General features: G+C 72.1%; 43 protein-coding genes (1 of these 43 cut by a window edge). 14 read left to right on the top strand and 29 right to left on the bottom strand.

Translation table 11 applies throughout. The annotated features are described in order from the left end of the window. The coding region (locus tag H576_RS0109070; RefSeq protein WP_029150673.1) for a transposase at positions 1 to 210 on the bottom strand (210 nt) is incomplete at its 3' end. Positions 211 to 390: 180 nt separating this feature from the next. Further along, complete coding sequence (locus tag H576_RS16725; RefSeq protein WP_156888191.1) at positions 391 to 861, bottom strand: hypothetical protein; 471 nt, start codon at positions 859 to 861, stop codon at positions 391 to 393. Positions 862 to 914: 53 nt separating this feature from the next. Here H576_RS16725 and H576_RS17290 point away from each other — a divergent pair, with 53 nt between their 5' ends. After that, positions 915 to 1,040 carry a hypothetical protein gene (locus H576_RS17290; RefSeq protein ID WP_281167312.1) on the top strand — a complete coding sequence of 42 codons (126 nt, stop codon included), beginning with the start codon at positions 915 to 917 and terminating at the stop codon, positions 1,038 to 1,040. On the opposite strand, the gene H576_RS0109055 is transcribed toward H576_RS17290, so the two are convergent. Next, positions 1,012 to 2,085 (bottom strand): PucR family transcriptional regulator, encoded by a 1,074-nt coding sequence (locus H576_RS0109055; RefSeq protein ID WP_084502612.1) that lies wholly within the window; start codon positions 2,083 to 2,085, stop codon positions 1,012 to 1,014. The two genes, H576_RS17290 and H576_RS0109055, sit on opposite strands and share 29 nt — an antisense overlap. 171 nt (positions 2,086 to 2,256) lie before the next feature. On the opposite strand from H576_RS0109055, the gene H576_RS0109050 reads away from it, so the two are divergent. Together H576_RS0109050 and H576_RS0109045 are read left to right on the top strand one after the other, a co-directional pair. Next, on the top strand, positions 2,257 to 3,591 hold the full coding sequence (locus H576_RS0109050; RefSeq protein ID WP_029150670.1) for a cytosine permease: 1,335 nt from the start codon (positions 2,257 to 2,259) through the stop codon (positions 3,589 to 3,591). After that, a complete protein-coding gene (locus H576_RS0109045) occupies positions 3,588 to 5,129 on the top strand; it encodes an amidohydrolase family protein (RefSeq protein ID WP_029150669.1) in 1,542 nt (513 codons plus the stop codon). The genes H576_RS0109050 and H576_RS0109045 overlap by 4 nt, the downstream gene beginning before the upstream one ends. 200 nt (positions 5,130 to 5,329) lie before the next feature. On the opposite strand, the gene H576_RS0109040 is transcribed toward H576_RS0109045, so the two are convergent. Further along, positions 5,330 to 5,959, bottom strand: coding sequence for a TetR/AcrR family transcriptional regulator (locus tag H576_RS0109040; RefSeq protein WP_029150668.1), 630 nt, complete (start codon positions 5,957 to 5,959; stop codon positions 5,330 to 5,332). Between the two features lie 184 nt (positions 5,960 to 6,143). Here H576_RS0109040 and H576_RS15120 point away from each other — a divergent pair, with 184 nt between their 5' ends. After that, entirely contained in the window at positions 6,144 to 7,310 is a 1,167-nt protein-coding gene (locus H576_RS15120) for an MFS transporter (RefSeq protein ID WP_051172521.1), read from the top strand. 127 nt (positions 7,311 to 7,437) lie between these two features. Beyond that, on the top strand, positions 7,438 to 8,319 hold the full coding sequence (locus H576_RS0109030; RefSeq protein WP_029150667.1) for a WD40 repeat domain-containing protein: 882 nt from the start codon (positions 7,438 to 7,440) through the stop codon (positions 8,317 to 8,319). 32 nt (positions 8,320 to 8,351) lie between these two features. Here H576_RS0109030 and H576_RS16155 read toward each other — a convergent pair whose 3' ends face one another. From H576_RS16155 to H576_RS0108995, 8 genes are all read right to left on the bottom strand, one after another. Continuing rightward, the gene (locus H576_RS16155) at positions 8,352 to 9,830 is read right to left on the bottom strand and encodes a hypothetical protein (protein ID WP_156888190.1); all 1,479 of its coding nucleotides are present in this window, start codon (positions 9,828 to 9,830) and stop codon (positions 8,352 to 8,354) included. 88 nt (positions 9,831 to 9,918) lie between these two features. Then, complete coding sequence (locus H576_RS17150) at positions 9,919 to 9,969, bottom strand: hypothetical protein (protein ID WP_245559155.1); 51 nt, start codon at positions 9,967 to 9,969, stop codon at positions 9,919 to 9,921. A gap of 20 nt (positions 9,970 to 9,989) precedes the next feature. Next, positions 9,990 to 11,222, bottom strand: coding sequence for an ATP-binding protein (locus tag H576_RS17145; RefSeq protein ID WP_029150666.1), 1,233 nt, complete (start codon positions 11,220 to 11,222; stop codon positions 9,990 to 9,992). Between the two features lie 66 nt (positions 11,223 to 11,288). Beyond that, complete coding sequence (locus tag H576_RS15110; RefSeq protein ID WP_084502608.1) at positions 11,289 to 12,098, bottom strand: DUF4261 domain-containing protein; 810 nt, start codon at positions 12,096 to 12,098, stop codon at positions 11,289 to 11,291. A gap of 71 nt (positions 12,099 to 12,169) precedes the next feature. After that, the gene (locus H576_RS0109010; RefSeq protein WP_029150665.1) at positions 12,170 to 13,018 is read right to left on the bottom strand and encodes an NmrA family NAD(P)-binding protein; all 849 of its coding nucleotides are present in this window, start codon (positions 13,016 to 13,018) and stop codon (positions 12,170 to 12,172) included. A 10-nt stretch (positions 13,019 to 13,028) separates the two neighbouring features. Then, the gene (locus H576_RS0109005) at positions 13,029 to 13,580 is read right to left on the bottom strand and encodes a TetR/AcrR family transcriptional regulator (RefSeq protein ID WP_029150664.1); all 552 of its coding nucleotides are present in this window, start codon (positions 13,578 to 13,580) and stop codon (positions 13,029 to 13,031) included. A 77-nt stretch (positions 13,581 to 13,657) separates the two neighbouring features. Continuing rightward, positions 13,658 to 15,088, bottom strand: coding sequence for an FAD-dependent oxidoreductase (locus H576_RS0109000; protein WP_245559154.1), 1,431 nt, complete (start codon positions 15,086 to 15,088; stop codon positions 13,658 to 13,660). Between the two features lie 58 nt (positions 15,089 to 15,146). Continuing rightward, positions 15,147 to 16,388 carry an MFS transporter gene (locus tag H576_RS0108995; protein ID WP_084502606.1) on the bottom strand — a complete coding sequence of 414 codons (1,242 nt, stop codon included), beginning with the start codon at positions 16,386 to 16,388 and terminating at the stop codon, positions 15,147 to 15,149. 72 nt (positions 16,389 to 16,460) lie between these two features. Here H576_RS0108995 and H576_RS0108990 point away from each other — a divergent pair, with 72 nt between their 5' ends. Both H576_RS0108990 and H576_RS0108985 read left to right on the top strand, forming a co-directional pair. Then, a complete protein-coding gene (locus H576_RS0108990) occupies positions 16,461 to 16,922 on the top strand; it encodes a MarR family winged helix-turn-helix transcriptional regulator (RefSeq protein WP_051172514.1) in 462 nt (153 codons plus the stop codon). A 241-nt stretch (positions 16,923 to 17,163) separates the two neighbouring features. After that, positions 17,164 to 17,388, top strand: a complete 225-nt coding sequence (locus H576_RS0108985; protein WP_156888189.1) for a hypothetical protein — start codon at positions 17,164 to 17,166, stop codon at positions 17,386 to 17,388. A gap of 43 nt (positions 17,389 to 17,431) precedes the next feature. On the opposite strand, the gene H576_RS0108980 is transcribed toward H576_RS0108985, so the two are convergent. Then, positions 17,432 to 18,163: an aminoglycoside 3'-phosphotransferase gene (locus H576_RS0108980; RefSeq protein WP_029150659.1), complete on the bottom strand. Its 732-nt coding sequence runs from the start codon at positions 18,161 to 18,163 to the stop codon at positions 17,432 to 17,434. A gap of 82 nt (positions 18,164 to 18,245) precedes the next feature. On the opposite strand from H576_RS0108980, the gene H576_RS15105 reads away from it, so the two are divergent. After that, positions 18,246 to 19,127 (top strand): helix-turn-helix transcriptional regulator, encoded by an 882-nt coding sequence (locus tag H576_RS15105; protein WP_036320151.1) that lies wholly within the window; start codon positions 18,246 to 18,248, stop codon positions 19,125 to 19,127. A 3-nt stretch (positions 19,128 to 19,130) separates the two neighbouring features. Here H576_RS15105 and H576_RS0108970 read toward each other — a convergent pair whose 3' ends face one another. The 3 genes from H576_RS0108970 to H576_RS0108960 all read right to left on the bottom strand — a co-directional run bounded on the left by H576_RS0108970 (position 19,131) and on the right by H576_RS0108960 (position 20,471). Continuing rightward, a complete protein-coding gene (locus tag H576_RS0108970; RefSeq protein ID WP_029150658.1) occupies positions 19,131 to 19,466 on the bottom strand; it encodes a DUF202 domain-containing protein in 336 nt (111 codons plus the stop codon). After that, positions 19,463 to 19,819: a YidH family protein gene (locus H576_RS16715; protein ID WP_036320148.1), complete on the bottom strand. Its 357-nt coding sequence runs from the start codon at positions 19,817 to 19,819 to the stop codon at positions 19,463 to 19,465. The genes H576_RS0108970 and H576_RS16715 overlap by 4 nt, the downstream gene beginning before the upstream one ends. A gap of 163 nt (positions 19,820 to 19,982) precedes the next feature. Then, positions 19,983 to 20,471: a MarR family winged helix-turn-helix transcriptional regulator gene (locus H576_RS0108960; RefSeq protein ID WP_029150656.1), complete on the bottom strand. Its 489-nt coding sequence runs from the start codon at positions 20,469 to 20,471 to the stop codon at positions 19,983 to 19,985. A gap of 78 nt (positions 20,472 to 20,549) precedes the next feature. Here H576_RS0108960 and H576_RS0108955 point away from each other — a divergent pair, with 78 nt between their 5' ends. Next, entirely contained in the window at positions 20,550 to 21,125 is a 576-nt protein-coding gene (locus H576_RS0108955) for an NADPH-dependent F420 reductase (protein WP_029150655.1), read from the top strand. Between the two features lie 876 nt (positions 21,126 to 22,001). Here H576_RS0108955 and H576_RS0108950 read toward each other — a convergent pair. Genes H576_RS0108950 through H576_RS15090 form a run of 8 tightly spaced genes read right to left on the bottom strand, consistent with a single transcriptional unit; the run spans position 22,002 to position 32,092 of the window. Continuing rightward, complete coding sequence (locus H576_RS0108950) at positions 22,002 to 22,784, bottom strand: endo alpha-1,4 polygalactosaminidase (protein WP_029150654.1); 783 nt, start codon at positions 22,782 to 22,784, stop codon at positions 22,002 to 22,004. 25 nt (positions 22,785 to 22,809) lie between these two features. Further along, on the bottom strand, positions 22,810 to 24,792 hold the full coding sequence (locus H576_RS15100; protein ID WP_051172512.1) for a hydantoinase B/oxoprolinase family protein: 1,983 nt from the start codon (positions 24,790 to 24,792) through the stop codon (positions 22,810 to 22,812). Then, on the bottom strand, positions 24,789 to 26,858 hold the full coding sequence (locus H576_RS0108940) for a hydantoinase/oxoprolinase family protein (RefSeq protein WP_051172510.1): 2,070 nt from the start codon (positions 26,856 to 26,858) through the stop codon (positions 24,789 to 24,791). The genes H576_RS15100 and H576_RS0108940 overlap by 4 nt, the downstream gene beginning before the upstream one ends. Continuing rightward, entirely contained in the window at positions 26,855 to 27,670 is an 816-nt protein-coding gene (locus H576_RS0108935; RefSeq protein WP_051172507.1) for an ABC transporter permease, read from the bottom strand. Before H576_RS0108935 ends, H576_RS0108940 begins: the two co-directional genes overlap by 4 nt. After that, positions 27,663 to 28,538 (bottom strand): ABC transporter permease, encoded by an 876-nt coding sequence (locus tag H576_RS15095; RefSeq protein ID WP_051172505.1) that lies wholly within the window; start codon positions 28,536 to 28,538, stop codon positions 27,663 to 27,665. Before H576_RS15095 ends, H576_RS0108935 begins: the two co-directional genes overlap by 8 nt. Positions 28,539 to 28,540: 2 nt before the next feature. Further along, positions 28,541 to 29,581, bottom strand: a complete 1,041-nt coding sequence (locus tag H576_RS0108925; protein ID WP_051172503.1) for an ABC transporter ATP-binding protein — start codon at positions 29,579 to 29,581, stop codon at positions 28,541 to 28,543. Then, the gene (locus H576_RS0108920) at positions 29,578 to 30,666 is read right to left on the bottom strand and encodes an ABC transporter substrate-binding protein (RefSeq protein ID WP_029150650.1); all 1,089 of its coding nucleotides are present in this window, start codon (positions 30,664 to 30,666) and stop codon (positions 29,578 to 29,580) included. Before H576_RS0108920 ends, H576_RS0108925 begins: the two co-directional genes overlap by 4 nt. A 4-nt stretch (positions 30,667 to 30,670) precedes the next feature. Continuing rightward, on the bottom strand, positions 30,671 to 32,092 hold the full coding sequence (locus tag H576_RS15090; RefSeq protein ID WP_084502598.1) for an amidase: 1,422 nt from the start codon (positions 32,090 to 32,092) through the stop codon (positions 30,671 to 30,673). A 93-nt stretch (positions 32,093 to 32,185) separates the two neighbouring features. On the opposite strand from H576_RS15090, the gene cds1 reads away from it, so the two are divergent. The 4 genes from cds1 to aroQ are packed head-to-tail and all read left to right on the top strand — an operon-like array spanning position 32,186 to position 36,039. Further along, positions 32,186 to 33,259, top strand: a complete 1,074-nt coding sequence (gene cds1 / locus H576_RS0108910; RefSeq protein ID WP_029150649.1) for an L-cysteine desulfhydrase Cds1 — start codon at positions 32,186 to 32,188, stop codon at positions 33,257 to 33,259. Beyond that, on the top strand, positions 33,259 to 34,035 hold the full coding sequence (locus tag H576_RS0108905) for a TSUP family transporter (RefSeq protein WP_029150648.1): 777 nt from the start codon (positions 33,259 to 33,261) through the stop codon (positions 34,033 to 34,035). The genes cds1 and H576_RS0108905 overlap by 1 nt, the downstream gene beginning before the upstream one ends. A 32-nt stretch (positions 34,036 to 34,067) precedes the next feature. After that, complete coding sequence (locus H576_RS15085; protein WP_245559153.1) at positions 34,068 to 35,591, top strand: threonine/serine exporter family protein; 1,524 nt, start codon at positions 34,068 to 34,070, stop codon at positions 35,589 to 35,591. A 10-nt stretch (positions 35,592 to 35,601) separates the two neighbouring features. Further along, a complete protein-coding gene (gene aroQ, locus H576_RS0108895) occupies positions 35,602 to 36,039 on the top strand; it encodes a type II 3-dehydroquinate dehydratase (protein WP_029150647.1) in 438 nt (145 codons plus the stop codon). 97 nt (positions 36,040 to 36,136) lie between these two features. Here aroQ and aztD read toward each other — a convergent pair whose 3' ends face one another. From aztD to aztB, 4 genes are all read right to left on the bottom strand, one after another. Next, positions 36,137 to 37,333, bottom strand: coding sequence for a zinc metallochaperone AztD (gene aztD, locus H576_RS0108890; RefSeq protein ID WP_029150646.1), 1,197 nt, complete (start codon positions 37,331 to 37,333; stop codon positions 36,137 to 36,139). 31 nt (positions 37,334 to 37,364) lie between these two features. Continuing rightward, complete coding sequence (gene aztC, locus H576_RS0108885) at positions 37,365 to 38,246, bottom strand: zinc ABC transporter substrate-binding protein AztC (RefSeq protein ID WP_245559152.1); 882 nt, start codon at positions 38,244 to 38,246, stop codon at positions 37,365 to 37,367. A gap of 287 nt (positions 38,247 to 38,533) precedes the next feature. Then, the gene (locus H576_RS15080) at positions 38,534 to 39,730 is read right to left on the bottom strand and encodes a hypothetical protein (protein ID WP_051172498.1); all 1,197 of its coding nucleotides are present in this window, start codon (positions 39,728 to 39,730) and stop codon (positions 38,534 to 38,536) included. Next, positions 39,727 to 40,584: a zinc ABC transporter permease AztB gene (gene aztB, locus H576_RS0108875; RefSeq protein ID WP_029150644.1), complete on the bottom strand. Its 858-nt coding sequence runs from the start codon at positions 40,582 to 40,584 to the stop codon at positions 39,727 to 39,729. The genes H576_RS15080 and aztB overlap by 4 nt, the downstream gene beginning before the upstream one ends. Before the next feature lie 52 nt (positions 40,585 to 40,636). On the opposite strand from aztB, the gene aztA reads away from it, so the two are divergent. Continuing rightward, positions 40,637 to 41,296 carry a zinc ABC transporter ATP-binding protein AztA gene (aztA, locus tag H576_RS15075; protein ID WP_051172495.1) on the top strand — a complete coding sequence of 220 codons (660 nt, stop codon included), beginning with the start codon at positions 40,637 to 40,639 and terminating at the stop codon, positions 41,294 to 41,296. Here aztA and H576_RS0108865 read toward each other — a convergent pair. Next, a protein-coding gene (locus H576_RS0108865; RefSeq protein WP_036320146.1) for an aminoacyl-tRNA deacylase crosses the window boundary here: on the bottom strand, positions 41,259 to 41,479 show its final stretch. 301 nt of this gene lie beyond the right edge of the window; 221 of the gene's 522 nt are visible here — the last part of the coding sequence; the start codon falls outside the window, past its right edge; it ends in the stop codon at positions 41,259 to 41,261. The two genes, aztA and H576_RS0108865, sit on opposite strands and share 38 nt — an antisense overlap.

Here is a 41,479-nt window from a genome sequence, read left to right as displayed (position 1 = left end):
CTTCTTCAGCTCACGGATCTCCGCCGCCTCGGTCCGCGACTGGCCGGGCTTCGGACCTTCATCGATGTCAGCGCGACGTATCCACTTCTGCAGCGTCATTGGGTGAACACCGAAGTCTTTCGCGATCTGCTCGATCGTCACTCCGGGCTCACGGTTCCGCGCGACGCGCACAACGTCGTCACGGAACTCGGACGGGTAGGGCTTGGGCACAGCAACATCCTTCCAGGCCCACCCCGCGGGCAAGCCAAATCAGATGTCACCTATCCGTGCAGCAGTCCCGCGGGGTTCCAGCGAGCCTGGAAGTGAACACCCAGTGGTGGCAATCAGGCAGGCCAATCGTGAAGCGATCACCGGTCCGGCAAGTCTTCGGAGTTCTTCATCGGGAACTGGTCAGATGGCTTCTCCCATCAGCAGGCCGAGCTCGCGTCGGACTGCGTACTCGGTGGTGCCGATGGCCGTGGCGATCCGTGCGAATGACATGCCTTCCTGGCGAAGTCGGATCGCTTCCTTCGTCTGCTCCGGGGTGAGCTTTCGCTCTTTCGCACCGCGCGTCTGCACGCCCGCGCGCTTGAGGTGTTCGCTCACAGTGGTTCGATGGATCCCGAACCTGCGCCCGAGCTCGTAGATCGATTCGCCACCTTGATAGGCTTCGACGAGATCCGCGATTTCGGATTCGGAGAGCCTGCGGACTCGGTTCTGGAGGCTCTTCTTGTTTCGATTCTCTCTAGGTGTCTTGCCTCTGGCGGCATCCGAGATCAGCGCAAGTACCGGCTTTTCGGACCCCTGGCTATTCGAGTAAGTTCGCAGTAGGTCCACGGTGTGACGAGTCGCGAGATATGTCACCGGCGAGAGCCCGGCCATCGGCCGGGCTCTCGCTTTTGGTTTTGCCAGGATGAGCGGCCGGAATCGGTCTGATGCAGGCCGGCGTGTTCCATACCGGGTTCTACGACGGGGAGCTCGGGTTCGAGATCACCGTCGACGGCTGCCTCGACGCGCTCGTCGTGGCCCTCGTCATCCGGCGTCGGCGAGCATCGCGATGAGGAACGCCGCGCGGTCCGCGCTCCGTAGGGGGTCGAGGCCCGTGAGCGCCTCGATGCGCGCCGCCCGCTTTCGTACGGTGTTCTCGTGCACGAACAGCTCGGCCGCCGCCCTGGCGACCGCGCCCTCCGTGCGGCAGACGATCTCGACCGTGTGCAGTAGCCGCGTCCGGTGCCGCGCGTCGTAATCCCGCAGCGGCTCGATGACGTGGCGCGCGAACGGCGCAGCCTGCTCCGGTGTGAGGCGACGGGCCAGGCCCTCGAGCGTCGCCAGGTCGCGCGGCCCCGCCGACCGGCCGGTCCGCTCCGCCAGCGCGGCGGCGGCGAACGCCTCGCGGATCGCCGTCGCCGCGCGCTCGAGCGCGACGGGCCCGCTCCATCCGCACGCGACGTGCGCCGACGCCGCGGGCGCCGCGCCGGACGCCGGGACGAACGCGATCGCGTGCTCCCCCGACACCCCGCGCAGCGCGGCGCCGGTGATGTCCACCGGTTCTCCCCGCGACACGACGATGTGCACCTCGCGGGCAGGGTCTTCGACCTCGGGAAGCAGCACCCGGGCGCTGGCTTGGCCTCGGCGCACCATCTCCACGATCGCGCCGACACGGGCTTGCTCGCGCGACTCCGCCTCTCGTCGATTCCGCTCGATTGAGAAGCGCTGGATGATCTCCACGAACGGCACGTCGGAGGGCACGGACAGCACCGCGAGGCCGCAGGCGTTCGCCGCGCCGATGAGCGCGGGCGGCACGGTGTCGGTGACTACACCGAGGGCGTAGCCGATCGCGGCAGCGCCTGCGCTGCGGACGGCCGAGACGAACGCTCGCTGCGACGCATCGTCGAGGATCGAGATCCCCGACGTGAGCACGAGCTCGCCGCCGCGCAGGTACGGGCGGGGGTCGAGCAGGTCCGTCGGCAACGGCCACCGGATGATCCGATCCGTGCCGATCCGCTCCCCGACGAGGTCGACCCTCGGGTCGGCCCACTCGAGCACGCCGCCGACTCGGATGGCATCCGCCACCCAGCGGTCCGGCGTATCCGGGATCGCGGGCATGCGCTGACGCTACGTCGGCCCCATTGCCGGTCGATGTCGCCGGTGTTTCGTCCGGTGTCGGCTCCCCTACCCCCGGGCGCCGGCACCCTGCGGATCTCCCACTTCCCGCGCCCGCGCAACGGCGACGAAACACATGGCGCTTCGAATGGCGTTCAGCGAAAGGAGCGCCCCATGGCCAAGATCTCTTCCCCTCCCGCGCAGGCCGCACCGGTCGACGCGGACTACCCCCTGACTCGCGTCCCCCTCCGCGCGCGACAGGGGTGGTTCTCCCTGCTCGTCGTCGTGGCGGGCTTCATCTTCTTCACGCCGACGATGGTGACCGGCGGCCAGGTCGCCGGCGCGTTCGGGTTCGCGCCGTTCCTGGGCCTCGCAGTCGTCGCGGCCGTCGTGCTCGCCGTCTACGTCTCGATCCTCGCGGCGGCGAGCGCGCGCACCGGGCTGTCGACGGTGCTCATCTCGCGGCTCGTTCTCGGCAGGGTCGGCGGCAAGTGGGCATCGGTGGTGCTGGGCGGGACGCAGATCGGCTGGTACGGCATCACCGTCGGCATCTTCGCCGACCTGCTCTCGTCGGCTCTCGGCTGGAGCGTGTCGTGGCCGCTGGCGGTCTTCGGCGGCGTGCTGATGGCGACGACGGCGTACTGGGGCTTCAAGGGCATCGAGATCCTGTCCTGGGTGTCCGTGCCGCTGATGTTCGCGCTGTGCCTGTGGATCATGACGATCTCCGTCGACGAGGCAGGCGGCTGGGGCGGGATGTTCGCCACGACGGGCGACGGATCCATCGCTCCCGGCCTCGCCCTCACTCTGATGATCGGCACGTTCGTCTCCGGCGGCACGCAGATCGGCAACTGGGCGCGGTTCGCGCGCAGCGCCAAGACGGCGTTCGTCGTCTGCTTCGGGTCGCTCCTCGTGGTCGAGACGGCGATGCTCTTCTTCGGTGGCGTCGGCGCGATCGCTTTCGGCGAGTCCGACTTCACCGCCTTGCTCATGACGATCGGGCTCGCAGGGCTCGGGGTCTTCCTCCTGACCTTCAACCTGTGGACCACGAACGACAACGCGGCGTACGCGTTCGGCGTGGCCGGGGCCGAGCTGTTCGGGAAGGGCGATAAGCGTCCGTTCATCGTGGGCGGCGTCGTGTTCGGCATCGCGCTCGCGGTGACGGGGGTCGCCGATGCGCTGACCGGATTCCTCGTGCTGCTCGGCACCGTGATCCCGCCCCTCGGCGGCGTGATCATCGGCACCTTCCTGTTCGTGTGGCGCAGGCGCGACCCCGGAACCGACCTCGACGGGGTGCCCGCCTTCGTCTGGCCCGGCGTGGTCGCCTACCTCCTCGGCACCGCGGCGGCCGCGTTCGGCACGGCCACCGGAATCGGCAGCCCGGCCGTGCAGGGCGTCATCATCGCAATCGTGGCGGCGCCGATCTGCCACGCCGTCGCCGGGGCGCGGAAGCGCTCGCCCGAGACGGCGGCCGATCCGGAGCAGTCCCAGACGATCGGAGCGGCGGAATGAGCGCGACGCTGGTCAGAGGAGGCGACGTCATCACGATGGCGGACGCGACGGACGCGGCGCCCGTGCGCGCCGACATCCGGATCGAGGACGGGCGGATCGTGCAGATCGGCGCCGATCTGGAAGCGCGGGCGGGAGACGAGGTGATCGATGCCAGCGGGATGCTGATCACGCCGGGCTTCGTGAACGCGCACACGCACTCATGGGAGTACCTCTACAAGGGTCGCTACGACAACCTGCCGCTCGAGCTGTGGATGCTGCAGTCATACCCGATCCTCGGCGCTGCCCCGGTGAGCCCTGATCGCATCCGGCTGCGGTCGTTGATGTTCGCGATGGAGTCGATGAAGGCGGGTGTGACGACGCTGATCGACGACGTGCTCGAGACGCCGGGGCAGGACGCCGACCAGCTCGCCGCGGTCGTCGGAGCGTACGCGGACATCGGCATCCGCGCGAACGTCTCGGGCCACGTCATCAACCGCCCGTTCGTCGACACGCTCCCGTTCGCGGCCGACTGGCTGCCGGACGAGCTCGTGCGCGATGTGCGCGCGATGCCGATGCTGACCGCCGACGAATACCTCGAATTCTCCCGGGCCGCGTTCGATCGCCATCACGGAAGGGCGGCCGGCCGCATCCGCTACATGCTCGCGCCGTCGGGGCCGCAGCGCTGCACCGACGACCTCCTCGCGGGCGCGACGCGGCTCGCGGAGCGCTACGACGCCGAAGTGCACGTGCACGTGCTGGAAACGAAGACGCAGGCCGTGACCGGAGATGAGCTGTACGGCGGACGGACGCTCGTGCAGCACCTCGACGAGATTGGCGCGCTCAGCCCGCGTACGACGTTCGCGCACGGCATCTGGGTGACGGACGAGGACATCGAACGGATCGCGCGGGCCGGTGTCTCGGTGTCTCACAATGCGATCTCCAACCTCAAGCTGGGGTCGGGCATCCTGCCGTGGCGAAGGTATCGCGACGCCGGGGTGAACCTGGGGCTCGGCACGGACGGATGTTCGTCGAGCGACTCTCCGCGGCTGATGGACGTGATGAAGACTGCCGCGCTGCTCCACAAGGTGACCGAGCCCGACTTCGAGCGGTGGCCGACGGTGCCCGAGGTGCTCTCCGCCGCGACGATCGGCGGCGCCCGCAGCGGCGTGCTCGACCACGCAATCGGATCGCTTGAGGTCGGCAAGCGCGCCGACCTGGTCATGTTCGACACGGAGACGCTCGCGTTCCTGCCGCGGGGCCGGCTCGAGAACCACCTCGTGTACAGCGAGAACGGCTCGTCGATCGCGCGCGTGATGGTCGACGGCGTGGTGACGGTGGAGAACGGTCGCCTCACGCAGATCGACGAGGACGCAGTCATCGCGGCGTTCCGCGAGGAGATGCCGGCCCTGCGCGAGGAGATGGACCGCCTCGACGCGCTCAACGCCGTCTTCGTACCCGCGTTCACACGGATGCACCACGAGACCGCGGCGCGCCCGATGCCCGTGAACCGCTGGTCGGGCGACGAGCGTGGATGGGTGAGGCAGACGGCTCACGCGTGAGGGCGGCCCCCGCGCACCGCACATCACGTCAGATCGCGACCGGGTGCGGCCAGCGCGAAGGCCAGTCCCACTCGCAGTCTGGGTCGTCCACGGTTCAACCGGAATCGCCTGGGGCCTCTCTGTGTCTGAGGCCGCCGCTCAGGAGCGATTCACTCGTAATGAATGCCTCGTCGGGGCGAGGCCAGGGCGCCGCGCCGAGGTCAGGACCAGTCGCCGTCGGAAGCGGCCAGAGACTCCCGGCCGCGGGCGGTGAGCGGGATGGCGTCGAGCGATGTCAGCCCGACCGCGATCAGGTCGGCACGGGGAACGCCGGATCCGCCGAGGATCGCCATGCCCTCGATCAGGGCGAGGAAGAGGGCGCCGAGGGCAGCGGCGTCGGCGTCGGCGGCGACCTCCCCGGCTTCCTGCGCCTCGACGATGCAGGCCTCGTAGTGCGCCTGCATGTCGTCGAATGCCTTGAGGACAGAGGTGCGCACCTCCGGGACGCGGGCGGAGAGCTCCATCGCGGTCTTGGCGAAGAGCGAGGGCTGCGACTGCGCTGACCCGTATGTGACGGCCACCTCGATCAGGCGTGCTCGGATACGCACGATCGGGCTGTCGGCGCCGTGACGGACTGCCTCCACGGCGGCGACGGCGTCTTCCGTATCGCTGAGGAAGGCGCGCATGAAGAGCTCCTTCTTGCCGCCGAAGGCGTTGTAGAGACTCTGGCGACCGAGTCCCGTCGCGGCGACGAGGTCGTCGACGGAGGTACCGGCGTATCCCGTCTCGGCGAACGCCCGGCCCGCCGAGGCGACGACTTCCGACTCCTCGAATTTCCGCGGTCGCGGCATGCCGCACATCCTTCCGGCGATGCTCGTGCGGCACCGCGTTCTTGACCAATAGGTCCATTATGTCGTACCGTTCTTGACTGTTCGATCCATAACTGGACCGCGGGCGAAAAGGAGAGCGACGATGACATCGAGACATGACGCATCACACGGCTGGCCCGTCCCGCCGCGACGTGCGTGGACGGCGGTGATCGCGATCTCGATCGGATCGCTCGCGCTGGTGATCTCCGAGCTGCTGCCGGTCGGGATGATCTCCGAGATCTCCGCCGGCATGGGGGTCTCGGAGGGGATCGCCGGCCTCACCGTCGCGATGCCTGCGATCGTCGCGGCGGTCGCCGCGTTCGTGTTGGGGGCGACGACGGGGCGAGTCGATCGGAAACACCTCCTCCTCGCCTACGGCGCACTCTTCGTGGTATCCAACGCGCTGTCGGCCCTTGCGCCCGACTTCGCGGTGCTGCTGATCGCCCGCGGCCTGCTCGGAGTCTCGATCGGCGGGTTCTGGTCGCAGGCGGGCGGCCTCGCGACGCGCATCACCCACGAACGCAGCGTCGGCCGCGCAACCGCGTTCATCTTCAGCGGCATCTCCATCGGCAGCGTGGTGGGCGTTCCGACCATCCAGTTCCTCGCAACGGTCTTGGACTGGCGCCTCGTCTTCTGGCTGGCCACGGCCTTCGCGGCCGCGGCCGTGGTCGGGCAGGCTGTCGCATTGCCGTCGATCCCCGCGGTCGGCGGAGCCTCGCTCGCCACGCTGCCGCGCCTCCTTCGCCGCGGCCCCGTCGTCCTGCTGGTTCTCGGCGCCCTGACCGCCTGGATCGGGCAGTACGCCGCCTACACCTTCATCACGCCCTACTACGCGGAGACCCTGCAGACTCCGCAGGCGCTGATGACCACGCTCCTCGTGCTCTACGGGGTCGGAGGAATCGTCGGCAATTTCCTCGGTGGGGCGCTGGCCGCCCGCCGCATCCGAGTCGCCGTCGTCGGGACCCTCGGGGCTCTCACGCTGGCGCTCGCGGCGACGCAGATCCTCACCGAGGCGCCGGCCGGCCCGGTCGTCGTGACCACGGTATGGGGACTCGTGGTCGGGGCGGGCCCTGTCACGATGCAGAACTGGGCGTTCCGAGCGGCGCCCGATGCCCGTGAAGCCGTCTCTGCCATCCTCGCCTCCGTGCTCCAGGCGGCGATCGCCATCGGCTCGGCTGTCGGCGGGGTCGTCGTCGACCTCGGCGGCACGGGTGCGGCCATGTGGTTCGGTGCTGCGCTCGCCCTGTCTGCGACGGCGATCGGCCTCTTCGCGCGATTCCCGAAGAAGACCACCAGCGCCGCGGTCGGGTCCCGCGCAGGTTCCTCGATCTGAATCGACGCGCACCTGGCACCGCCGTGGAGGACGTCGTTCGCGCCGGCGTGCCGAGGCTCTTCGGCGGACACCCGAACGTTGAGCTCCCGTCCTCGACCGCGTCACCTCGCGTCGATACCGTGACCGCATGGAGCTGATTCGGAATTTCGGTCCCGCCTACCACTCCTCGCTGTCGCCCGACGGGCGCAGGCTCCTGCGCGAGCGTCAGTCGAAGGCCTACATCCACGACGTCGCCTCCGGCGAGGAGATCGGCGTCATCCCGACCGGGTCGAACGGCAGCTGCGCGGCGCTGCTGGCCGACGGGTCGCTGCTCGCGGACCGCAGCCACTCCTCGACCCGACGCGTGTTCGACGTGGCGGACGGCTCCGTGCGGTGGAAGGGCCGCCCGAAGGGCAAGCTCTACCGATCCCACGAGAAGGATCTCGTGCTCGCGGTCGACGGCACCACGCTGCTCGAGCCGATCAAGCTCGCCTCAGGCACGACCCGCATCGATCTCGTCGACGGCCTCACCGGTGAGGTCGCGATGTTCGAGCGCCCGTCGTCGCGGATCCTCGACCTGCGGCCCGCCATCGGCGAAGACCGGCTCCTGCTGCTCGAGGAGCTCGCGTCGCGCGAGCATCTGCTGAGCTGGTTCGACCCCCGGACCGGCGAGAGCGAGACGATCCCGATCGATCTCTCGCAGCTGCCGCACGGGCCGGCCCGCGCGCTGTGGGATCCGCACGCCCGGGCAGTGATCATCGCGGGGCTCTGGGACCACGTCGTGCACACGGGGACGGGGCGGCAGATCGACGACCTGAGCAGTACGCCGGCGCTCTCGCCCGACGGTCACCTGCTCGCCGCGGGCGGGAACGAGGGTCGGATCCGCATCCTGGACGCGCACACGTTCGAGGTGCGCGACGAGTTCCCCGCCGAGGGGCTCGTACACAACCCGACGTTCACGCCCGACGGAAAGGAACTGCTGATCACGGCAGAGAATCGGGCTCACCTGTACCGCCTCGACGCGGTCTGAGCGGCCACCCCGCGCATCCTCCGACCGCTCGGTCAGCCCATCCACGCGGGCCACGCGACCAGGCCGCGGTCGCCGATCGCGAACTGCCGGAGGCCGTCTTCCGCGGCGATGACCAGAACGGCCTTGTCGTTCTCGCCGCGCATCAGGAGGACGACCCGGCCCGAGGGCGCCACGAGCACCTGCTGGAGCCCCGAGACGCCGTCGAGCGCGGCGGTCTCCTGATCGCCCACGAGGAGTGACAGACGATCGCCGGCGCCGACCTCGATGCGGAAGCCGTCGCCCGCGGGCTCGCCCGTCAGGGGGTCGAGCACCGTGTCGCCGCCCGGGGCGGTGAGCACCTGTCTGTTCGATCCGTCGGCGCTCGCGAGCACGCCCTGTCCCGCCTCGACGCCGCAGTCGTTCGCGAGGTGCGTCGCGGCGCCGCAGCTCTCGGCGCCGTCGTCGGGGTAGAGGCCGACCTCCCCGTGCTCCGTGGTCACGACCACCGTGTCGGTCGGCGCTGACTGGTCGCCCTGTTCGCCGGATCCCTCCGGCTCGATCGCGGTCACGGCGACGGGGAACGCGCTCCCCGGATCCGAGTCGAGCCGGCGGTCCCAAAGCAGCGCCCCGTCCGCGAGCGACACCGCCGCGATCCGGTTCTGGGAGGTGGGCCGCCCATCGAGCGTGTACGGCACGTAGACGACCTCTCCGAGCTCGTCGCTCCCCGAGGGCCCGACGGAGGTCACGCCGATCCCGATCCCGGGCGACGCCTGCGTGCTCGTGAGCGGGGACCACCAGATGACCCGGCCGGCGCCGACGACGGCGAGCGTGACCAGCAGCGTCCCGAGCAGCAGCGCGGTCAGGTTGCGGACCTGCTTCTGCTCGTACCGGAGCCGGGAGCGGCGGGGCCGTGCGGGCGGTGCGGGCTCGGCGAAGACGTCGCCGGCGTCCTGCCCCACGTACGGGGAACCGGGGACGGGCCCGTCCGCGAACCGGGCCGAGCGGTCGACGCCCCACCTGATGGATCCGATGCCCTGCCTGACGAGGTCGTCGTGCGCCTCAGTGAGGAACACGGCCGTGCGCGCGAACTGCGGATCCTGGAACGCGTACAGCTCCACGGGGGATCCGGGAGGGATCGCCCGCGTGCTCTCCTCCGTGAGCTCCTCCAGGAGATCGGCGCGGTGCAGGCGGCCGTCGGCGGCCCGGTACTCGACCGCGGTGATGCGGCTCGACGTAGTGTCGCCCGTGCTCTGGATCCGGTGGGACACGACCATCCCCTCGCGCGGCGTGCGATCGAGCGCCGGCATCCGCCCGGGCTGGCGCTCGAGAAGCGTGAACGCGACGGCCAGGACGAGGGCGATCGCCGTCGGCCCGAAGAGGATCAGCCACCACGCGGGGCGGATGAGATCGAACAGGTCGCCGGAGCGCGCCATGGAGACGAGGATCGGCACCGCGGCAACGAACGGCGCGACCACGAGCGCGACGAAGCCCACGCGCCGCCAGCGGGCTGCTCGGGATGAGGGTTGCGTCATCGTGATCCTCCGGTCAGGACTCCTGAGGATACGACTCCGCGGCGGCCCGGATCACGCGGTGCCCTCCGGGCCGCGGAAGCGGGGCCGGCTACGACACCGTCAGCAGCTCGCCCACCTCGCAGTCGAGCGCCCGGCAGATCGCCGTGAGCGTCGGTGTCGTCAGGCCTCGGGCCAGTCGCTCGTGAGGTAGGCCTCGACGGCTCGATGGCGGAAGCCGTACGGCTTGCCCCGGTTGATGATGCCGCGCACGGTGTCCAGGCGCTGCGCCGTGGGTCCGGCGTCGGTGGCCTTCTTCATCCCCATACTGCTCGCGATCCGCGTCAGCGTGCGGTCGGACGCGGGGAGGGCTGCCATCGCCTCGACGAACTCGCGCTCGCGCGCGGGGAGCCTGTCGAGGATCCGCTCGACGTGCGCGGCGGCCTCGCGCCTCGCGCCGCGCCATCCGCGGCGAACCTGTTCGGCGGTGATCGTGGCGTCGGATCCCGCATACCAGGCCTGCTCGCCCGCGAGCTGGAAGAGGAACGGTTCGCCGCGGCAGAGGTCCCCGATCGTGTCCGCGGCGTCCGGGGTCATGCGGATGCGGTCGGCGGTTCCGGCGCCGGATGCGACCTCCCAACCGTGGATGACGAACTCCTGCAGCGCCTCGGCCAGATCGTCGTCATCGATGGCGGAGAGGGTCGTGGACTTGAAGCGGCGGGCGAAGGTCGCTCCCTTGCGCGCGCCCGCCATGTCCTCGAAGTCGGGGAGACCGGTGAGGTACACGGCGATCGGAAGGGATCGAAGGACGCCGGCGCCGCCGGGGACGTGCACCTCGGCCTCGTACGTGAGTGCGTCTCCCAGCGCGATGAGGAGCTGCGAGAGCGCCTTCTCGTCGGTGACGTTCTGGACCTCGTCGATGTGGATCAGCGCGACGACGTCGCCCCGCGACATGGCCGCACGTCCGACCTCGATGAGGAGGTCTCTCAGTGCGACATACGGCTCGGGACCGGGGGCGTTGCGCAGCGTCAGAGAGATGCCCGCCGCCGCGACGGCGCCGACCCTCGAGAGGGCGTCCGTGATGCGCTTTTCGCGGGAGGCCGGGAGCCCGGCGCTGGATGCGAGATCGAGGAGAGCTGAGGCGACGAGTTTGAGCGGATCGGCTCCGGCCGGGATGCGGAGCTGCGGGGTCACCCAGTCACCTGCGCGCGCGGCGTCCTGCGCGATGCGACGCACGAGCGCGGACTTCCCGAGGCCCGGTTCGCCGAGGATCGTGCGGCCCCGCTCCGCGAGTCCGGCGATGCGCCGCGGTCGGACGACGTCGCGCCAGTCACTGAGCTGTTCGGTGCGACCCGCCCAGACCTCGGGAATCGTGTCGGATCCGGGGCTGAAGGGATTGTCGAGAGCGTCTCGCATGGCGATAACTTTATCGCGAGCGTATGGGTTTGATAAAGTTAACAGGCTGTTGTGCAGCGGCGCCGACTACCTGCGGCGCCCGAACAGTCCGCGCCTGCGCTTCTGCGGGGTCAGGCGGACGACCTGCCTGCCCTCGCCGTCGGAGCTCTCGACGTGCTCGATGAGCATGACGTCGCCGCGCGGCCCCCGGATCGTCTCCCCGTCGCCGAGCACGGGGCCCGCGTCGACCTGGTACATCACGATGCCCGCGAGGCGCTCGAACGCCTCGTCCTCCGACTCCTCGACCGACGGCAGCTCCAGGTCCTGCAGCCCCAGCATCTCGAGCCCGCGGGTGTACCCCGACATCGACCCGTCCTCGCGGGGGCCGACCGAGATCGCGGTCCACGCCGGGAGCATCGGGGACGGCAGCACCTTCGCCTGGTCGAGGAAGGCCGCGGGGTGCACGAGGTGCTCGGCCGCGCCCCAGTAGACGGCCCGGAAGCCGTCGTCGAGGTTCAGCACCGACACCAGCGCGCGGGACAGGAGCACGGCCCGGGCGATCGCCGCCTCGTGGCTGTCCGGGCCGTCGGGCTCGACGACCGCGACGACAGCGTGCGCCGTGCAGTCGCTCGGGGCGGGGAACGTGAGCGGCCACTGGCCGCTGTTCGCCGCGACGCGCTCGACGTCGATGTCGAGCGCGGAGTCCAGGGTCGCCACGACGATCCCCGTCCCGCCGTAGTCGAGCGTGGCCGAACCGGCGTCGTGCTGTCCCGTGGCCGTCAGGCGCGAGGCGTCGAGATCCGGCCAGTCCTGGATCAGGCGGTCGACGAGCGCGGGGCCCGTCACCGGCGTCGAGGGACGTTCGTCCTTGAGCAGCATTGCAAGCGATGAGCGCATGATTCCTCCGTCGTCGTGTGCGCCCAACGTATGAGCCGGGGGTGAACTCCCGGTCACGGGTCGGTGGCCGATCACGCCCTCCGGAACGCCTGCGCATTCTCGGTCGCGAAGTCGGCGAAGCCTCGGGCGGGGCGCCCGAGCGCGTCGGGAATCGCGGTCGACACCGCAGCTGCCTCACCGCGCGCGTAGTGGGCGTAGTCCTCGAGCAGACCCTCGACCTGCCACGGCGGGAGCACCCCGGCGAGCATCTCGCCGAACTCCGCGGGCGCGGTGTCGACGAACCGGATCCCCTCGCCCGTGGCGGCGGAGAGATGTCGCGCGAGGTCGGCGTGCGTCAGCGACTCGGGCCCCGTCAGCGTCTGGATCCCCAGCGGCTCGGCGGACGTGAGGGCGTGCGCCGCCATCTCGCCGATGTCGCGCACGTCGACGACGCTGACGCGCGCGTCGCCGATCGGGGCGGGGAGCACCCCCGCAGACCGCACGATGCCCGACACCGCGAAGAGGCCCTGCATGAAGAGGTTGGGCCGCAGAGCCGTGACCTCGAGCCCCGAGGTGAACGCGTGCTCCTCGACGGCCGCGTGGTAGCGCAGGAACCGCACGGGGGAGTCGGTCACCGAACCGAGCTGGGACAGCAGCACGATGCGGCGCACGCCGGCCTCGGCCGCGAGATTGACGAACCTCTTCTGCTGCGCCTCCGCGCGCTCGGTCGACGGCGTCACGAGATACGCGGCGCGGACGCCGCCGAGCGCCGAGCGCACGCTGGCGGGGTCGTCGAGGTCGGCCTGCACGGCGAACGGCTCGGAGGAGGGGCTGCGAGACATCCGCCGGAACGCGATGCCGCGTTCGGCGAGGGCCGCGGCGGTCGCGCGGCCGGTGGATCCGGTCGATCCCGTGACGAGGATCTCGGGTGCGGTGGACATGATCTCTCCTTCAGATCTCGGGGTGGCGAAGGCCGTCGGTCAGGGCACGCGCCCAGTCGTCGTCGACGTCGGCGATGCCGGCGGTCACGACGAGGTGGCAGAGCTGCCCGAAGGCGATGAAGCGCTGCACATCGGCATCGGCGGCGCCGGAGCGCTCCTTCGCGAAGCGGGTGACACGGGCGAGCCCGGATCGCAGGGCGTCGCCGATCGCGGGGATCGCGGCGACCGACTGGGCGTGCACCTGGATGAGGAGCAGCGTCCGGTCCGCGATCAGGTCGGCGTAGGCGTCTCCCATCGCGTCGAGGATCTCGGTCGGGGTGCCGCCCATCGGGGCGCCCGCCAGCGTCTCCTCGATCCGCTCGAAGCACCTGTCGAGCGCAGCGACGAAGAGCTGCTCCTTTCCGCCGAGGAGCTTGAGGACGTAGGCGCTCGAGATCCCCGCCTCGTGAGCGACGTCGGTGATCGTCGTGCCGGCGTAGCCACCGCGCGAGAACGCGGAGAGCGCGGCGTCCACGAGTTCGGATCGGCGGTCGGCCGCCGTGGAGAGCGATCGCTGTGTCATGTGAGTGACTGTACACTCACTCTCGTTCCGTGAGAAGCCCCGCGTCGATCCGATGCGGTTCGCCGCGGGAGGCCGCGTCAGACGAGCCCGAGCACCTCGTTGAGCGCCTCGGTCGTCGACGGGTGCGTGTAGATCCCGTCGCGCAGTTCCGTGAAGGGGATCTCGAAGCGCATCGCCTGCGCGACGAGGTTGATGACCTCCTGGCTCTCGACGCAGAGGAGCGAGGCGCCGAGGATCCGCCCCGACGCACGGTCGACGACGACCTGGAAGAACCCGCGCGGATCCCCGACCGCCTTCGGGCGCGGCATCGCGGCGATGTCGGCGACGTCCTTGCGCGCGACGGCGACGTCCCAGCCGCGCGCCTCGGCCTGCGCGCGCGCCTCGGCGGCCGTGAGTCCGACCCGCGAGTACGGCGGGGTGATGAAGGTCGTCGACGGGACGGGGCCGCGCGTCGCGAGGCTGCGCCCCGCCTCGCCGAGCCCGCGCAGGAGCTGATCGGCGACGATGCGGTGGTCGTCGAAGGAGACGTAGGTGTGCTGCGGGCCGCCGTTGACGTCGCCGACCGCCCACACGCGATCGGCCGTCGTGCGGAGGAAGTCGTCGACCCGGATCGCGCCGGCGTCGACCGCGACGCCGGCACGCTCGAGCCCGAGGTCCGCGATCGCGGGCACGCGTCCGGCCGAGATCAGCAGGGCGTCGACCTCGAGCTCGCTCGCCGCGCCGCCGCTCTCGAGAGTCAGCGTGAGGGGAGCGGACGGATCCGCGGGGGCGTCGACGCGGGCGAGGGTCGTGTCGTGGCGGAGGTCGATCCCGATCCCCGTGAGAACACCCTCGATCGCCTCCTGCGACTCGGGGTCGTCGCCGCGCGCGAGGGTCGCGCCGCGGTTCAGCACCGTCACCGCGCCGCCGAACTCGCGGACGAGGTTCGCGAGCTCGAGCGCGATGAACCCGGCGCCGAGCACCGCGAGGCGGCGGGGGAGCCGGTCGGCGTCGATGAGCTCGGTGCTCGTGAGCACCCGGGGATCGTCGAGCGGGTTCTCGGGGAGACCCGCGATCCGGGGGATCCGCGGGGTCGCGCCCGTCCCGATCACGACGTCGTCGGCCGTCACCGTGAGCTCGTCGTCGCCCGCGACGAGACGGAGCGTGCGCTCGCCCGTGAACTCGGCGCGGGCCACGATGACGACGGCGCCCGGCGTCTCGACGAGGCGCAGGTTCGCGGCCTGCATCTTCTCGCGCAGCGTGCGCTTGCGGATGATCGCGGCCGCGTAGGCCGCCTCGGGATCCGATCCCGTCTGGTGGCGGAGGTCGGCGTCGTGGAGAAGCGTTTTCGTCGGCACGCAGCCGATGTTGATGCAGGTCCCGCCGAACATGTCGTCGCGCTGCTCGACGAGCGCGACGCGGCGGCCGTCGCGCGCGAGCAGGCCCGCGAGCGTCTTCCCCGCCTTGCCGAAGCCGACGATGACGGCGTCGAAGTGCGTCGCCTCGATGTTCGCGATTTCCTGTGGCACGGCGGCCTCCCTCTCGTCCCGGTGCCAGCGTAGGCCCGCCGCCGCGCCCGCGCCCGGCTCAGCTCGCGACGTCGGCGAACTCAGCCGCGGCGGCGCCGGATCCGGCCTCCGCCGAGCGCGCGTCGCGGCGGGCGAGACCCAGCGACACGAAGGCGAGGACGAGGCTCGCGAGCGCCATGGCGGCGCCGACCCAGCCCGCAGACGTCAGCCCGAGGCCCGCGGCGATCGTGACGCCCGCGAGCCACGCCGCGACGGCGTTGCCCATGTTGAACGCGCCGATGTTGATCGCCGAGGCGAGGGTCGGCGCGGCCGCGGCGCGGTGCAGCACGAGGGTCTGCAGCGGCGGGACGGTCGCCATGCCGAGCGCCCCGAGCAGGAACACGTTGATCACCGCGAGGACCGGTTCGTGGGCCGTGAAGACGAAGGCGAGGAGAGCGACGACGAGCGCCGCGAGGCTGCCGATGAGCGTCGGCATGAGAGCCCTGTCGGCCATCCGACCGCCGAACCAGTTGCCGATGAACATGCCGAGCCCGAGCACGATGAGGATCGGGGTCATGGCGGTCTCCGCGAAGCGCGCGACCTCGGTCATGATCGGGGTCAGGTAGGTGAGGGCCGCGAAGACCCCGCCGAACCCGAGCAGGGTCATGAGCAGCGCGAGCAGGACCTGCGCGTCGCCGAGCGCCGTGACCTCGCGGCGCAGCCGCACACCGGCGGGCGTCGGGAGGTGCGGGACGAAGACCGCGAGGGCCGCGATCATCGCGACGCCGAGCACCGCGATGACGACGAAGGTCGCTCGCCACCCGAGCTCGTGGCCGAGCCAGGTCGCGAGCGGGACGCCCGCGAGGTTCGCGAGCGCGATGCCGCTGAACATCACGGCGACGGCCTTCGAGCGGCGCTCGGGACCCGCGAGCTCGGCCGCGACGACGGATCCGATGCCGAAGAACGCGCCGTGGGTGAAGGAGGTGACGACCCGGCCGCCGAGCAGGAGGCCGAAGCTCGGGGCGAACGCCGAGAGCAGGTTGCCGACGGTGAAGACGACCATCAGCAGCACGAGCATGGTCTTGCGGGGGATCCGCACCCCGAGGAGCGTCATGAGGGGCGCTCCGACGAGGACGCCGACCGCGTACGACGAGACGACCCAGCCGGCGACGGGGATCGAGACCTGGAACTCGGCGGCGATCTGCGGCAGCAGGCCGACGGGCACGAACTCGGTCACGCCGACGCCGAAGACGCCGAGCGCGAGGATGAGGAGGGTGACACGCGAGCCGGAATTAGTTGCAGACGCCGTATTTTGATTCACGCTCAGAATAGTACTTGCAAGCGCGGGCTATTGCAATCGTGTAGCATCGACGGTGTCGGAAGGGGCTTCGACATGACGACTTCACCCGCGTCGGCCACCGTGGTCGACGGCCGCACGACCCTGGCGCAGCGCTGGTGCTCGCTCCAGGTCGCGCACGATCGCATCGCCGCGCACGTCGAGAAGCGGCTGCAGCCGGCGCACGGCATCAGCGTGCGCGAGTTCTCGATGCTCGAGGTCCTCGGGCGGCAGCATGACGGCGACGGCGGCCACCTGCAGATGAAGGAGCTCGCCGAGGCCGTCGCGCTGAGCCAGAGCGCGACGACGCGCCTCGTGGCGCGGATGGAGGATCGCGGCCTGCTGACCCGGTACATCTGCACGACCGACCGCCGCGGGATCTACACCGACGTCACCGACGCCGGTCGCGAGCTCCTCGAGGCGGCGCGGCCGCTCAACGACGCGGCGCTCGGCGAGGCGCTCGCCGAGCTCGGCGAGGACCCGCTGTTCGCCGACCTCGTGGGCGTGCTGCGGGGTTAACGCTCGCTGGGCGTGACCGTGAGGTCAGCGAAGAGGGCCTCGGTGCCGACGTCCACCCACAGCGCGATCGCGAGGCGGATCCACCCATCAGGGCCGATGTCGGCGCCCGCCTCGAAGCGCCCGTCGGGGTATGTCGCGCACAGGCGGTCGAAGGGCCACTCGGGGTACGAGAAGTACTGGATCTCGCGCCGTTCGCGCGGAGAGCGGGAGGGTCGTGCCGCCAGCCGTTGAGCAGCCGGGCGTGCGCGTCCTCGAGCGCGTTGTCGCCGACGTGGAACGCGACCCCGGCGAACCCCCGCGCATAGTCGCGCGTCTCAGGTGTCAGGCGGCCGAGCACGTCGACCTCGATGCGTCCCGTGCCGAACTCGATCGGAAGGATCGCGAAGGTGCACTGGTCGCCGTGCTCGACGCCTGGGTTCCCCTGCCGCACGACGGACTCGTCGAAGCGGATCCGCTGACGCGCTGATCCCGCCGCGACGCGCGCCGGTTCGCTCGCGGGCCGGCGCGCGTCAGGTCTCGTTCCAGAGGCCCGTGTAGAACGCGAGGCGCTCGTCGTCGCGCTCGACGCCGTACGCCTCGAGCAGCGTGTCACCCCACCCCTCGCCGTAGTTCCATCCGCAGCTGAGGATCGCGGGCGCGAGGTCGGCCCAGCGATCGGCGACGCCCAGGGCCCCGAGATCGACGTGCGCCGCGACGGATCCGTCGTCGGCGAGCAGCGTGTTGGGCGCGCAGGCGTCGCCGTGGCAGACGACGAGCCGGTCGATCGGCGGGGCGGACCGGAACGCGCCTGGCACCTCGATGCCGCGCTCGGCGGCGTTCGCGACGCGCGACGCGACGCCCCAGTCGAAGGGGCACCCGTCGACGGGCAGCGCGTCGTGCATCGCGCGGAGACCGGATCCGAGGGCGCGCACGGCCGTCTCGGGATCCGCGGTCCACCTCGGCGAGACCGCGTTTTCGCCGGCCACGGCCTCGGTGACGATCCACTCGTGGGCGCCGTCGGCTCCGTGCGCGACGACCCGCGGCACGGCGATCCACCGCGCGGCCCAGGCGAGCCGCTCGGCCTCGTCGTCGACCGACACCTCGGGGTCGCGCGGCGTGTGCTTGACGAAGCGGACCGACGTGCCGCGTTCGATCCGGAAGGTGACGCCGCCGAGCTTGTTGCGCCACACGGGCTCTATCGACCACCCCTGCGCGAGCTCGGCGACCTTCGCGGGGATCTCTGCTGCGTCGGGGATGCTCACGGATCCAGTCTCGCACCGGCGGCGGAGGGGGATCCCTGCCGGGGACTCTCTGCGGGCCCGCGGCGTGCATACGCTGGATCGCATGGACCTGAGTGCCGAGATCCGGAGCTTCCTGATGTCGCGGCGTGCGCGGATCACGCCCGAGATGGCGGGACTGCACCACGTCGCGGGGAGCCGCCGCGTCGCCGGCCTGCGCCGCGTCGAGGCCGCGATGCTCGCCGGCGTCAGCGTCGAGTACTACACGCGCATGGAGCGCGGGAAGCTCGGCGGCGCGTCCGAGGGTGTGCTCGACGCGATCGCCCGGGTCCTGCAGCTCGACGGCGACGAGCGCGCGCACCTCTTCGACCTCGTGCGGCACGCGGGGGCGTCGCCGCTCAGCAGGCGCGAGCCGACCGCGGCGCCGCGCGTCGGCGACGCCGTCCACGCCGTGCTCGACTCGATGAACGTCCCCGCCGTCGTGATCGACGATCGACTCTTCGTCCACGCCGCGAACGAGATGGGTCGCGCGCTGTACCGGCCGATGCTCGACCGCGCGGAAGGGCGGCCCAACTTCGCCCTCTTCGGGTATCTCGATCCCGAGGCGCGCGGCTTCTACCGCGACCTCGAGGACGCGTGGGACCTGACGGCCGCCGTCCTGCGCTCGGCCGCGGGGCGGGCGCCGGGGGATCCGGAGATCGCCGGCCTCCTCGCGCGGCTCTCCCCGCTCCCCGAGTTCCAGGAGCGCTGGGATCGCCACGACGTGAAGCGGCACGCGCAGGGCGTCAAGAAGCTGCGCCATCCCGTCGTGGGCGACCTCGATCTCGAATACAGCGACTTCGCGCTGCCGGGGGATCCGCGCCTCTCCCTCACGAGCTACACCGCGCCCGCGGGCAGCCGCACGGCCGACGGCCTGGCGCTTCTGGGGTCGTGGGCGCGGACCCAGCCCCTTCCCCGCGTGCGCGCCGAGCAGAGCGCGGCGGGCTGAGGCTCAGGCGCCGAACTCGCTCCACAGGAGGAAGATGACGCAGGCCGCGCCGAGCGCCAGCGCTCCGAGCGCCATGATCGCGATCGGCGCCCCGCCGCGCTCGAGCCGCCCCGTCGTCGTGAGCGACGCCGTCGCGCGCCGGTAGCCGATCGTCGTCGTGAAGTACGCGGCGAGGGAGAGGCCGCAGCCGACGACGCCGACGACGACCGCGAGGATCCCGGCCACGTCGAGTGCGAAGCGCATCGCGACTAGGCTGCCGAGGGCGTAGGACAGGCAGGTGCGGCGCCACGCCAGGAGCGTGCGCTCGGGCTGCAGCCCCGGGTCGAAGATCTCGCTCACGGGATCAGGGTGCCGACGACGACGAGCGCGACCGCGACGGCGATCCCGACGACGATGATGAGGCCCATCGGCTGGCCCGGAAGCGGCCGGCCGACGCGCATCGCCTTCTCGGTGCGCGCCCACGAGAGCCACGCGTGCACCGTCGAGAGGAGGCCGACGACGATGAACACAGCGGCGGCTGCGAGGCGCCAGCCGGGCGCCGCCGGGAGGGCGAGCGCCTCGAGGGCGAAGGCCCCCGCGAACATCGCGAGCGCCGTGCGCAGCCAGGCGAGGAAGGTGCGCTCGTTCGCGAGGCTGAAGCGCGGATCCGGCTCCTCGCCGTCGCGGTAGACGCGGCGCGGGAAGCGGTTCATGCGGCCCCTTCGGCCGATCGCGCGGTGCGGATCCCCGCCCCTGCCGCCGACGAGCCGCGCCGGCGCGGCGCCGGGGGCTCGGGTTCGGTCATGGATCCAGGCTAGACGGGCCGAGGCGCGCCCTCCCGGTCGATCTGGTCGGGATCCGGCGCCGCGGACCCGCTCACATCTCGCCGCGGGTGGCCGCCATGCGGGCATCGGGATCGACGCGGGGCAGGATCGCGCGGACGATCTCCTGCAGCTGGCCCTTCTGCTCCTCCGTGAGCGCGTCGAGGACGAGGTTCCGGACGTTCTCGACGTGGCTCGGGGTGGATCCGATCACCTTGCGGCGGCCCTCGTACGTCAGGGTGACCTGCGTCGCGCGCGCGTCGTCGGCCGCCGGGGCGCGCTCGACGAAGCCCCGAGCCTCGAGGCGCTTGAGGGCGTGCGACATGCGGGGGAGCGTCGCGCTGGTGTGGGAGGCGAGCTCGCTGGCCCGCATCGTGTGGCCGGGCGCTCGCCGCAGCACCGCCATCGCGAAGTAGTCGAAGTGAGTGATGCCCTCGTCGCGCACGAGCTGCGCGTCGATCTCGTGGGGCAGGAGTTCGAGCAGCGCCGCGAAGGGGGCCCACGCGCCGCGCTCCTCGTCGGTGAATCCGCGCTGTCTCGTCATGTCCCCGATTCTACGGAATAGTTGCGCGGTCAAGTTTGTTGAGACAGAATAGTTGCACCTACAACAAAAGGAGTCATCATGGCGACCATCACGATCTTCGGCAACGGCGGCTACGGCCAGGCGCTCGACGCGACCCTCTCGAAGGGCGGCGCGACCATCCAGCACATCGTCTCGTCCCAGAAGGACGAGCAGGTCGAGGGCGACCTCGTGATCCTCGCGGTCCCCTACGCCGCCCTCGAGGTCATCGCCGACACCTACGGCGAGAAGCTCGCCGGCAAGGTCGTCGTCGACATCACGAACCCCGTCGACTTCGACACCTTCGACGGCCTCACGGTCGACGCCGGATCCTCGGCCGCCGCCGAGCTGCAGGCGAAGATCCCCGCCGCGCGCGTCGTCAAGGCGTTCAACACGAACTTCGTCGCGACCGTCGCGTCGGGCGAGATCGCGGGCGAGCCCACGACGGTGCTCGCCGCCGGTGACGACGCCGACGCGAAGGCGACGCTCATCGAGGCCGTCACGGCCGCCGGCCTGCGCGGTGTCGACGCCGGTTCGCTCAAGCGCGCCCGTGAGCTCGAGGCCCTCGGCTTCCTGCAGATGACCCTCGCCGCCGGCGAGAAGACGAGCTGGACGGGTGGCTTCGCGCTCACCAAGTGACGCCCGCCGCTCGCTGAACGGCCCGCCGGAAGGACGTCCTTCCGGCGGGCCGTTGCCTGTTCGCGGCCGTTTGCGCCCCGTCCGGCCGCGCGAAGGGTGAATGGCCGCCGGAGGTTCGCGCTTTGCGCGGTGGATCGCCCGGCGTGGTGCTGCATGGCCGCCGGGAGGTCGCGCTTCGCGCGGGTGGATTGCTGAGAAGTGCCGGATGGCCGTGTGGGGTGTCGCTTTCGCGCGGGGATGCCCTTCGCGCGGCCATTGGATCCCCAAACACCCGCGCGAAGGGCGCGTGGCCGCCTGAGGTTCGCGCTTTGCGCGGTGGATCGCCCAGCGCGGGCTGCATGGCCGCCGGGAGGTCGCGCTTCGCGCGGGTGGATTGCTGAGATGTGCCGGATGGCCGCGCCGGGTGCCGCTTTCGCGCGGGGGATGCCCTTCGCGCGGCCGTTTGCGCCCCGTCCGCCCGCGCGAAGGGCGATTGGCCGCCGGAGTGGTGACGCACGCGCGGGAGTTCATCCGGCGACTGGTGGAGCGGCCGTCGGGAGGTCGCGCTTCGCGCGGCGGAGTGCTGCGACGTGCCGGACGGCCGCGCGGGGTGCTGCATTCGCGCGGGGATCGCCCCATGTGCGGCCATTGGATCCCTCATCAGCCGCGCGAAGGGCGAATGGCCGCCGGAGGGGTGACGCACGCGCGGGGAATCACCCCGTGACAGGTGGAATGGCCGCGGGAGGTCGCGCTTCGCGCGGGCGGATCGCTGGATACTGCGAATGGCCGTGTGGGGTGCCGCGTTCGCGCGGGGATTGACCCTTGTGCGGCCGTTTGCGCCCCATCCGGCCGCGCGAAGGGCGATTGGCCGCCGGAAGGAGGACCCCGGCGCGGGGATCAGCAGGCGGCGTACGCGTAGTCGGGATCGCTCTGGGCCACGAGGTCGCGGTCGCGGAGGATCGCGAGGGGCGCGCGATCGTCGGACGCGCAGACCGCGTCGAAATCGACGTCGGTGTCGGTGTACTCGATCTGCAGGACGTGCTCGCCGTAGGCGTCGGCGTAGTCGCCGCACTCCTCATAGAGGCCGCACTCCTCGGCGATCGCGAAGTCGAAACCGAGGTCGCGCGCCCACCCGGCGATCTCGGCGGCGTTCTTCTGGCCGATCGCGAGCCCCGCCTCGTGCGCGACGTCGATGTACTCCCGGGCGAGCGCGATGGCGTCGTCCTCGTCGATCTCGTCGAAGCGCGTGAAGGTGTCGAGGTTGTCGATCTCGGCGGCGTCGAAGCCCGCCTCGGCGCACCCCTCGATCATGGGCGTGATGACGGGGAGGATCGCGCTCGGCGCAGACGGATCCAGCACGAACTCGTCGGGCCAGTCGGGATCGACGACGGGCTCCCCGTCGGCGTCGTGCAGCAGCGCGTCGTCGTCCCATTCCTCGCCCGGCTGGGTCTGGAACCCGTTGACGTAGCAGACGCTGTAGGCGCCGTCGAGGGGATCCGCCGTCGCGTCGCGCACGACGACGTCGATCGCGGATCCGTCGGCGAGCGCGTCGTCGGTCGCGCCCAGCTGGTAGTCGAAGACGCCGGACGTCGACGGCAGCTCGGCGGCGGACGCGGCCGGTGCGGCCGAGCACGCCGCGAGCGCGAGGGGGACGAGGGCGAGGGCGGCGGAGCGGATCACGGTCCGCACGATACGCGAGCGCACGCTACGACACGTCGCGGACGCGGATCTCGAACAGGGCGGCGGCCGCGGCGACGGCCTCGCCATCGGCGGCCGCTGTCGGGAAGCCCGCCGGCAGCGACGCGAGCACCTCGGTGACGATCGCGCGGCGACGGGCGGAGCGGCGCGCCGCCGGGAGCGCCTGGAGCCGGCGCTGCAGCTCGTCGTTCGCCGCGGGCGCGAACACCGCCTCCCAGCGCTCGCGCTCGACCCCCACCGTGTGGCCGGTCTCCGGCGCCGCGGGGAGGGAGGCGCGCAGGGCGGCGGTCGCGTCGCGGTCCACGACGGATCCATCGAACACGACCCCGTACACATCGTGGGCCTGCGCGGCGGTGACGAACCCCGCCTCGACGTCGGCCGCGACGGCTTCGACGTCGCGCTCGAGCGGGTCGCCGTAGCCGCCCGCGCCGGAGGTGCGCAGCACGACCCGGTCGCCGGCCCGGAGCGGCCGGACGTCGACGATCGACAGGCGCTCCTCGTCGGCGCGCCCCTCGTTCACGATCAGCTCGGTCGCGGCGCCCGGCTGCCCGCCGGCGAAGCCCCACGGACGGAACCGCAGCCGCTCGAGGCCGCGCGCGAGGAGGGATCCGTCCTCGAGGGCCTCGAACTCGAGCTCGAGCCCGGATCCGCCGCGCCACCGGCCGGCGCCCCCCGAGTCGGGCCGGGTGGCGTACCGCAGCACGCGCACGGCGACGTCGGACTCGACGACCTCGACGCTGTTGTTCGAGAGGTTCGAGATCCCCGAGTCGCGTCCGTCGACGCCGTCGTGCCCGAAGCGCGCGCCGGTTCCGCCGACCATCGGCTCGACGACGTCGATGCGGGATCCGTCGACGGCTGCGAACACGAGCGGGACGACGAGGCCGCTCGACGCGGCGGGGAGGACGCGGGGCGCGGCCTGGATCAGCGCCCCCGACACGACGTCGTTGACGCGCGACGTGGTCGCGTGGCGCACGCCCGTCGCGGCGGATCCCGTCGCGTTGAGCAGCGTTCCCTCGGGCGACGAGAAGCCGATCGCCTCCATGATCCCGCCGCCGAAGGGGATCTCGGGGTCGAGGGTGCCGGCGAGGGCGAAGATCCGCGTCACGACCCACGAGTGCGCCTCGCCGAAGGTGACCATGTTGAGCGCGGCCTCGACCTGCGGATCCGTGCCCGCGAAGTCGAGGTGCACGTGGCCGTCGTCGACCGTCGCGGTCACGACGATGCGCAGCGGGGTCGGCCCGACGCCGTCGTTGTCGAGATAGTCCTCGAAGCGATAGGTGCCGTCCTCGAGCGTGCGCAGCGCCGCCCGGGCGCGCGCGGCCGCCTGGGCGCGGGCGAAGGAGCCGACCTCGGCGAAGCCCGAGGCGCCGAGCTCGTCGCTCAGCTCGGCGACGCGGCCGCGGCCCGTCGCGAGGGCGGCGAGCATCGCGTGCAGGTCGCCGCGGTTCGCGTCGGGCGTGCGCGAGTTCGCGGCGAGGAGCGCCTCGACCTCGGGCACGATCTGACCGCGCCGCACATACCGCAGCGGCGGGACGCGCAGCCCCTCGGCGTAGACCGAGTCGTTGACGACGCTCACCGACGACGGCACGCGGCCGCCGACGTCGGACACGTGGACGAAGGCCCACCCGTAGCCGATGAGCTCGTCGCCCGCGAAGTAGGGCGCGATCGCGTGCACGTCGGGCAGGTGGGTCGAGAGACCGCGCGAGAGGTACGGGTCGTTCGTCAGGAGGACGTCGCCCGGCTGCAGCGGCTCGCCGCGGGTCGCCTCGGCGATCGCGGGCAGCAGGTCGAGGCCCAGGAAGCCCGACACGCCGACGTGCTGCGGATACGCGATGAAGCGGCCCGACAGATCGGCGATCGCGGTCGCGAAGTCGGCGGCGTCGCGCACGTAGAGGCTGCGGCTCGCGCGCTGCAGCGTGAGCGACATCTCCTCGACCGTCGCCTGCACGCGCGTCAGCGCGACATCCTTCTGGGTCGTGCTGAGAGTCACTTGCCCGCCTCCGACGTGAGCTCGATGCTGCCGGCCTCGGCGATCCGCGCGGTCCAGCCGGCGGGGACGAGGACGGTCGTGTCCGGTCGTTCGATGACCGCCGGTCCGGCGACGGCGGGGACGGATCCCTCGGCGTCGACCACGAAGACGCGCGCGGGCGCGGGGGATCCGTCGTAGCGGACCTCGCGCGCCGAGACCTCGCGGAACCCGCCGCCGGCGGATCCCTGCGCGACACGGCCGAGCGCGACCGTCATCGCCACCCGGACGGTGCTGCTCGTGATCGCGGCCGCGTCCTCCGTGAACCCGTAGACGCGCTCGTGCTGCGCCGTGAAGCGGTCGAGGATCGCGCTCTCGTCGATCTCGGGCAGCTCGCCCGAGTCGACCTCGGCGCCGAGCGACACCTCGAGCGTCGTCGGCTGCCCCGCGTAGTGCAGGTCGGCCGAGAAGGCGAGGACGGCGCGCGCGCCGGGCTGGTTCTCGTCGAGCCACGCGGCCGCTTCGCGCCGCAGCGCCTCGGCGGCCTCGCGGAGCGGATCCGCCCCGCCCGTCACGGCGACGCGCAGGGTCTGCGCCCCGTCGCGCCGGACGGGGGCGATCGACGCGCCGAGCGCGCAGAACGTGCCGGCGGCCGCGGGGATGAGGACGCTTCCGATCCCGACCTCGCGCGCCAGGAGGGCGGCGTGGGTGGCCCCCGCGCCGCCGAACGCGACGAGGCTGAACTGCTCGGGGATCTCGCCTCGGGCCGCGAGCACGCGCCGGAGTCGTGAGGCCATGCCCGCCGACGCGATCGTCAGGGAGGCGTCGAGCACGCCGTCGGCGGTGGTGCCGAGGCGGGCGCCGACGGCCGCGAGGGCGGCGGTCGCGCGCTCCGGCCGGAGAGGGAAGGATCCGCCGAGGAAGTGGGCGGGGTCGATGATCCCGGCCTGGATGTACGCGTCGGTCAGCGCGGGGCGCTCGCCGCCGAGCCCGTATGCCGCCGGGCCGGGGACGGCGCCGGTGCTCTCGGGGCCCACCCGGAGGACCGTCTCGGCGCCGCCGTCGTCGGCCCAGATCACGGATCCGCCTCCCGCTCCGATCGCCGAGACCTCGACGACGGGCATGATGAGCGGGTGCGGGCCGATCGTCGCGCTCGTCGTCAGGACGGGGGCGCCGCCGCGCAGGACACCGATGTCGCTCGAGGTGCCGCCCATGTCGAAGGTCACGAGGTTGCGGTCGCCCCACGTCGTGGCGGCGGCCGAGACGCCGGAGGCGGGGCCGGAGAGGACCGTCTGGATCGGCTCGGCGATCGCGGCGTCGATCGACACGGATCCGCCGTTCGACGTCGAGATGTAGAGGGGCGCGTCGACGCCGAGCCCCGCGAGCCGGCGCCGCAGCGACGTGAAGTAGCCCGTCATGAGCGGGGTGATCTGGGCGTCGAGGATCGCGAGCGTCACGCGCTCGTACTCGCCGGCCTGCGGCCACAGCGCGGCGGCCGAGCGCACGGGCACGTCGAGGTCGTCCGCGAGCGACGCCGCGACGCGGGCCTCGGCCTCGCGGGCCGCGTAGCCGCCGATGAGGCTCACGACGACGACCTCGGCGCCCGAGGCGCGGACCTGATCCGCGATCCCGGCGACCTCCGGCTCGGCGCTCGCGGATCCGGCCGCGTCGAAGCGGGCGTCGACCTCGAAGACCCGCGAGCGGGGGATGATCGGCGGCGTCGGGTTGGCGTGCAGGTCGAAGCTGCGCGGCAGGCGCGCGCGGGCGATCTGCAGGACGTCGCGGTGGCCCGTGCTCGTCACGAGCGCCGCGCGGGCGACGCGGCCCTGGAGGATCGCGTTGAGGCCGATCGTCGTGCCGTGGGTGATCGCGGCGACGGCGCCCACGGGGATCCCGAGCTCGAGGAGGCCCGCGAGCCCGTTCTCGACGCCCTCGGACGGGTCGGCCGGGGTGCTCGACACCTTGTGGGTGACGGCGTCGCCGAGGCGCCAGGTCTCGCCGTCGCCCGGGACGGCCACGAGGTCGGTGAAGGTGCCGCCGACGTCGATGCCGATGCGCCAGGACGGGGCCGAGGGGAGGGAAGTGATCACAGGAACCTCGAGATGTGGACGGTGCGATCGAGGATCGCGATCGTCGCGACGCTGACGACGAGGAGCAGGGTCGAGACGGCGGCGACCGACGGCTCGAGCTGCACCTGCACAGCGGAGTAGATCTGGACGGGGACGGTCGTGGTGTCGGATCCCGCGACGAACACCGACACCGCGACCTCGCCGAGCGAGATGACGGCGGCGAGGAAGGCCCCCGCGACGACGCCGGGGACGAGCTGGGGGACCGTGATCGTCAGGAACGCGCGGAAGCGCGACGCCCCGAGGACGCGCGCGGCGTGCACGAGGCGGCGGTCCAGGCTCGCGGCGCTGACGGCGGCGACGCGCACGCAGAACGGGAAGACGACGATGAGGTGCGCGATGACGATGCCGACGGCGGATCCGCGCAGCCCCAGGCTCTGGAACTGGTACATGAGCGCGAGGCCGACCATGATCCCGGGGACCGCGAGCGGCGAGAGGAACAGCACGTTGAGCGCGCGCTGGCCCGGGAAGCGGCCCGCCCCGATGGCGTAGCCGCCGAGCGTGCCGATCACGACCGCGATGGGGGCGACGACGACGGCGAGGATCAGCGAGGTGCCGACCGTGCCGAGCCAGTCCGGCGAGGTGAACACCTCCTCGTACCAGCGCAGCGAGAAGCCCTGCGGCGGGAAGCGGAAGTTCGACGCCGACGTGAACGAGCTGACGGCCACGACGACGAGCGGCAGCAGCAGGAACGCGCAGACGAGGATCACGGGGAGCGCCCCCGCGACGCGGGCGAGGGGCGAGCGGCGCAGGCCGCGCCGGCGGTTCTCAGGCATGGGCGCCTCCCTTCCCGGCGAGCCGGCCCACGAGGCCGATGAGGCCGCAGCCGACGAGCGTCACGACGAGGAGGACGAACGCGAGCGCCGCGGCGCCCGGCTGGTCGAAGCTCGTCATCGCCTCGGTCTGGATCCGCAGGCCCGCGAGCGACTGGTTCGCGCCGCCGACCATCATCGGGGTCACGTACACGCCCATCGACAGCGAGAACACGAGGACCAGGGCGGCCACGATCCCCGGGGACGAGAGCGGCACGATCACCTGGAAGAAGGTCCGCACGCGCGAGGCGCCGAGGACGGCCGACGCGCGCAGCAGGTCGTCGTCGAGCGCGCGCAGCGACGCCGAGAGCGCGATGATCGCGAACGGGAGCATGACGTGGACGATCGCGATGAACACCGTCCACGGCGAGCGCAGGAGCGACGCGGGCTCGCCGCCGAAGGCCTGGATCACGGCGTTGACGGGGCCCTCACCTCCCATGACGACGCGCCATGCGAACGAGCGCACGACCTCGCTCGTGAGCAGCGGCGAGAGCGCGATGACGAAGACGACGCTCTTCCCGAGCCGCGACGTCGTGCGCGCGAGGTACCAGGCGACCGGGAAGGCGAGGACGAGGCAGGTCGCGCTCACGCGCACGGCGAGCCAGAGGCTCTCGACGACGGATCCCCAGAGGTAGTCGGTCGTGAACACCGTCGCGTACTGCTGCAGCGAGAAGCCGTCGAGCGCGTTGTTGAGGTCGTCGGTGGGGCGCAGGCTCAGGACGAGCAGGCCGACGATCGGGACGAGGAACGCGAGGACGACGAAGACCGTCGGGACGATCGCCGAGACGAGGCCCGGGTGGCGGTCGACCGCGCGGGCGGAGCGGGCCGCCACGATCAGCGACCGCCGATCGCGATCGGATCCTCGTCGGCCCACGTCAGCCCCACGGCCGAGCCGGGCTCGATGCGGGTCTGGGCGTCGGCGGGCGACACGAGCAGCTCGGTCCCGTCGGCGGCGCGGAGCCGGAACTCGTAGCGCTCGCCCGCGAAGCCGGCCGACAGGACCTCGGCGGCGACGCGGCCCGCTCCCGGCGCCGTCAGGTGCAGGTGCTCGGGGCGGAAGGCGAGCGCGTCGGCGCCGGCGGGGATCGTCGCGTCGGCGACGCCGAGGACGGATCCGTCGGCCGCGACCGGGACGACGTTCGCGGCGCCGACGAAGTCGGCCGCGAACCGCGTGCGGGGCGCGCGGTAGAGCTCCTCGGGCGTGCCGAGCTGCTCGAGCCCGCCGTTCGCGAGGAGGGCGACGCGATCCGACATCGCGAGCGCCTCGGCCTGGTCGTGCGTGACGAAGACCGTCGTCGTGCCGACCTCGCGCTGCAGCTCGCGCAGCTCGTGGCGCATCTGGCGGCGCAGCTTGGCGTCGAGGTTCGACAGGGGCTCGTCGAGCAGGAGCACGCGCGGGCGCGTGACGAGGGCGCGTGCGATCGCGACGCGCTGCTGCTGGCCGCCCGAGAGCTGGCGCGGCATGCGGCCGGCGAACTGCTCGAGGTCGACGAGGCGCAGGGCCTCGCGCACGCGCTCGAGGCGCTCGGCCTTCGGGACGCTGCGGATCCGCAGGCCGTACTCGAGGTTGCGTTGCACCGTCATGTGCGGGAAGAGCGCGTAGCTCTGGAACACGAGGCCGGCCTCGCGCCTGTTCGGCGGGAGGTCGGTGACCTCGCGGCCGTCGATGCGGATCGACCCGCGCTCGACGCCCACGAAGCCCGCGAGCGCGCTCAGCAGGGTCGACTTGCCGCAGCCGGACGGTCCGAGGATCGAGACGAACTCGCCCGCCTCGATCGTCAGCTCGGGGAGCTGCAGGACCGGATCCCCGCCGTAGCCGACGGCGAGGTCGCGTATCTCGATGCGCCCCTTCTGGGCGCCGGCGGCGTCGCTCACTGGAAGATCTGCTGCCAGCGGGCCTGCAGGTCGCTGAGCTCGGGGGCGATGACCGAGTAATCGACCCACACGAAGTCGTCGTAGGCGCCGGCGCCGTGCGTGATCTGGTCGGCGAACTGCTCGGAGTACTCGTTCTGGTCGTTCGACGCGGCGTACCAGGTGCCCTCGGAGAAGGTCGGCTGGTAGGTGCTCGACGCGACGTAGTTCAGGAACTCGTACGCGAGGTCCTCGTGCTCGGTGCCCTGGGCGATGAACATCGAGGTCAGGGCGCCGACGGATCCCGACGCGGGGTAGGCGTAGCCGATCGGCTCGCCGTCGTTCGCCTGGACGAACGCGCGGCCGTCCCAGTGGGCGGCGATCCACGCGTCGCCGTTCGACAGCGCCGTCTCCACGCTCGTGCCGTCGGCCGGGAAGGAGCTCGCGCAGTCGGCGATCGACTGCAGCTGGTCGAACGCCCAGTCGACGTCGTCGGGGTTCGTGATGGATCCGCCGTGCTCGTTGATGAGGCCCGCGAGGAACTCGACGCCCGTGTTGAAGGTCAGGGGCGAGATCGCGACGTGCCCGCAGTACTGCGGGTCGAGGAGGTCGGACCAGTCGGTCGGGGCCTCGTCGACGAGGTCGGTGCGGTACGCGATGCCCGTCGATCCGACGGTGAGGGGCACGCCGTACTGCTCGCCGTCGATGTCGCTCTGCGCGACGAGGGTGCTGTTGAGGTCGCTCCACTCGTCGATGCGCGAGGTGTCGAGCGGCTCGACGACGCCCGCCGAGACGGCGTTGGGGATCACGTTCGGCGTGAAGGCGACGAGGTCGTAGGCGGGGGTGCCGCCCTGCGTCGAGCGCAGCGCCGTCAGCCAGTCGGCGGGGCTGCCCGGCACTACCTCGACGTGGGCGCCCGTCGCCTCCTCGAACGGCTGGATGAACGCCTTGTCGAACGAGTCGCCCCATGACCCGGCGTACACGGCGACCGTCAGGGTCTCGCCGTCGCCGGAGGCCGACGAGGACGAGCCGCCCGAGCACGAGGCGAGGAGGGCGATCGAGGCGACCGAGGCGGTCGCGGCGAGGGCGATGCGGGAGAAGCGCTTCATGGGATCACATTCCGTCTGCGGGGACGTCGGGGTATCGATCGTCCCACGCGTAGTGGCGTTCGAGGGAGCGGCCGAGGCGCAGGAGCAGCTCCTCGCTGCGCTGCGGGCCGATGAGCTGGCTGCCGATCGGCAGCCCGTCGGAGTCGACGTGCGTCGGCAGGGTCAGCGCGGGTGCGCCGATCATGCTCGCGACCGTCGTGAAGGCGAGAGTCTGCTCGTAGACCGCGCTCGTGCGGGAGGGCGCGTTCGCGGTGAGCTCTGCGAGGACGACGCCGATCCGCGGTACGCGGGTCGCCGACGTCGGGGTGAGCACGGCGTCGAGGGCGCCGAACATCTCCTCCGACGCGCTGCGGGCGAGGCGGCGGGTGCGGATCGAGGCCCGCACGTAGTCGGCGGCCGAGAGTCCGTCGGCCTGCGCCATGACGCGGCGGATGTACGGCTGGAGCCGCTCGGGCTCGTCGAGCGCCGTCTGCTGCAGCCATGCGGGGATGATGACCGACGGGTAGATGTCCATCAGCTCGGCGCCGGCCGCGGGCGCGGGGATCCGGACGACGTCGTGCCCGAGCGAGCGGAGCACGCCGGCCGTCTCCTCGACGGCGGCGGCGACCTCGGGGTCGACGGGGATCGCCGGGTCGAAGGCCTCGGTCAGGAGCCCGATGCGCATGCCGTCCGGGGCATGTTCGAGATCGGCGACGGCGTCGATGCGCTCGCCGCGGGGCGGCGCCCAGCCGTGCGGATCGGGGGCGCTGAGCTCGCGGACGAGGATCGCCGTGTCGCGCACGTCGCGGGTGACGACGCCCTCGGTGGATCCGCCCTCCCAGCCCTGCACGCGCTGCGGGAGCGCTCCGCGCCCGGGCTTCAGGCCGACGAGGCCGCAGAACGCCGCGGGGACGCGGAGGGATCCGCCGCCGTCGCTCGCGAGCGCGGCGGGGACGATGCCGGCCGCGACCGCGGCGGCCGGGCCACCGCTGGATCCGCCGGGCGAGCGCTTGAGATCCCAGGGGTTGCGGGTGGCGCCGTAGAGCGGGCTCTCGCAGGAGGTGGTCATCGCGAGCTCGGGCGACGCGGCGCGGCCGACCTGGACGAGGCCCGCACGGAACGCCGCGGCGGGCAGGAGATCGGTCTCGTCGGCGGGGCGGTCCGAGATCGCCTCCGACGCGCGCCGCCAGGGCTGGCCCGCGATCTGGAAGGTGTCCTTGACCGTCACGGGGACGCCGGCGAGGAGCGGGGCGTCCGCCGCCGCGTCCCACGCGTCCGCCGCACGGCGGGAGGCGTCGTCGTCGCGCCAGACGAGGGATCCGATCGGCCCGTCGAGGGCGTCGGCGCGCTCGATCGCGTCCTCGACGACGGCGCGCGCTGTGGCCGTGCCGGAGCGGAGGGCCTTCGCCGTCTCCGCCACGCTCAGCGGTGAAGGGCGATGGTGCATCACCCCGATTCTACCGGCGGGGGTGCGCCGCGATCCGGCCCCCGCGTAACAGATCGACGCATGTCCGTGATCCGCTCCGCATAGGCTCTTTCCGTGACGACCCCCGCACGCACTCTCTGGGCCGACGAGGCGATCCGCCTCATCGAGGCCGACGGCAACCGCAGCGCCGACACGCACCTGCACGTGTTCCCGCTGCCGTCCGAGTGGGGGATCGACCTCTATCTCAAGGACGAGTCGGTGCACCCGACGGGATCCCTCAAGCACCGGCTCGCGCGTTCGCTGATCCTCTACGGCCTCGTCAACGGCCTCATCGGGCCCGAGACGACGCTCGTCGAGGCGTCGAGCGGCTCCACCGCGGTGAGCGAGGCGTACTTCGCGCGCATGCTCGGGCTCGACTTCGTGACCGTCGTGCCGCGCTCGACGAGCGACGAAAAGGTCGCGCTCATCGAGTTCTACGGCGGGCGCTGCCACTTCGTCGACGACCCCACCCGCATGTACGACGAGGCGGCGAGCATCGCGTCGGGGAGCGGCGGCTACTACCTCGACCAGTTCACGCTCGCGGAGCGCGCGACCGACTGGCGCGGCAACAACAACATCGCCGAGAGCGTCTTCTCGCAGATGGCCCTCGAGCGCTTCCCGATCCCGTCGTGGATCGTCGTCGGCGCGGGAACGGGAGGCACGAGCGCGACGTTCGGCCGCTACGTCCGCTATCGACGGCACGACACCCGCGTCGCGGTCGTCGACCCCGAGAACTCCGCTTTCTTCGGCGGCTGGTCGACGGGCGACCCCGGCTTCACGACGGGCGCGCCGAGCCGCATCGAGGGCATCGGGCGGCCGCGCATGGAGCCGTCGTTCATCCCCTCCGTGATCGACCGGATGATCCCCGTGGCCGACGCCGGCTCGATCGCGGCCGCGCGCCTCCTCCGCGAGATGACCCGGCACTGGGCCGGCGGATCGACGGGCACGAACCTCGTCGGGGCCTTCCGCGTGATCGCCGACATGCTCGCGGCGGGCGAGCGCGGCAGCGTCGTGACGCTGATCTGCGACGGCGGCGAACGCTACGAGGGCACCTACTACTCCGATGAGTGGGTCGCGGAGCACGGGCTCGACCTCGCGCCGCACCGGGCCGCCCTCGAGCGCTTCCTCGCGACGGGCGAGCTCGCGTAGTGCCCGACGTCGACCTGCTGACGCTCCTCCTGCTCGTCGCCGCGGGGCTCCTCGCGGGCTGGGTCGACGCCGTGGTCGGCGGGGGCGGGCTGATCCAGCTGCCCGCCATGCTCCTCGTCCCCGGGATCACCCCGCTGCAAGCGCTCGCGACGAACAAGATCGCGAGCATCATGGGCACCTCGGCGGCGGCCATCACCTTCGCGCGGCGCGTGAAGCCCGACCCGCGCACGGCACTCCCGCTCGCGGGGATGGCCCTCGTCGGCGCGATCGGCGGGGCGATGATCGCGTCGTTCATTCCCGCGGATGCATTCGATCCGATCATCCTCGTCGTGCTCATAGCCGTCGGGGCATTCACGGTCTTCAAGCCGCAGATGGGCGTGCACACGACGCAGCGCTGGCACGGCGCCCGGCACGTCGTCGCCGCGGGCGCAATCGGGCTCGGCGTGGGTCTCTACGACGGCGCGCTTGGGCCGGGGACGGGATCATTCTTCGTCATCCTGCTCGTGAGCGTCCTCGGCTACGCGTTCATGCCGGCGTCTGCCCTCGGCAAGATCGCGAACTTCTGCACCAACCTCGGCGCGCTCATCTTCTTCATCCCCACGGGCCACGTGATCTGGACCCTCGGCCTCGCCGTCGGCGCCGCGAACCTCGTCGGCGGATACCTCGGCGCGCGCATGGCCGTCTCGAAGGGATCCCGCTTCGTCCGCGTGGTCTTCATCGTCGTCGTCGCGGCGCTGATCCTGAAGCTCTCCTTCGACATGATCAGCGGTTCCTGACTCCGCGGGGAGCCCGAACTACCCTCGTTCACATGGGTGAGGACCGCAGCACGGGGCGCATGTTCGAGGGGCTCAAGCGAGCGCTCTGGAGCGACCCCGCCCGCCGCCCGATGACCGAGGCGATCCCGATCATCGACGACGCCTTCGCGCAGCGGATCCTCGACCTCGCGATGCGGATCGCCGAGGCGCTGCTGTCGGTCGGCGCGTCGGCGAAGGACACCGTGGTCGCGGCCCTCCGCGTCACGACGGCCTACGGCCTCCGGAGCGTCCACGTCGACATCACGTTCAACTCCGTGACGATGTCGGACCACCGCGACGGCACGGGCGATCCCATCACGCTCATGCGGGTCGTGCGGTCGCAGGCCGCCGACCACGCCAAGCTGCAGCGGCTGCAGGGCCTCGTCGACGACATCGACGGCGGCATGAGCCTCAACGACGCGACGCTGCGCTTCCATGCCATCCGGCGCATGCCCTTCCTCTACCGCACGGCCGTCACGGTCGTCGCGAAGGCGCTGCTCGCCGTCGCGGTCGCGCTGATGTTCGGCGGAGGGTGGGTCGTGCTCGGCGGCGCGTTCGTCGCGGGCCTCGGCGTCGCGCTCGCGCAGGAGGGCCTCGCGAAGGCGCGCGTTCCCGCGTTCTTCAGCCAGATCGCCGGCGCCGTCGTCGTGACCTTCGTGGGCCTCGTCTTCGCCTGGCTCGCGAGCATGGACGTCCCGGGTTTCGTGGGCGCGCGCCCGAGCCTCATCGTCTCTTCGGGCATCGTCCTCATGCTCGCGGGCGTCGCGATCGTCAGCTCCGCGCAGGACGCGATCGACGGGTTCTCCCTGACGGCGGGCGGGCGCATCCTCGACCTCGTCGTCATGACGATCGGGGTCGTCCTCGGCATCGTCGTCGGCCTGGAGGTCGCCTCGCACCTCGGCTTCTCCTTCGAGGTCCCGAGCGAGGCGATCCCGTTCGGATCCGTCGCCGGGCAGCTCGCGGGCGCCCTCATCATCGCGGTCGCCGTCGCTCTGATGAACGGCGCGGGGATCCGGATCATCCTCGTGAGCGCGGCCCTCGCGGGGATCGCCTGGGGCGCGTCGTACCTCGTGTCGTCGTTCGGCGACACCCCGACGGCCGCGGGCGCGTTCGGCGGGGCGCTCGTCGCGAGCCTCGTCGGGTCGATGCTCGCCGGCCGCCTGCACGTGCCGTCCGTCGCGGTGACGACGGCCGCCATCATCCCCATGGTCCCCGGATCCGCGGTGTTCCGCGGTCTCCTCGGCGTCGTCGAGTCGGGCACCGACGTCGACCACCTCATGGTCGCGTTCGACTCGCTGTTCCAGGCGGCGATGATCGGCCTCGCGCTCGCGGCGGGCGCGACGCTCGGCGTCTTCCTCGGCACGCCGATGCGGATCCGCCTGCGCGGCCGCCGCGTCGCCCGCACCGCGGCGCCGCGCGCCTCGGGGGCCGGCGGCACCTCGGTCATCGACATCATCCCGACCCGGCCGATCCCGACCGACGCCGACGACGAGGCGCACACGCTCACGCGGCCGATGGACACGGCCGGCGAGGGATAACCTGAGCGGCATGGCGAACCGCATCCTCCTGGTCAACGGGCCGAACCTCAACCTGCTCGGCACGCGCGAGCCCGAGGTCTACGGCTCCGACACCCTCGACGACATCGTCGCGCTCACGGTCGAGACCGCGCGGGTCGAGGAGCTGCAGGTCGTCGCGATGCAGTCGAACCACGAGGGCGAGATCGTCGACGCGATCCATTCGGCCCGCGAGGACTGCGCGGGCATCATCATCAACGCGGGCGCCTACACGCACACGTCGGTCGCGATCCGCGACGCCCTCAAGGCCGTCGCGCTGCCGTTCATCGAGGTGCACATCTCGAACGTGCATGCCCGCGAGGAGTTCCGGCACCGCTCCTACCTCAGCGACATCGCCGAGTGCGTCATCGTCGGCGCCGGGATCCAGGGGTACGAGTTCGCGGTCGAGCGGCTCGCCCGCGTCATCGCGTGAAGAGGGGCGAGGCACACGGCCTCGCCCCTCTCAGCGGGTCGCCGCACCCATTCGGCTTCCCGCGATGCGCCGAGTCCCACCCCGGCGCACGTCCTCATCAGCCCAGGTTGATCGCCATCTCGTTCGGAGCGGCGGGCAGGGCGTCGCTCTCGGCGATGACCTCGCCGGTCGCGAGGTCGACCGACACGACGCGCTCGTTCGCGACGTCGGCCACGTAGGCGACGGATCCGTCGGTCGTCAGAGCGGGGTGCGGATCCTGCCAGTCGGCCGGGCCCTCCCACGCGTCGATGACGGGGTACGCCGCCGTGAACTCGCCCGTCTCGGGATCGAGCACGTGGATGGATCCGTCGGTTCCGAGGTAGTACGCGTCGTCGCCCGGGCCGCGCACGACGCCGCGGTAGGTGTAGCCGAAGCCGTCGGTGTCGATGACGTCGTAGGTGTGCGCCGCGGTGTCGATGATCGTCGACTGGGTCAGGATGTAGCCCTCGGCGTCGGGGTCGGTCTTGTAGTCTCCGACGACGATGGGGCTCGTCTCGCTCACGTACGCGTTGCCCATGCGGCCGAACTCGTCGGGCGCCGTGAACTTCTCGAACGCGCCGTCCTGGAAGAGCAGCGCGCCGTTCTCGCACCCGAAGATCACCGACTCGCCCGCCGCGGTGCCCTCACCGTGGATCCCGGGGCACTCGTCGGACGACGCGAGCTCGTGGAAGTGGTCGCCGTGCGGCTCGAGGGCGACGGCGCCCGAGCGGCTCGATGCGTCGCCGACCGTCGTGACGAGCGTGCCGTCCTCGAGCTGGATCGAGACGCCGTGATGCGGCTCCTCGGACTGGTAGACGGTCGTCTCGGGCAGCTCGTCGCCGAGCGCGTCGGTGTCGAAGATCGTCGTCGTGCCGGTTCCGTCGGCGAACAGCACGGTCTCGTCGGCGTGGCGCACGACGTGGCCCGCGGCGTCGGCCTCGAACACGAGGTCGGTGAGCTCGGGCGTCGCCATGTCGAGGACCTGGAAGCCCTCGCTCGTCGTGACGAGCACGTTGTGGCCGTCGCCGACCGCGTTGACGCGGGTGAAGTCCTCGCTGTCGAACGCGTCGAGCGTCTCGAGGGTCGCGGCGTCGAGCACGAGCACCTGGCCCGCGATCGAGACGGCGAGGCGGCTGTTCGCGGCGACGCTCTCGGCCGCCGCCGTGGAGTCGGCGGAGGAGGCGGCCGTGTCCGCGGATCCGGACGCGCAGCCCGCGAGCATCGCGAGCGCTGCGAGGGATCCGGCGCCGGCCAGGATCATCTTCTTCTTCTTCATGTGTGTCTCTCTGGTTGTGAGGGGGACAGGGTCAGGGGGACAGGCCGGCGGCGATCAGCTGCGTGTTCGCGCGCATCATGGCGAGGTACGTCGGGGCGCCCTCGTCGGCCTCGGTCAGCGACTCGGTGAACAGCGGCACGACGTCGACGTCGATGCCGGCCTCGTCGGCGAGGACCTGCATGACGCGGTCGGGCTGGGAGGAGTCGGCGAAGATCGTCGGGACGCCCGTCGAGGTGATCGCGGTCGCGAGCTCCTCGAGGTCGGCGGCCGACGGCGAGGCGAGGGTCGTGCCGCTCGGGATCGCGGCGCCGACGACCTCGAAGCCGAAGCGATCGGCGAGGTATCCGAAGACGTGATGGTTCGTCACGAGTGCGCGCCGCTCGGCCGGGATCGCGGCGAAGGCGGCGGTCATCTCGGCGTCGACGTCGGCGAGGTCGGCGCGGTAGGACGCGGCGTTGTCGTGGACGGCGTCCGCGTCGATCCCGTCGACGGCCGCGAGCGCTTCCTCGAGCGCGTCGACGACGTCGACCATGCGGGCCGGATCGGTCCAGAAGTGGGGGTCGGGCGATCCCTCGGCGTAGTCGAGGACGTCGATGTGGTCGCCCGCGACGAATCGCTCGGCGCCCGCGTCGCCCGCGGTCGCGAAGTGCTGTTCGACGTTCTCCTCGAGGCCGAGGCCGTTGGATACGAGGAGGTCGGCGGCCTGGAGCCGCGCCGCCTCCTGAGCCGAGATCTCGAAGCTGTGCGGATCGGCGTTGGGCTTCATGAGCGTCGTGACCTCGGCCTCGTCGCCCGCGAGGGCGCGGGTCACGTCGCCGAGGATGTTGGTCGTGACGACGACCTGCGGATCCTCGTCCGCCCCGGCGCTCGCGCACCCCGAGAGGGCGAGCGCGCCGCCGGCGAGGAGCGCCACAAGCCCGCGCCGTACCCCGCCGGGCAGGACTACGGCGGAAGGTGGGGGTGTCGGGCCGGGGGGCGGCGTGTCGGCGGGGGTGGCGTGGTTTCCGCCGTGGTTGTGCTCCGGGGCCGGGGCGGCCCGCCGGGCGGTGCCGGGCTGCGGGGACGCGCCGGTGGGCCGGGCCGCCAAGCCGGTTCGCCGCACCCCGCGGGGCAGGACTACGGCGGAAAGTGGGGGTGTCGGGCCGGGGGTCGGCGTGTCGGCGGGGGTGGTGCGGTTTCCGCCGTGGTTGTGCTCCGGGGTCATCGGCCGACCTCGATCCCGACGGCGTGGTCGAGGGGGATCTCGCGGGCGATGCGGGCGCCGTCGGCATAGTCGATCTCGTACACGACCCCGGCGTCGGGGGCCGAGAGATACGCGCGCTGGGTGTCGACCACGAGCGTCGCGGCGGCGTCGGCGGTGAGGGGATCGGTGGATCCGCGATCGGAGCCGTCCTCACCGAAGACCCGGACCCGGCCGTCGCCGTCGAGCGCCACGACGTTCTCGCCCTCGTCGTCGGCCGCGACGACCTCGGTCAGCGTCGCGTCGACCGCGGCGCGCGACCACTCGCCCGCGCGTGTGTCGAGCAGCCAGAACCCGTTCTCGCCCGAGAGCCCCGCGACGGTCGGGCGGTTCTTGCGCCCCGCGAACCCCTCGGCCCGCGGCTCGTCCGACGGGTACGGGACGTCGGCGAACTCGACGTCGGATCCCGAGGCGACGGCGAGCAGCGCCTTGTCGGCGCACCCCACGACGGTCCCGACGCGGGTCGTGATCGACCCGGCGGGGTCGGCGCATTCGGCGGTCGCGACGACGGATCCCGACGCGTCGAGCGCCTCGGCGGCGTCGCCCGTCGCGACGATCGTGGCCTCGCCGACCGGCGCGACGACGCCCGAGGACGCTCCCGTGTCGATGCGGAACCGCTCGACGATCTCGCCCTCCGCGAGGGATGCCATGTCGATCGCCACGGCCTCGCCGGTCTCGGGCAGGAAGACGCCCGTCGTCCCGGCGGACGCGAGGGACGGAGTCGCGATCTCGGCCGCGCCCGCCGCCTCGATCGTCCCGATCACCCGCGGCTCCGCGCTGTAGTAGTGGAAGTGGTCGCCGTGATCCCAGGTCCAGGCGCCGCCGTCGACGACGTCGATCCCGGCGTCGGTCGTCACGAAGGCGAAGCGCCCGTCGGAGGCCACGGAGGAGGGGGATCCGACGGATCCGACGGCGACCTCGTCCGATGAGAGCAGGTCGGTCATCGTGACGGATCCGTCGCCAGAGACCGTGAGGAGGCGGGACTGCGGCTCGACGACCTCGGCCGCGCCGTCGACGTGGCCGTGGCCGTCGTCGAAGCCGACTGACGAGCCGGCGGACGGGGAGGCCGACGGCGCCGAGGGCCCGGAGGCCGCGCAGCCGGCGAGCAGGATGCCCGCCGCGACGAGCGCCGCGGCGGTGGGGATGGTGCGCGTCATGCGGTGATGGTGCTTTCCAGTGCGGGGACGTGGGCGGTGAGCCGGGCGGCGACGGCACGGACGGCGGCGGATCCGCCCGCCAGGAGGATCGCGACGCCGGCGATCGTGGGGCCGGCGGCCGTCGCGGCGTGCCAGGAGATCAGGAGCCCGATGAGGGCCGACGCCGCGCCGAACGCTGCGGCGAGGAGCATCGTGGCCGGGATCGAGCGCGTCCAGCGCCCCGCCGCGACGGCGGGCGCGAGGAGCATGCCGACGACGAGGAGGGATCCCACGGCCTGGTAGGACGCGACGACGGCGAGGGTCACGAGCGCCGTGAGCAGGACCTGCGCGAGCCGGGGTCGCAGCCCCAGCGTCTGCGCGACCCGCTCGTCGAACGCGGCGGCGACGAAGTGGCGGTGGAACGCGGCGGCGATCCCGAGGGTCGCGACGAGCGCCCCCGCGAGGAGCGCGACGTCGGGCCAGCGGACCGCGAGGACGTCGCCGAAGAGCATGACGGTCGCGTCGGTCGCGAAGCTGCGCGAGTGCGACACGATGATCACGCCGAGCGACAGCATCCCGACGAAGAGCAGGCCGATGCTCGTGTCGTACGAGAGGCGGCCGCGGCGCTGCAGCAGGCCGATCGTGCCGCTCATGGCCGCGGCGCTCACGGCCCCGCCGATGACCGGCGGCCAGCCGAGGAGCGTCGCGATCGCGACCCCCGGGAGCATGCCGTGGCCGATCGCCTCGCCGAGGAACGCCATGCCGCGGGTCACGACCCACGTGCCGACGACGGCGCAGATCGCCGCGACGAGGAGGCCGCCCAGGAGGGCTCGGGCCATGAACTCGGCGGTGAAGGGCTCGATCAACCAGGACACGGTCGGCGACACTACATGGAAATGAGAACGGTTATCAAATAGGGTGTGTCGCGTGCCCCACCCCGTTCTGCGCGCCTCCGGCCTGTGCTTCGCCTACGACCGAGAGGACGTGCTCCACGGCGTCGACGTCGCGCTCGCCGCGGGCGAGGTCACGGCGATCGTCGGCCCCAACGGGTCGGGCAAGTCGACGCTCGTCGAGCTCCTCGCGGGCGTCGCGGCGCCGCGCGAGGGGTCGGTCGAGCGCGACGGCGAGGTCGCCTACGTCGTGCAGCGGGCGCGGATCCCGCCTGGCCTCGCTCTCACGGTGCGGGAGGTCGTCGCGATGGGCACCTGGGCGCGTCGCCGCCCGCGCGCCCAGGTGCGTGAGATCGTGCGCGACGCCCTCGAGCGGGTGGATCTCGCGACCCTTGCGGGGCGGTCGATCCACGCCGTGTCGGGAGGGCAGCGGCAGCGCGCCCTCATCGCGCAGGGGATCGCGCGCGACGCCGCGATCCTGCTCCTCGATGAGCCCGCTGCGGGACTCGACGCCTCGAGCCGCGAGCGCACGCGCGGGATCCTCCGAGCCGAGGCCCGGCGGGGCCGCGCGGTCGGCTGGGTCACGCACGACGTGGAGGATGTCGCGATCGCCGATCGCGTGATCCGGCTCGAGGCCGGGCGGCTCGTGCCGCGGGAGCTCAGCGCGCCGAGTAGTGCTCGGGGAGGGGATCGGTGATGTCGGCGACCGTCGCGCCGAGCGCCTCGAGCAGGGCGTCGGCCTCGACGTAGCTCGCGAAGCCGTGGGCGCCCGCGCCCATCGAGACGCGCTTGCCCCGCATGCGCTCGTCGGCGTACACGGGCCAGGCGTTCGTGGATCCGAGGGGCACGATCGTGCCGCGCTCGTAGCCCGTGGCCGCGA

The organism is Microbacterium indicum DSM 19969 (assembly GCF_000422385.1).
GTDB lineage: Bacteria > Actinomycetota > Actinomycetes > Actinomycetales > Microbacteriaceae > Microbacterium > Microbacterium indicum.
This window is presented reverse-complemented; position numbering and strand designations above follow the sequence as displayed.

Bases quoted from the DNA above. Each gene is read 5' to 3' on its own strand.
- H576_RS16715 (WP_036320148.1), bottom strand. From the start codon at position 19,819: ATGAACCGCTTCCCGCGCCGCGTCTACCGCGACGGCGAGGAGCCGGAT.
- H576_RS0109005 (WP_029150664.1), bottom strand. From the start codon at position 13,580: ATGACACAGCGATCGCTCTCCACGGCGGCCGACCGCCGATCCGAACTC.
- H576_RS17145 (WP_029150666.1), bottom strand. From the start codon at position 11,222: ATGCGAGACGCTCTCGACAATCCCTTCAGCCCCGGATCCGACACGATT.
- H576_RS15090 (WP_084502598.1), bottom strand. From the start codon at position 32,092: ATGCACCATCGCCCTTCACCGCTGAGCGTGGCGGAGACGGCGAAGGCC.
- H576_RS0109055 (WP_084502612.1), bottom strand. From the start codon at position 2,085: ATGCCCGCGATCCCGGATACGCCGGACCGCTGGGTGGCGGATGCCATC.
- H576_RS16725 (WP_156888191.1), bottom strand. From the start codon at position 861: ATGGCCGGGCTCTCGCCGGTGACATATCTCGCGACTCGTCACACCGTG.
- H576_RS15085 (WP_245559153.1), top strand. From the start codon at position 34,068: ATGGGTGAGGACCGCAGCACGGGGCGCATGTTCGAGGGGCTCAAGCGA.
- H576_RS15080 (WP_051172498.1), bottom strand. From the start codon at position 39,730: ATGACGCGCACCATCCCCACCGCCGCGGCGCTCGTCGCGGCGGGCATC.
- H576_RS0109010 (WP_029150665.1), bottom strand. From the start codon at position 13,018: ATGTCCACCGCACCCGAGATCCTCGTCACGGGATCGACCGGATCCACC.
- H576_RS16155 (WP_156888190.1), bottom strand. From the start codon at position 9,830: ATGACGCAACCCTCATCCCGAGCAGCCCGCTGGCGGCGCGTGGGCTTC.
- aztD (WP_029150646.1), bottom strand. From the start codon at position 37,333: ATGAAGAAGAAGAAGATGATCCTGGCCGGCGCCGGATCCCTCGCAGCG.
- H576_RS15110 (WP_084502608.1), bottom strand. From the start codon at position 12,098: ATGCGCTCATCGCTTGCAATGCTGCTCAAGGACGAACGTCCCTCGACG.
- H576_RS0109045 (WP_029150669.1), top strand. From the start codon at position 3,588: ATGAGCGCGACGCTGGTCAGAGGAGGCGACGTCATCACGATGGCGGAC.
- H576_RS0108960 (WP_029150656.1), bottom strand. From the start codon at position 20,471: ATGACGAGACAGCGCGGATTCACCGACGAGGAGCGCGGCGCGTGGGCC.
- H576_RS0108920 (WP_029150650.1), bottom strand. From the start codon at position 30,666: ATGAAGCGCTTCTCCCGCATCGCCCTCGCCGCGACCGCCTCGGTCGCC.
- aroQ (WP_029150647.1), top strand. From the start codon at position 35,602: ATGGCGAACCGCATCCTCCTGGTCAACGGGCCGAACCTCAACCTGCTC.
- H576_RS0109040 (WP_029150668.1), bottom strand. From the start codon at position 5,959: ATGCCGCGACCGCGGAAATTCGAGGAGTCGGAAGTCGTCGCCTCGGCG.
- H576_RS15105 (WP_036320151.1), top strand. From the start codon at position 18,246: ATGGACCTGAGTGCCGAGATCCGGAGCTTCCTGATGTCGCGGCGTGCG.
- H576_RS0109050 (WP_029150670.1), top strand. From the start codon at position 2,257: ATGGCCAAGATCTCTTCCCCTCCCGCGCAGGCCGCACCGGTCGACGCG.
- H576_RS0108935 (WP_051172507.1), bottom strand. From the start codon at position 27,670: ATGCCTGAGAACCGCCGGCGCGGCCTGCGCCGCTCGCCCCTCGCCCGC.
- H576_RS0108990 (WP_051172514.1), top strand. From the start codon at position 16,461: ATGACGACTTCACCCGCGTCGGCCACCGTGGTCGACGGCCGCACGACC.
- H576_RS0109030 (WP_029150667.1), top strand. From the start codon at position 7,438: ATGGAGCTGATTCGGAATTTCGGTCCCGCCTACCACTCCTCGCTGTCG.
- H576_RS17290 (WP_281167312.1), top strand. From the start codon at position 915: ATGCAGGCCGGCGTGTTCCATACCGGGTTCTACGACGGGGAGCTCGGG.
- H576_RS0108955 (WP_029150655.1), top strand. From the start codon at position 20,550: ATGGCGACCATCACGATCTTCGGCAACGGCGGCTACGGCCAGGCGCTC.